Source organism: Spirosoma oryzicola, assembly GCF_021233055.1.
Taxonomy (GTDB): Bacteria; Bacteroidota; Bacteroidia; order Cytophagales; family Spirosomataceae; genus Spirosoma; species Spirosoma oryzicola.
The window spans coordinates 628,873-686,543 of the sequence record NZ_CP089538.1; the positions used below are offsets into that span (position 1 = coordinate 628,873).

The 57,671-nt window shown below is 50.4% G+C and carries 55 protein-coding genes (2 of these 55 only partly in view); 23 read left to right on the forward strand and 32 right to left on the reverse strand.

The genetic code is table 11. From position 1 onward, the window contains the following. The 6 genes from LQ777_RS02645 to galE all read right to left on the reverse strand — a co-directional run. A protein-coding gene (locus LQ777_RS02645) for a CusA/CzcA family heavy metal efflux RND transporter (protein WP_232560970.1) crosses the window boundary here: on the reverse strand, positions 1–944 show its 5' end (the start). 3,481 nt of this gene lie to the left of the window's left edge; the window shows 944 of its 4,425 coding nt (coding positions 1–944); it begins with the start codon at positions 942–944; its stop codon lies off the left edge, out of view. A gap of 98 nt (positions 945–1,042) precedes the next feature. Beyond that, on the reverse strand, positions 1,043–1,390 hold the full coding sequence (locus LQ777_RS02650; protein WP_232560971.1) for a hypothetical protein: 348 nt from the start codon (positions 1,388–1,390) through the stop codon (positions 1,043–1,045). 255 nt (positions 1,391–1,645) lie between these two features. Further along, positions 1,646–1,942: a hypothetical protein gene (locus LQ777_RS02655; RefSeq protein ID WP_232560972.1), complete on the reverse strand. Its 297-nt coding sequence runs from the start codon at positions 1,940–1,942 to the stop codon at positions 1,646–1,648. A 380-nt stretch (positions 1,943–2,322) separates the two neighbouring features. After that, complete coding sequence (gene rfbA, locus LQ777_RS02660) at positions 2,323–3,183, reverse strand: glucose-1-phosphate thymidylyltransferase RfbA (RefSeq protein ID WP_232560973.1); 861 nt, start codon at positions 3,181–3,183, stop codon at positions 2,323–2,325. Positions 3,184–3,240: 57 nt separating this feature from the next. Then, on the reverse strand, positions 3,241–4,302 hold the full coding sequence (gene rfbB, locus LQ777_RS02665) for a dTDP-glucose 4,6-dehydratase (protein WP_232560974.1): 1,062 nt from the start codon (positions 4,300–4,302) through the stop codon (positions 3,241–3,243). A gap of 62 nt (positions 4,303–4,364) precedes the next feature. After that, on the reverse strand, positions 4,365–5,396 hold the full coding sequence (gene galE / locus LQ777_RS02670; RefSeq protein WP_232560975.1) for a UDP-glucose 4-epimerase GalE: 1,032 nt from the start codon (positions 5,394–5,396) through the stop codon (positions 4,365–4,367). 130 nt (positions 5,397–5,526) lie between these two features. Between galE and LQ777_RS02675 the strand changes: the two genes are divergently transcribed. Beyond that, positions 5,527–6,402: a transglutaminase-like domain-containing protein gene (locus tag LQ777_RS02675; RefSeq protein WP_232560976.1), complete on the forward strand. Its 876-nt coding sequence runs from the start codon at positions 5,527–5,529 to the stop codon at positions 6,400–6,402. A gap of 4 nt (positions 6,403–6,406) precedes the next feature. On the opposite strand, the gene LQ777_RS02680 is transcribed toward LQ777_RS02675, so the two are convergent. Beyond that, positions 6,407–7,033, reverse strand: coding sequence for a 4'-phosphopantetheinyl transferase family protein (locus LQ777_RS02680; protein ID WP_425276921.1), 627 nt, complete (start codon positions 7,031–7,033; stop codon positions 6,407–6,409). 76 nt (positions 7,034–7,109) lie between these two features. Here LQ777_RS02680 and LQ777_RS02685 point away from each other — a divergent pair, with 76 nt between their 5' ends. From LQ777_RS02685 to folB, 3 genes are all read left to right on the forward strand, one after another. After that, on the forward strand, positions 7,110–8,009 hold the full coding sequence (locus tag LQ777_RS02685; protein WP_232560977.1) for a WD40 repeat domain-containing protein: 900 nt from the start codon (positions 7,110–7,112) through the stop codon (positions 8,007–8,009). Positions 8,010–8,128: 119 nt separating this feature from the next. After that, on the forward strand, positions 8,129–9,034 hold the full coding sequence (locus LQ777_RS02690) for a DivIVA domain-containing protein (protein ID WP_232560978.1): 906 nt from the start codon (positions 8,129–8,131) through the stop codon (positions 9,032–9,034). Between the two features lie 62 nt (positions 9,035–9,096). Next, positions 9,097–9,447: a dihydroneopterin aldolase gene (folB, locus tag LQ777_RS02695; protein WP_232560979.1), complete on the forward strand. Its 351-nt coding sequence runs from the start codon at positions 9,097–9,099 to the stop codon at positions 9,445–9,447. Positions 9,448–9,505: 58 nt separating this feature from the next. Here folB and ytxJ read toward each other — a convergent pair whose 3' ends face one another. Together ytxJ and LQ777_RS02705 are read right to left on the reverse strand one after the other, a co-directional pair. Beyond that, positions 9,506–9,835: a bacillithiol system redox-active protein YtxJ gene (gene ytxJ, locus LQ777_RS02700; protein WP_232560980.1), complete on the reverse strand. Its 330-nt coding sequence runs from the start codon at positions 9,833–9,835 to the stop codon at positions 9,506–9,508. 54 nt (positions 9,836–9,889) lie between these two features. Then, positions 9,890–10,198, reverse strand: a complete 309-nt coding sequence (locus LQ777_RS02705; RefSeq protein WP_232560981.1) for a phosphoribosylpyrophosphate synthetase — start codon at positions 10,196–10,198, stop codon at positions 9,890–9,892. Between the two features lie 63 nt (positions 10,199–10,261). Between LQ777_RS02705 and LQ777_RS02710 the strand changes: the two genes are divergently transcribed. Together LQ777_RS02710 and rsgA are read left to right on the forward strand one after the other, a co-directional pair. Beyond that, positions 10,262–11,527 carry a 3-deoxy-D-manno-octulosonic acid transferase gene (locus LQ777_RS02710; protein WP_232560982.1) on the forward strand — a complete coding sequence of 422 codons (1,266 nt, stop codon included), beginning with the start codon at positions 10,262–10,264 and terminating at the stop codon, positions 11,525–11,527. 59 nt (positions 11,528–11,586) lie between these two features. Continuing rightward, entirely contained in the window at positions 11,587–12,513 is a 927-nt protein-coding gene (gene rsgA / locus LQ777_RS02715; protein WP_232560983.1) for a ribosome small subunit-dependent GTPase A, read from the forward strand. A 64-nt stretch (positions 12,514–12,577) separates the two neighbouring features. Here the strand turns inward: rsgA and LQ777_RS02720 are convergent, their stop codons facing one another. Further along, a complete protein-coding gene (locus tag LQ777_RS02720) occupies positions 12,578–13,954 on the reverse strand; it encodes a cystathionine beta-synthase (RefSeq protein ID WP_232560984.1) in 1,377 nt (458 codons plus the stop codon). A 111-nt stretch (positions 13,955–14,065) separates the two neighbouring features. Further along, the gene (locus LQ777_RS30505) at positions 14,066–14,194 is read right to left on the reverse strand and encodes a hypothetical protein (RefSeq protein WP_255720820.1); all 129 of its coding nucleotides are present in this window, start codon (positions 14,192–14,194) and stop codon (positions 14,066–14,068) included. Positions 14,195–14,323: 129 nt separating this feature from the next. On the opposite strand from LQ777_RS30505, the gene LQ777_RS02725 reads away from it, so the two are divergent. Further along, the gene (locus LQ777_RS02725; protein WP_232560985.1) at positions 14,324–14,728 is read left to right on the forward strand and encodes a hypothetical protein; all 405 of its coding nucleotides are present in this window, start codon (positions 14,324–14,326) and stop codon (positions 14,726–14,728) included. A 71-nt stretch (positions 14,729–14,799) separates the two neighbouring features. Here the strand turns inward: LQ777_RS02725 and LQ777_RS02730 are convergent, their stop codons facing one another. The 6 genes from LQ777_RS02730 to hemC form a co-directional block, all read right to left on the reverse strand. Continuing rightward, a complete protein-coding gene (locus tag LQ777_RS02730; protein ID WP_232560986.1) occupies positions 14,800–15,369 on the reverse strand; it encodes a hypothetical protein in 570 nt (189 codons plus the stop codon). Continuing rightward, complete coding sequence (locus LQ777_RS02735; protein ID WP_232560987.1) at positions 15,366–16,457, reverse strand: AAA family ATPase; 1,092 nt, start codon at positions 16,455–16,457, stop codon at positions 15,366–15,368. The genes LQ777_RS02730 and LQ777_RS02735 overlap by 4 nt, the downstream gene beginning before the upstream one ends. 50 nt (positions 16,458–16,507) lie before the next feature. After that, positions 16,508–18,160: a M1 family metallopeptidase gene (locus tag LQ777_RS02740; protein ID WP_232560988.1), complete on the reverse strand. Its 1,653-nt coding sequence runs from the start codon at positions 18,158–18,160 to the stop codon at positions 16,508–16,510. 166 nt (positions 18,161–18,326) lie between these two features. Continuing rightward, on the reverse strand, positions 18,327–19,556 hold the full coding sequence (locus LQ777_RS02745; RefSeq protein ID WP_232560989.1) for an ABC transporter permease: 1,230 nt from the start codon (positions 19,554–19,556) through the stop codon (positions 18,327–18,329). A 60-nt stretch (positions 19,557–19,616) separates the two neighbouring features. Continuing rightward, positions 19,617–20,057, reverse strand: a complete 441-nt coding sequence (locus LQ777_RS02750) for a GNAT family N-acetyltransferase (RefSeq protein WP_232560990.1) — start codon at positions 20,055–20,057, stop codon at positions 19,617–19,619. Beyond that, positions 20,054–20,980, reverse strand: a complete 927-nt coding sequence (gene hemC, locus LQ777_RS02755) for a hydroxymethylbilane synthase (RefSeq protein WP_232560991.1) — start codon at positions 20,978–20,980, stop codon at positions 20,054–20,056. The genes LQ777_RS02750 and hemC overlap by 4 nt, the downstream gene beginning before the upstream one ends. A gap of 323 nt (positions 20,981–21,303) precedes the next feature. On the opposite strand from hemC, the gene LQ777_RS02760 reads away from it, so the two are divergent. Next, the gene (locus LQ777_RS02760) at positions 21,304–21,711 is read left to right on the forward strand and encodes an Hsp20/alpha crystallin family protein (protein WP_232560992.1); all 408 of its coding nucleotides are present in this window, start codon (positions 21,304–21,306) and stop codon (positions 21,709–21,711) included. 367 nt (positions 21,712–22,078) lie between these two features. Further along, the gene (locus LQ777_RS02765) at positions 22,079–23,128 is read left to right on the forward strand and encodes a ribonucleotide-diphosphate reductase subunit beta (RefSeq protein ID WP_232560993.1); all 1,050 of its coding nucleotides are present in this window, start codon (positions 22,079–22,081) and stop codon (positions 23,126–23,128) included. A 93-nt stretch (positions 23,129–23,221) separates the two neighbouring features. On the opposite strand, the gene LQ777_RS02770 is transcribed toward LQ777_RS02765, so the two are convergent. The 4 genes from LQ777_RS02770 to LQ777_RS02785 form a co-directional block, all read right to left on the reverse strand. Beyond that, positions 23,222–23,680: a regulatory protein RecX gene (locus LQ777_RS02770; protein ID WP_232560994.1), complete on the reverse strand. Its 459-nt coding sequence runs from the start codon at positions 23,678–23,680 to the stop codon at positions 23,222–23,224. Between the two features lie 161 nt (positions 23,681–23,841). Beyond that, positions 23,842–25,782, reverse strand: coding sequence for a hypothetical protein (locus LQ777_RS02775; protein WP_232560995.1), 1,941 nt, complete (start codon positions 25,780–25,782; stop codon positions 23,842–23,844). Between the two features lie 287 nt (positions 25,783–26,069). Next, entirely contained in the window at positions 26,070–27,002 is a 933-nt protein-coding gene (locus LQ777_RS02780; protein ID WP_232560996.1) for an RraA family protein, read from the reverse strand. A gap of 16 nt (positions 27,003–27,018) precedes the next feature. After that, positions 27,019–27,957 (reverse strand): RraA family protein, encoded by a 939-nt coding sequence (locus LQ777_RS02785; RefSeq protein WP_232560997.1) that lies wholly within the window; start codon positions 27,955–27,957, stop codon positions 27,019–27,021. A gap of 230 nt (positions 27,958–28,187) precedes the next feature. On the opposite strand from LQ777_RS02785, the gene LQ777_RS02790 reads away from it, so the two are divergent. Continuing rightward, entirely contained in the window at positions 28,188–29,624 is a 1,437-nt protein-coding gene (locus LQ777_RS02790; RefSeq protein ID WP_232560998.1) for a mandelate racemase/muconate lactonizing enzyme family protein, read from the forward strand. A 112-nt stretch (positions 29,625–29,736) separates the two neighbouring features. Here LQ777_RS02790 and LQ777_RS02795 read toward each other — a convergent pair whose 3' ends face one another. From LQ777_RS02795 to LQ777_RS02820, 6 genes are all read right to left on the reverse strand, one after another. Further along, the gene (locus LQ777_RS02795) at positions 29,737–30,648 is read right to left on the reverse strand and encodes a TIGR01777 family oxidoreductase (RefSeq protein ID WP_232560999.1); all 912 of its coding nucleotides are present in this window, start codon (positions 30,646–30,648) and stop codon (positions 29,737–29,739) included. 103 nt (positions 30,649–30,751) lie between these two features. Continuing rightward, a complete protein-coding gene (locus tag LQ777_RS02800; RefSeq protein ID WP_232561000.1) occupies positions 30,752–31,306 on the reverse strand; it encodes a hypothetical protein in 555 nt (184 codons plus the stop codon). A gap of 43 nt (positions 31,307–31,349) precedes the next feature. Next, positions 31,350–32,258 (reverse strand): 30S ribosomal protein S6--L-glutamate ligase, encoded by a 909-nt coding sequence (rimK, locus tag LQ777_RS02805; RefSeq protein WP_232561001.1) that lies wholly within the window; start codon positions 32,256–32,258, stop codon positions 31,350–31,352. A 59-nt stretch (positions 32,259–32,317) separates the two neighbouring features. Continuing rightward, positions 32,318–32,809 (reverse strand): ATP-dependent zinc protease family protein, encoded by a 492-nt coding sequence (locus LQ777_RS02810; protein ID WP_232561002.1) that lies wholly within the window; start codon positions 32,807–32,809, stop codon positions 32,318–32,320. A 69-nt stretch (positions 32,810–32,878) separates the two neighbouring features. Further along, on the reverse strand, positions 32,879–34,018 hold the full coding sequence (locus LQ777_RS02815; protein WP_232561003.1) for a DNA polymerase III subunit: 1,140 nt from the start codon (positions 34,016–34,018) through the stop codon (positions 32,879–32,881). Between the two features lie 58 nt (positions 34,019–34,076). Next, positions 34,077–35,303, reverse strand: coding sequence for a GlmU family protein (locus LQ777_RS02820; protein WP_232561004.1), 1,227 nt, complete (start codon positions 35,301–35,303; stop codon positions 34,077–34,079). A gap of 147 nt (positions 35,304–35,450) precedes the next feature. Here LQ777_RS02820 and LQ777_RS02825 point away from each other — a divergent pair, with 147 nt between their 5' ends. Further along, positions 35,451–36,515, forward strand: a complete 1,065-nt coding sequence (locus tag LQ777_RS02825; protein WP_232561005.1) for a hypothetical protein — start codon at positions 35,451–35,453, stop codon at positions 36,513–36,515. Positions 36,516–36,557: 42 nt separating this feature from the next. Here LQ777_RS02825 and LQ777_RS02830 read toward each other — a convergent pair whose 3' ends face one another. Beyond that, positions 36,558–37,466, reverse strand: a complete 909-nt coding sequence (locus LQ777_RS02830; RefSeq protein ID WP_232561006.1) for a ChaN family lipoprotein — start codon at positions 37,464–37,466, stop codon at positions 36,558–36,560. A 158-nt stretch (positions 37,467–37,624) separates the two neighbouring features. Between LQ777_RS02830 and LQ777_RS02835 the strand changes: the two genes are divergently transcribed. The 8 genes from LQ777_RS02835 to LQ777_RS02870 all read left to right on the forward strand — a co-directional run bounded on the left by LQ777_RS02835 (position 37,625) and on the right by LQ777_RS02870 (position 45,039). Next, the gene (locus LQ777_RS02835) at positions 37,625–39,022 is read left to right on the forward strand and encodes an ATP-binding protein (protein WP_232561007.1); all 1,398 of its coding nucleotides are present in this window, start codon (positions 37,625–37,627) and stop codon (positions 39,020–39,022) included. Between the two features lie 42 nt (positions 39,023–39,064). Further along, positions 39,065–40,726: an NAD(P)/FAD-dependent oxidoreductase gene (locus LQ777_RS02840; protein WP_232561008.1), complete on the forward strand. Its 1,662-nt coding sequence runs from the start codon at positions 39,065–39,067 to the stop codon at positions 40,724–40,726. Between the two features lie 169 nt (positions 40,727–40,895). Continuing rightward, positions 40,896–41,168 (forward strand): UBP-type zinc finger domain-containing protein, encoded by a 273-nt coding sequence (locus tag LQ777_RS02845; protein ID WP_232561009.1) that lies wholly within the window; start codon positions 40,896–40,898, stop codon positions 41,166–41,168. An 88-nt stretch (positions 41,169–41,256) separates the two neighbouring features. Beyond that, complete coding sequence (gene egtB / locus LQ777_RS02850) at positions 41,257–42,498, forward strand: ergothioneine biosynthesis protein EgtB (RefSeq protein ID WP_232561010.1); 1,242 nt, start codon at positions 41,257–41,259, stop codon at positions 42,496–42,498. Next, positions 42,465–43,457 (forward strand): L-histidine N(alpha)-methyltransferase, encoded by a 993-nt coding sequence (gene egtD / locus LQ777_RS02855; protein WP_232561011.1) that lies wholly within the window; start codon positions 42,465–42,467, stop codon positions 43,455–43,457. The genes egtB and egtD overlap by 34 nt, the downstream gene beginning before the upstream one ends. A gap of 205 nt (positions 43,458–43,662) precedes the next feature. Beyond that, positions 43,663–44,286 carry an RNA polymerase sigma factor gene (locus LQ777_RS02860; RefSeq protein WP_232561012.1) on the forward strand — a complete coding sequence of 208 codons (624 nt, stop codon included), beginning with the start codon at positions 43,663–43,665 and terminating at the stop codon, positions 44,284–44,286. A 14-nt stretch (positions 44,287–44,300) separates the two neighbouring features. Further along, positions 44,301–44,621, forward strand: a complete 321-nt coding sequence (locus LQ777_RS02865; RefSeq protein ID WP_232561013.1) for a hypothetical protein — start codon at positions 44,301–44,303, stop codon at positions 44,619–44,621. A 25-nt stretch (positions 44,622–44,646) separates the two neighbouring features. Next, positions 44,647–45,039: a hypothetical protein gene (locus LQ777_RS02870; protein WP_232561014.1), complete on the forward strand. Its 393-nt coding sequence runs from the start codon at positions 44,647–44,649 to the stop codon at positions 45,037–45,039. A gap of 74 nt (positions 45,040–45,113) precedes the next feature. Here the strand turns inward: LQ777_RS02870 and LQ777_RS02875 are convergent, their stop codons facing one another. The 4 genes from LQ777_RS02875 to LQ777_RS02890 all read right to left on the reverse strand — a co-directional run bounded on the left by LQ777_RS02875 (position 45,114) and on the right by LQ777_RS02890 (position 54,146). Beyond that, the gene (locus LQ777_RS02875) at positions 45,114–46,646 is read right to left on the reverse strand and encodes a SusD/RagB family nutrient-binding outer membrane lipoprotein (protein ID WP_232561015.1); all 1,533 of its coding nucleotides are present in this window, start codon (positions 46,644–46,646) and stop codon (positions 45,114–45,116) included. A gap of 45 nt (positions 46,647–46,691) precedes the next feature. Further along, positions 46,692–49,916, reverse strand: coding sequence for a SusC/RagA family TonB-linked outer membrane protein (locus LQ777_RS02880; protein WP_232561016.1), 3,225 nt, complete (start codon positions 49,914–49,916; stop codon positions 46,692–46,694). Positions 49,917–50,148: 232 nt separating this feature from the next. Further along, positions 50,149–52,167, reverse strand: a complete 2,019-nt coding sequence (locus LQ777_RS02885) for a c-type cytochrome (protein ID WP_232561017.1) — start codon at positions 52,165–52,167, stop codon at positions 50,149–50,151. Positions 52,168–52,244: 77 nt separating this feature from the next. Next, positions 52,245–54,146: a 3-keto-alpha-glucoside-1,2-lyase-like domain-containing protein gene (locus LQ777_RS02890; protein WP_232561018.1), complete on the reverse strand. Its 1,902-nt coding sequence runs from the start codon at positions 54,144–54,146 to the stop codon at positions 52,245–52,247. Positions 54,147–54,263: 117 nt separating this feature from the next. Between LQ777_RS02890 and LQ777_RS02895 the strand changes: the two genes are divergently transcribed. From LQ777_RS02895 to LQ777_RS02910, 4 genes are all read left to right on the forward strand, one after another. Continuing rightward, positions 54,264–55,070 (forward strand): 3-keto-disaccharide hydrolase, encoded by an 807-nt coding sequence (locus LQ777_RS02895; RefSeq protein ID WP_232561019.1) that lies wholly within the window; start codon positions 54,264–54,266, stop codon positions 55,068–55,070. Positions 55,071–55,168: 98 nt separating this feature from the next. Then, positions 55,169–55,675: a SixA phosphatase family protein gene (locus tag LQ777_RS02900; protein ID WP_232561020.1), complete on the forward strand. Its 507-nt coding sequence runs from the start codon at positions 55,169–55,171 to the stop codon at positions 55,673–55,675. Between the two features lie 224 nt (positions 55,676–55,899). Beyond that, on the forward strand, positions 55,900–56,352 hold the full coding sequence (locus LQ777_RS02905; RefSeq protein WP_232561021.1) for an FAD-binding oxidoreductase: 453 nt from the start codon (positions 55,900–55,902) through the stop codon (positions 56,350–56,352). A 99-nt stretch (positions 56,353–56,451) separates the two neighbouring features. Continuing rightward, positions 56,452–57,671: the beginning of a M4 family metallopeptidase gene (locus tag LQ777_RS02910; protein WP_232561022.1), read on the forward strand. 2,071 nt of this gene lie beyond the right edge of the window; 1,220 of the gene's 3,291 nt are visible here — the first part of the coding sequence; it begins with the start codon at positions 56,452–56,454; its stop codon lies off the right edge, out of view.

Below are 57,671 nucleotides of genomic sequence, written 5' to 3' on the forward strand. Positions count from 1 at the left end.
ATTTGCTCGATGCGCTCTTTGACGTTACCGATTACCTCGGACGAGTTGGCCCCTTTGAGCATCATGACAATAGCGCCCACCACTTCGCCCTCGCCGTTGCGAGTCATGGCTCCGTAGCGTACCGCATGACCAAACTGAACCTGAGCCACGTCGCGCACCAGTACAGGAATACCCGCTGGAGTTCGGTGTACCTCGATTTTGCCAATGTCGGCCAGCGAACCGATAAGACCTTCTGAACGGATAAAGTACGCATTTGGTCGGCGGTCGATGTAGGCTCCGCCCGCGTTCTGGTTATTGCGCTGCAAAGCCGTAAACAACTCATCCATCGTAACCCCCGAGGCTCTAAGCCGCTGTGGGTCAATTGCTACTTCGTACTGTTTAAGGTAACCGCCAAAGCTACTGACATCCGCTACGCCTTTCGTGCCCAGCAACTGCCGCCTGACAATCCAGTCCTGTATGGAGCGCAGTTCCATGGCCGGGTAGCGTTTTTCGTAACCAGGTTTGGCCCGTAGGACGTATTGGTAAATTTCGCCGAGGCCGGTAGTCACTGGCGATAATTCGGGAACACCCGCATCCGCCGGGATTTGCGAACGAGCCGCCTGCAATCGCTCAAAAACCTGTTGGCGAGCTAGATAAACATCGACTTTATCTGAGAAGACAATCGTGATCACCGACAGGCCAAAGCGGGAAATTGAACGGACTTCCTCCAGGTCGGGTAGGGTTGCCATCGTCTGCTCAATCGGAAAACTGATGAGTCGCTCAACATCCAGCGCCGACAAGGTTGGACTTTGCGTAATGACCTGCACCTGGTTATTCGTGATGTCGGGCAGCGCATCAATAGGAAGCTTGGACAGCGAGTAACTTCCCCAGATGACGAGTGCGAGCGTAAAGAGCCCGATAATCAGTTTGTTCTGTATAGAAAAACGAATGATGCGATCCAGCATAATTGAATCTGAACAAGTGGATACAAAAAGATGCTGCGTACGAATCAACTGCATATGCTGATGAAGCATACGGGGTCAATCGTAAACGCAAGAGGTGTTCAGATTACTAATTTGGGAGGCTGCCAGATCGCCGAAAGTGGATCAGCCCATTGGAGAAGCGTATACTGAAAATCCGTCGTTGCAACTAAGGCAACTTCGACGAGATAAGCCGGGGAGTAATGAAACTGTGGAGCGACTGTAATTGTGGCCGCACAGCAGGCACAGCTACAGAATGGTGTACAATGGTCTTGATGGTCGTGAGAGGCTTCTGACGAAGCGGTCTTCGCCGAAATAAACGCGCCCTGGTTGCCTTGCCCGATTATGGATAAGGCTTCATCTGCGCACGGCCACAGGGAAAGGCCAGTCAGATAAAGAGCCAGTATGGTTGTCAACCACTTCACGGCCATAAAAGTACGGTGAAACTTCGTGCAACAGGTAGTCAAAAAGCCGCCTACTGTACAAAATTCAGCTTAACGCATGGCTTTTAACGGAAATGATCACCAACTGACTGTACCAAATTTGGGGTAATTGCCATGTCTTGCTGAATTTGGTAAAACAGCAAGACATGACTGGCTCAAAAAAACACGGTGATATGTGAAGACCGCAGGAATGCCAGACTAACACCCCAATTAAACTTAGTTCATGCGGTTGTGGTACCGCAACTAATCAAAATCTTTGTCTTCCAGAATGCGCACAACGTCAATCAGCGACTCTGCATCTAAATCGCTCCAGCTAAAGAATTCGACAAGTTCTTCGTTTACAATGTAAGCCAGGCCATGTTCGGTCAGTGCGTTGAACGGCTGACCCACGTATTCCCATTCTTCCGCGAGATAGATCTGGGGAATGACCTTGCCTTTGTGATCTTTGACATTTGTACGGTATAACTGGGTAATTATTTTCGTAACCTTGGTTTGAAAGAAGTCAAGCTCCGTTGTGAGCGTGTCAACATAGTGCATCATGCTTTCTTAGGTATTTTTTAAGTACGGTTAACTGTGGAAACAAGGTGTAATCCTGAGTTGATTTCCCTAGCTTACGCTATGTGACGGTAGTTAAGTGAAATAGTCTCAATGTATCTTTTTTATGTATATAGGTATATTTAAGCGTGTTTGTCTTTTATAATCGAGAATACAGCGTTTATTTATTATAGCTAATGTACTGATAAATAAGGATTTAATAAATTTCTTATTTTCTGCCGTTTGTTGTCATAGCTTAATTTGTTAGCTGCTTGCTACACTCTTTATTTACTAAGCGGTTAGTTGTTGCTCAAAAAGCATAAAAAAAACGCCAAGGAATTCCTTGACGTTTCTAACCAATATAAACGCTACAACTAAGGTTACGTTTATTTGAGAATGTTCAATAAATACTGACCATAACCACTTTTTACCAGCGGTTTGGCAATGGCTGTCAATTGTTCTGCATTGATGAATTTCATGCGATACGCAATCTCTTCAATACAGCCGATTTTTAGTCCCTGGCGTTCTTCAATCACCTGCACGAACTGACCCGCCTGCATCAACGACGCAAACGTACCTGTGTCGAGCCAGGCCGTTCCCCGGTCCAGTACACCCACTTTCAGCTTACCGCGTTCGAGGTAGACCCGGTTGATATCGGTGATTTCTAGCTCGCCCCTGGGAGATGGTTTAATGTTCTTTGCAATTTCTACGACCTCATTGTCATAGAAATAAAGCCCTGGAACAGCGAAGTGAGACTTGGGCTGCTCAGGTTTTTCCTCGATAGAAAGTACGTTGAACGAATCATCAAACTCCACGACGCCATAACGCTCAGGGTCATGTACCTGGTAAGCGTACACGACTCCACCATCTGGATCATTGTTAGCCTGAAGTAGTTTCGACAATCCTGAACCGTAAAAAATATTGTCACCAAGAACGAGTGCTACCTTATCGTCACCGATAAACTCTTCGCCAATAATAAACGCCTGTGCCAGTCCATCCGGGCTAGGCTGAATGGCGTAGCTGAAGCGGCACCCGATCCGTTCCCCATCGCCGAGAAGTTTCTCAAAGTGAGGCAGATCGTGTGGTGTCGAGATGATTAAAATGTCACGAATACCCGCCAGCATCAAAATAGACAGGGGGTAGTAAATCATCGGCTTGTCATAAACGGGCATAAGCTGTTTACTGACTGCCAGTGTAAGCGGATGAAGACGGGTGCCGGAGCCCCCGGCCAGTATAATTCCTTTCATAGTAGAGCGCAGAGCCGGAGCCGAGAATTTATTTACTCCCGGCTCCATGCTTTGCTTTTAACGATTTGCGTACATTCCCTGATAATAAGTCTGATAAGTGCCCGACGTAACGTTGTCCAGCCACTGCTGATTAGCCAGGAACCAATCTACCGTTTTTTCGAGACCTTCTTCGAATTGCAACGAGGGTTGCCAGCCAAGTTCATTCATGATCTTGTGAGCGTCAATAGCGTAACGGAGATCATGTCCGGCCCGGTCGGTTACGTACGTGATCAGCTGCGCCGATGTGCCTTCTGGCCGTCCAAGCTTGCGGTCCATAATGGAGCACAGCAAATGAACCAGATCAATATTTTTCCACTCGTTAAAGCCGCCAATGTTATACGTTTCGCCCAGTTCGCCTTTGTGAAAAACGGTATCAATCGCCCGTGCGTGGTCCACTACATACAGCCAGTCACGGATGTTTTCTCCTTTGCCATAGACCGGTAAAGGCTTGTTAGTCTGAATATTATGAATCATCAACGGAATGAGTTTTTCCGGAAAATGATTCGGGCCGTAGTTGTTCGAACAGTTTGTCAACACGACCGGCAGCTTGTAAGTATTACCATAAGCCCGTACAAAATGGTCGGATGCTGCTTTGGAAGCGGAATAAGGCGATTGAGGATCGTAAGCGGTTTCTTCAGTGAAGAAATCTTCGGGATTATGAAGCGATCCGTATACTTCGTCGGTCGAGACGTGGTAGAATCGTTTTCCTTCGAAGCCCGATTCGCTTGCCTGCCAGCTGTTCTTTGCCGCGTTCAGCAGGTTAACAGTACCCACGACGTTCGTCATGACAAACGCCATCGGGTCGGTGATCGAACGGTCAACGTGCGATTCGGCCGCGAGGTGAATAACGCCATCGAACAGCAGTTCGGTGAACATATCGTCTATGAACTTCGCGTCTGTAATATCGCCCTTGATGAACGTGTAGTTCGGCGCATTTTCGATATCCGACAGGTTTGCCAGATTACCGGCATAGGTCAGCTTATCGAGGTTATAAATTTGGTACTCCGGGTACTTTGTGACGAATAATCGAACAACATGCGATCCAATAAATCCGGCTCCGCCCGTGATAAGAATTTTCATTGTTAATAAGTTTTCAGTATACGGTATGTAGTTAACTTTATAGATAGCTAATATAGCCTAAGTTAACTGATTTTCTGCTGCCACCGCCAAGCATCCCGCAAAGATTCTGCCAGTGAACGACGTGCCTGCCAGTCGAGTGCCTGATTGGCTTTGGTGACATCGGCATAGACCTGCTCTACATCGCCCGCACGACGAGGTCCGATGGTGTAATTAAGCTTAACGCCGGTTTCCTGTTCGAACGTCTTGATGATATTCAGGACCGTTTCTCCCCGGCCTGTGCCGATGTTGATGACATCGTAGCTCGCTTCGTCGCTGGACTCACTTAGTTTCCGCAGGGCTTGTACGTGCGCTTCGGCCAGATCAACGACATGAATATAATCGCGGACGCAGGTACCGTCGGATGTGTTGTAGTCATCGCCGTAAACGGTGAGGCTCTGGCGGATACCAGCAGCTGTTTGCGTGATGAACGGAATCAGGTTGGCCGGAACACCGAGCGGCAGTTCACCAATTTCGGCTGACGGATGTGCTCCAACCGGATTAAAATAGCGCAGCGCTAATGCTTTAATGGGTACTTGAGCGTTTACCGTATCACGGATGATGTCTTCGCTGATGGCTTTTGTATTACCATACGGCGACTGGGCCGGTAGTCGGGGTGTTTGCTCCGTAACAGGTAGTTGCTCCGGTTGGCCGTACACGGTACAGGACGATGAAAATACCAGGTTAGACACCTTATACTTTGGCATCAGTTCTAACAGCAGCAGCAGCGAATCCAGATTGTTTCGGTAATACTTCAGCGGCTTTTGAACCGATTCACCCACCGCTTTGTAGGCGGCAAAATGAATGACACCGCTAAAGCCTTCTTTCTGAAAGATAGCTGCCATTTCGGCGGCATCGTTACAGTTGGCCGAATAGCACGTTACATCGCGGCCCAGTATGGTCCGCAGACCGTCGAGCACGGACCGTTCGGAGTTGGAAAAGTCGTCGACAATGACCGGCTCAAAACCGGCTTCAACCAGGGAAACAACTGTGTGCGAACCAATAAAGCCAGCACCGCCGGTTACCAGAATCTTTGGGGAATTACCTGTAGGAGTCAAACCGTTTTTTATAAAAATTTTGTTGTTATTTTAGGATACTGGCCCGTTAAACCAGACAAAAGTAGTATATTCAGGAGGTTTCCGAAAGTAGTTTTTATCTTGGGGCTACCTTAAAACGTTACAAAAAAGCATGAGCGACAACGAATTAAAAGCGCTGATCTCCTTGTTGGACGACGAAGATATGGAGGTAGTTGAACATGTTGAACAGCAAATACGACAAATAGGCGGGCAAATGATTCCGCTGCTGGAAACCGAATGGGAGGGAAGTTTTAATCCAGCCCTTCAAAAGCGAATCGAAGAAATCATCCACGATTTGCAGTACGAATCCGTGCTGGATCGGATGCGCGATTGGAAAAACGGTGGCGCCATGGACCTCTTGGAAGGCCTCTGGATTGTTTCGACCTACCAATACCCGGATCTGTCGCTCGACAAGTTAAAGCGTGATATTGAGCAATTGTATTACGATGTCTGGATTGATATCAAGCCAGACATGCACCCAGACGAGCAGGTTCGGGCTATGAACAATGCTTTCTTCACGAAGCTGAAATTTGCACCGAATACCAAGCATTTTCACTCGCCGTCTAACTCGATGATCAATCAGGTGCTGGAAACACGGCGGGGTAATCCGATCACGCTTTGTGTGCTTTACATGCTGATCGCCAAGCGCCTGAACCTGCCCGTTTATGGCGTAAACCTGCCCAACTTGTTCGTTCTGACGTATAAGAATGACAACGGGGTTCAGTTTTATATCAATGTTTTCAATCGGGGGCTGGTATTTACGAAGAAAGACATCGACCAGTATATCGACCAATTGAATCTAAAGCGTCTGGATACGTTCTATCAACCCTGCACAAACGTTGATATCGTTCGTCGGGTGCTTCGAAACCTGACCCTTGCCTTCGAAAAAAATGGCGATACGGACCGGGTTCAGGAGGTTGAACGAATTCTGGATATGGTTAAAGACGATGGGGATGGTTTGCCCTTGTCGGATTACACCCAACGATAGCCTACTAAAAAGCAAGTGCCAACAGGCCGGGCCCGACCTGAAAACAACGAATCGTTAGTTGTGCTTCGTGGTCGGGTAGCCGGACATGACCAACCAGATGGTCGTCGCCATCCGCAAACGGTTCAACGTGCAAATGATCACGGAAGGTAAGCTGGCGTCTGCCGTAGAGTTTGTACAGCGCTTCTTTCGCGCACCAGTAGACGGCCAGCCGATTTGGCTCTCCGGCTGCGTGGCTGATCTCATCCTCCGATAAAACCCGTGGCACAACGCGCCGAAACTGTTCCCGAATGGGTTCGATATCGATACCAACCGGACGGGTCCGGTGCAATACCGCAGCCGCCCAGCCGCCCGTGTGCGAAAGGGAAATGTGCCAGGGTGCCCCAATCAGGTGTGGTTTTCCATATTCGTCTTTCTGTAGTCCGGCGTATGCTAACCCTTGCGCTTCAACCAAGCTTTTGACGGCCACCCGGCAGGCCAGCCATTCGACGCGTTGGGCCGGATGGCTGATACCGGCCAGATCCTCCTGTTCGGGTGCGGTCAGTGTTAGATCAGCCCGGAGCGTTGGCTCGTCCTCGGTGATAGACCGGAGCACAGCCACGCAATCATTCGTTATTTCTAATTCGATAGTCACGAATCAAAAATCGGAAGTCGTTCGAGAAAAAGAAAGGTTTACCGACCTTTGATGCTCGACTTTTGGTTTATAAGGCGTGATAATTGAAAAAATTGATACGTTTGGCGGTCATCGTGACTGTGTGTATGCACTCGAACACGGACCGCAACCCCATCAGCTCTTTTCTGCCGGAGCAGATGGCTTGGTAGTGCGCTGGCATCTGGATCGGCCTGATCTGGGAGAACTGGTTGCAAAAGTTCCGGCTTCCGTATACGCACTCGCTTTACACGCCACGAGCGGGCTTTTATGGGTAGGGCAGAATTACGAAGGAGTGCATCTCATCGACGTTTTCAGTAAACAAGAAGTTAACTCGTTAAAACTGACTACGGCGGCCATTTTTGACATTAAATTTTACAAAAATGACGCAATTATTGCGCTTTCGGATGGGGTAGTGATCGTCGTTGACGCCGAACAGCTGGCTATCAAAAAACACTTGAAGGCGTCCGATCAGTCGGCGCGGTGTATAGCCGTTAATCCCGTCGAGCGAGAGGTAGCCATCGGTTATAGCGATAACACTGTCCGGATTTTCGACCTGACTACCTACGCGCTTAAACGGATGATTCCAGCCCACGCTAATTCTGTCTTTACGGTGGCCTATTCGCCTGATTTTCGATTTTTGCTAACAGCAGGACGCGATGCTCACCTAAAAGTATGGCAGGTCGAAAATGAGTACACGTTGCACGAGGATATCGTTGCGCATATGTTTGCCATCAATCATCTTGTCTACAATCCGGCTGGGACGTTGCTGGCAACGGCGAGTATGGACAAATCAATCAAATTGTGGGATGCTGAAACGTTCCGTCTGTTGAAGGTTGTTGATCGCGCCCGCCATGCCGGACATGGTACATCTGTTAATAAATTGTTGTGGACTAATTACAAGAATCAGTTGCTTTCGGCAAGCGACGACCGCACGGTTTCGGTCTGGAAAGTAGCCTAACGCACAGTTTTCAGACCGAACAAGCGGATTTCACTTGCCATTTATTGATAAATCCATATTATAGGTGTTACTTCACCCTCAGCAGGTATGACAATAATTACCTTAACCGAAGTGTACCGATGAAAATTACGCCCATTGAGATCCGGCAGCACACGTTCGAACGGGGGCTGCGTGGGTATAAATCCGAAGATGTTGATGCTTTTCTAGTTTCACTTTCTCAAGAATGGGAGCGTGTCACCGGTGAACATAAAATGCTGAAAATGCAGCTTGAGTTAGCCGAGAAAGAATTGGGTAAACTCAAAGAAGTAGAAATGACCCTGTTCCGGACGCTGAAGACCGCCGAGGATACGAGTACACAAATTACTGATCAGGCCACAAAAGCAGCGGAGCAGTACATGGCCGAAGCCCGCCAGCGCGCCGATGACATGCTGGCCGAAGCCCGTAAGAAATCGACATTGATGGTACAGGACGCCGAAAATCAGTCGCGCTTTCTGAAAGAAAATATCCTTAATGACCTGAAAGTGATTGAACATGATTTCAAGGCGCTTGAGGGATACAAGGAAAATCTGGCTACTCAGATACGCTCGCTTGCCAGCGGGGCTATTGATAGCGTTGATCGGTTTGAGAAGAAGTTCTTGAAGCAGGACCTGAAGGGGAAAATAGACGAAGTGTCCACTCAGATCAATGGTGAGCTGAAAAAGGCTGACGAGGAGCAAAGTGTGCGTGCGTTACCGATGCCCTCCGAGCCCGCAACGCCTGTCGATGAACTCCCTGAATTGGTTGAGCGTGAAACGGCCATTCCCGAAGCAATACCCATTGACGAACCGGTTATGGCCAGACTCGATGACGCCGTTCATGAGGAAATGCAGCCAGAAAACGCATCATTACCGGTGGCTCAGCCAGAACCCGCCTTTGAGAAGACAGCCCCAGAGTCTACCTTAGCCGAAGTAAATACAGCAGAGCCAGCGATAGTCGTTGAAGAGACGCAACCAAAGAAGGGAGGGTCTTTTTTCGACCAGATCTAAACGCGTTGTGGTTCGCTGACATAACGCGCAGTACTTTTAGCGGGTATGCACCCGCCTTGTAAATGGGAACAATTGCATTAGAAGGACTTGAATTTTTCTCCTACCACGGTTTTTACGACGAGGAGCAAAAAATAGGTAACAAGTATTCGGTCGATATTGTGGTAACCGCCGATTTCTCGGAAGCCGCCCGACGCGACCGATTGAGCGCCACCGTTAACTACGAAGATCTTTATCAGATTACGGCTGCCGTGATGAAGCAGCCAGCGCGATTGCTGGAACACATTGCTCACCGCATCATTCAGGAAATCCGACTGAAGTATTCCGATTTGCTGGCCGTGGAAGTGAGCGTTTCTAAATTCAACCCGCCGATTGGGGGTGTTTGCCATCGGGCGAAAATCACGTTGAAGGAATAAGAAAAAGGGGCGGAAGAAATGGTTTCTTCCGCCCCTTTTTACGAGCATACATTCTTTGCTAGACAGCCTGCTGTAAACCCGCAAACGAGATCGACATGTGCGAGGCATCATAAACGCACTTGCCGTTCCGAATCAGCAATACCTGTGGTGATTCGTGTACTACGCCGAATACATTCTCAATTTTATTGGAAATAGGCCGGTTTGCCAGCAAATCCAAGTAGTAAGGTTTCACGCCAAGCTGATCGCTCCAGTTGCGTTCCATCCGGCTGAGCGCCATGGCGCTTATCGAGCAAGTCGTGCTGTGTTTGAAAATCAGCACCGGTTGCTTCGCAGACTCCTCCTTAATTTCGTCGAGTTGAGCGTCGCTCGTTAGTTTATTCCAGTTCATTGTAACAACACGTATTCTGTTGAAGCAGAATGATTTTTTTGCTTTAAAAGTTCGTCATTCTTCGGGCGTATAACGCAGTTTTTCCGCCATTTCCGGGGATACTGCCTGCGCGTAGGCTCCGTACGCATCTACCAATGTGCCTCGGTTCCCTTCTTTGTCTTCAACGGCATACAGAACGCTTGAATCGTCAGGGTCAGTCATACCTTCGAAGCGATAAACCTGTACAATATCAAAATTGGTGGGGTGAAGCTGAATATCCGTTTGCTGACAGTGCAGGGCGTCGCTCTTCAGGTTGTAGTCGAGCGTGAAGCCTTGTTGGCGTAGGCCGTCCAGCGCTTCGGTGAGTGTGTCGTAGGTTTGCATCGTTTTGGGAATGGTTTGGGCAGCAGTGATTAGCTTTGTAAATATAACCAACCGTATATTCGCTTGTTCTCGGGATTCTACAACACCGGTATTTTTGTCTTCCAGAGCCTATTGCAGCTAGTAGCTCCGTTCAACCCCAAAGCTAAAAAATGGGTCGATGGTCGGCGTGACTGGCGCAGTAGTCTGACCAACAAATTGGCTTCGAACAAGAGTCCGGTAGCTTGGTTCCATGCAGCTTCGTTGGGTGAGTTTGAACAGGGACGTCCGGTTATAGAAGCCTATCGGGAGCAGTACCCTGACCACAAAATCCTGCTGACGTTTTTTTCGCCATCGGGATACGAAGTGCGTAAGGACTATGACGGTGCCCATTTTGTAGTTTACCTGCCCGCTGATACACCCGTCAACGCCCGCGATTTTGTAGCGATTGTAAAACCACGAATTGCTTTTTTTATCAAATACGAATTCTGGTACAATTACCTTCACGAGCTAAAAGCCGCAGAGGTTGCTACCCTATCTTTCTCCGCTATCTTTCGACCGAACCAGCTTTTCTTTAAATCCTACGGAGGGTTTTACCGGAACATGCTTCGTTACTTCGACCATATTCTGGTGCAGAATGACGAATCGGTTCGGTTACTGAAAAGCATTGGTGTTTCAACGGTGACGCTGGCGGGTGATACCCGTTTTGATCGGGTGGCTCAGGTCGCAGCGGCCAAAAAAGATATTCCGGTTGCCCGCACGTTTAAAAAGGGTGCGCCGATGCTGGTAGTAGGCAGCGCGTGGAAAGAAGACATGGACGTGCTGATCCCGTTCCTGAATCAGTTCGACAAACCGCTGAAAGTGATTATCGCTCCGCACGAAATTCACGACGAGGAAATCCAAAAATGGCGTGGTGAATTGAGAATGCCGTCCGTTCGCTTTTCCGAAGCGCAATCGCCAACGTTCGATCAGTCGACGCTCGAATCATTCGCTGTCCTGTTTATCGACAATGTCGGTATGTTAACGTCGCTTTATCAGTATGGTGAATTTGCGTTTATCGGAGGGGCGTTTAAGCAGGGGCTTCATAACATTCTGGAAGCGGCCACGTTTGGAATGCCCCTTTTTTTCGGCCCCAGCTACGACAAATTTCAGGAGGCCGTTGATCTGGTACAGGAGGGGGCCGCTTTTCCGATCGATAGTACCGTATCCTTAAACGTTGCGTTTGCAAAACAATACGCCGACCGCTCTAAAGCCGCTCAGGTGAGCCGGAATTATGTGCTGCGGAACATTGGCGCAACGGCGCAGGTTATGGAGGTTGTACAACAACTAATGGGCGAAAGAACGATTGGATAAAGAACAGAAAAGTCGGTATTACAGTCTTTCGCTTACTCACTCTTTTTGCGCACGAAGCATTGAAACAAGGGTTAATTATACGCTCCACAGGGTCCTGGTACGATGTTCGCGACGAGGATGGTCATATATTTCAGGGTAGACTGAAAGGCAAGTTCAAGATCAAAGGGCTGAAAGTCACCAATCCCATTGCCGTGGGCGACCACGTGACGTTTGCCGTTGAAGATGAAGCCGAAAACACGGCAATTATTACGGACATTGCTCCCCGTGAGAATTACATTATCCGGCAGTCGGTGCACAAAACGGCCCACGGGCATATTCTGGCGGCTAATCTCGATCAGGCGGTGTTGCTGGCAACGCTTACCCTGCCGCGCACATCGCTTGGTTTTATCGACCGGTTTCTGGTTTCGGCCGAGTCATTTCGCATTTCAACGACCATCGTTTTCAACAAAACGGATATCCTGAACGACGAAGGGCTGGCCTATCAGCAGGAAATCATGGATATGTACGAAAACATCGGTTACCAATGCATGGCTACTTCCGCAACGGAAGGGGAGGGTGTGGACGCTTTTCGACAATTGCTGGACCATAAGGTGACGCTGTTATCGGGCCATTCGGGGGTAGGAAAATCGTCGTTGGTTAATGCGATCGCACCCGACCTGAATTTACGGACCAACGAGGTGTCTACTTTTGCTAACAAAGGTGTTCATACGACTACCTTCGCCGAGATGTTTGAACTGGCTCCCGATACGTATATCATCGATACACCGGGCATTAAAGAACTGGGATTGATCGATACAGCTAAGGAGGAAATCAGCCATTACTTTCCCGAAATGCGCGACCGGCTGAACCAGTGTCGCTTTCATAACTGTCTGCACATCAACGAGCCCGGCTGTGCGATAAAAGACGCCGTCGCCGAAGGTGACATCGCCGAAAGTCGCTATATGAGTTACCTAAGCATGGTTGAAGGCGGAGATAACCGGCGGTAATGTAATGAATGATGTAGGGTGCATAAGGTATGTTTGCTAACTAGTCATACACCCTACATCAATCTTAGTTTGTCATGGCGGCCAGCAAGTCGGCCTGCGTAATGATGTGTATCTGTTCTTTTTCGTCGCGAACAAGCAGGGCTTTGTTTTCCCGGTCAATCAGCGAGGACAACGAATCGATCGTGTTGTCCAGACCGACGAATTTAAACGGTTTGTCCATTACATCGCTGACCGGTTTCTCTTTTACAGTGGGGTCTTCGATCAGTTTGTTCAAAATAGTTGAATCGGTAATGCTGCCCACAATTTGACCGGATTCGTCAACGATTGGAATCTGCGAAATGCTGTGCCGGTTCAACACATGAATCGCTTGCCCGACCGAAACGCCGGAACCAATGGTGGTTAACTGTGAATGCCCGTTCTTACTGTGGATAATGTCGCGTGCTGTTTTAAACGCTCTGTCTTCCAGAAAGCCGTGGTCTTTCATCCAGGTATCGTTGTAAATCTTGGCGAGGTAGCGCGTGCCGTGGTCGGGTAGGAGAATCACCAGCACGTCGTCATCGGTGAGGTGATCTTTGGCCCATTCCAATGCCCCATGCACCGCCGTACCACACGACCAGCCTACAAATAATCCTTCCTCGCGCGACAGCCGCCGTGCCATAACAGCCGCGTCTTTATCCGTCACCTTTATAAACTGGTCGATAACGCTAAAGTCAACGTTTTGCGGCAATATGTCTTCACCGATGCCTTCGGTCAGATACGGATAAATTTCCCGTTCATCGAACTGGCCGGTTTCCTTGTACTTCTTGAAGACAGAACCATACGTGTCCATTCCTATCGAAACGATAGCCGGATTCTGCTCTTTAAGGTATTTTGACGTGCCGCAGATGGTTCCGCCCGTACCGACGCCAGCCGCAAAGTGGGTGATTTTACCATCTGTATCGCGCCAGATTTCGGGACCGGTGGTTTCGTAATGAGCTGCGGTATTGGCCGGGTTATCGTACTGGTTTGGATACAGCGAGTTTGGAATATCGCGGTTGAGCTTCTTGGCGACGGAGTAATACGAACGCGGATCGTCGGGAGCTACGTTCGTTGGACATACGACAACCTCTGCACCTACTGCCCGCAAGATGTCGATCTTTTCTTTCGACTGCTTATCGGCCATCGTGAAAATACACTTGTACCCTTTGCCGATAGCCGCCAGCGCCAGACCCATGCCGGTGTTACCGCTAGTCCCCTCGATAATGGTTCCGCCGGGTTTCAGCACACCGCGTGCTTCGGCGTCTTCGATCATGCGAATGGCAATGCGGTCTTTGACGGAGTTGCCGGGATTGAAATATTCGACTTTCGCCAGAACGGTGCCCCGGATACCTTTCGTGACTTTATTGAGCTTCACCAGGGGCGTGTTGCCGATGGTATCTATGATGGAGTTATAGTAGTGCATAATAATCAACGTTGGTGGCCCAACTATGGTTTTGTCTACAGAAAACCATTAACCAGCAAGTTCGTTTAGCCAATTTTGTTTACCGCCCTCTGCGAGTCTACTATCAGTTCATTAGCGCCGTGGTGTCGGTGGTGTCGGTGGTGTCGGTTTCTTAAAACCGACACCACCGACACCACCGACACCACGGCTCAGCTCATAAGCGTAGATACGAGATGCCGATGTGACATCAGCGCTGTACATCTGACAGGGCGATTTCTACTATTCAGTTGCTGTTTCGTGCAATTCGCGCAAGTGCCTGTTCACAAGAGCTTTAAACGGCTATACCTTTGACTCACTCTTTTAGCCAAAACAACAAATACGAACAGAATTATGAAAACTATTGCTCAATCATTCGCTATGGCCCTGCTGCTAAGCACAGCTGCGTTCGCTGACGACATCGTTACGACATCAACCAAATCGGTTAGTCCGATGGTAACAACGAATTCGTACAAAGTGGCTGTTTTCCCATCATCGACAAATGTGTCTAAGCTCCACGTTATCGTAGAGCGGCAGCCGGGCCAATCGATGACCATTTTCCTGAAAGATGCGCGTGGTAATGCACTCGGTCAGCAGCAGGTCGGTAAAAGTCAGGGCACGTTCCGGTTTCAGTTCGATCTGGCTGAATTGCAAGATGGTAACTACCGGGTCGAAGTAGTAAGTGGTAACGACGTTGCGCTGTATCCAGTCACGCTAAAAACGCAGCCTTCCGTGGCGCGCACGCTGATAGTAAACTAATAGATAAAGGGTAAGATTGGGTCAGAAAGCCACGGTACTATTGCTGTGGCTTTTTTGTGCTTCAGCTACTACTAACTGACAAAGGCTTTGACCTGCTGATGAAAGTGCTTGAAACTAGTAGAACGCTGTTCGAGCCAGTCAACATCGAGATTAACCAAAAGCTCGTTGGCTAGTTCAAGCTGTTTATCGACTTTGAGCTTACCGCCGTACACTCGTTGCTTGGCTTCGATTCGCATGATTTGTTCAAACGATTCATTCTTTGTTGAGGTAGGGTTGGCTTTGTGCCACTGCAAATAAAGAAGCCAGTGTTCAATACACTGAACTGGCATCATAAACACAACTTTAGGATGACCAGAGCAAAGCGAAGATAGCTTAGACTTCAACACATCAATTTTCTTGCTATCGGTCGAGTCGGTATCGCGTCCAATAAAAAGCAGATCTAAACCATAATTTGTAAACCCTTTCCGGGTTGCGTCAGGGATCGAATCCTCTACTTCACGAGCGTTGCTTGCTCTAATTGCCCAACTGAATGGCTGGCTTTCTTCAAAAAGACCAGGATGACACTGACCGAGATAATACTCGATAAAGTTTCTGTGGGCGCGATCTTCACACAGAATTCCGTAACGAATGGTTTTACTCATCTTGGTACACCGCCCAAAAATCCAACTTTCCAGGCCTGACCTAAGCCATTCAGGTATTGAGGAGGATCAATGCCTAAACGAGTACTTTCTTCGGTTTCCGGCTCTATAATGTCTTTCTGCAAATTCTTGACGTGAGTGGCCCCTTCATCATCTTTATCGAAAATAAATACGGACTCAGGCATGTCTTTAAACATATCGACAACGGCTGGGCTGTGCGTTGTCATAATCACCTGCACGTCCTTCTCATCGGCTAAACCAAAGATAAAGTTAATTACTTCTTCGATCCGGCGCGGGTGAATGCCTTTTTCAGGTTCTTCGAGAAGCAAGAGTTTGGGCGGGTTAGGCTGGTTGATAATGCAGAGAAGAGCAATAAAATAAAGCGTTCCCTCCGAGAGTTCGTCAGCCCAGTAAATTGTCTTTTGCTTACCGTTTGTTAAACCAATGCGCTTAAAGGTTTTATCACCAAACTGTTTTACCAGTTCGTCCGTAGAAGGAACATTCTGAAAGTTGATTTCTGTAAATTCGGGAACGCACTTAGCCAAATCCGCTTTTATCTGCGCAAAAGATTCTGGATACTCGTCTCTGATTCGGTCAAAGAAAGCAATCAAATTAGAAGCATCCGCAGCGACAGAATCGTCACCCAATCCAACTGGTGCTGGTTTATTAAGTTTATTGGGATCAGGTTTGTAAACTCTTAAAGAGTTAAGTCTACTACGTAAGAAGGACGCATTAGGATAGCCTGTTTCACTTCGATCATACACGACTCCTTTTCTGGTATTGACTTGTGATGATTCAACATCAAGCTGATTTGAGAAGGTAAGCTTTCGGAGAAATGTCAATTCTTCATCATTACGCTGAAACGTCAGTTCAATAGATAACGTACTGGCCGAACGCATGAAGCGAAAATCGTAGGATTGTCGTTCAGCTGCGATATTGTCTTGTAAAACCCCGAACTCAAAATACTCCAGCGCCTTCAGAAAATTCGTTTTGCCGGAGTTATTAGGGCCGATTAACAGATTGACTTTTTGGAGGTCGAGCGTGACGTCTTTCAGGCTCTTGAAGTTCTGGATCGAAACGCGCTTGAGCATGGTCGTAAAGAGTTTGAGGCCGCTGAAGGACTGCCGTACAAGGTAACCAATTATTTCCCCATCTGAACAGCCCGCATCAGAACCGTATTGTCGGGGTCAATGACTACCGAAGCCGGTTGAGCCGTTACCGGAACCGTAAAAGTCTGGTTCGTATTCGTCAGATTCAGGCGGGCAGTACGGCTAATCTCACGACCACGGGCGTCGCGGAGGCTGAACGTAAGCGGGAGCGTGAAAACAACACCCGTACGTTGTGCCTGACGGACGTCGATCACCAATGCTTTCTTTGCTGCGTCGTAGCTGGTTCCCCAGACGAGTTCGGGATAGCCGGGTTCGTAGAGCCATTGTCGGAAAAACGTATCCAATTTCTTACCCGACACGCTTTCCATAACCGCCTGAAAATCGCTGGTGTGGGCGTTGGCATTGCGGAATTTCTGGTAATACGCCCGGATGCCTTTCCAGAAAACGTCGTCGCCGAGTTCGTGGCGAAGCATGTGCAATACCCAGCCGCCTTTCTGATACGAATTTGGGTTCAGCAGATCCATCAGATTCGTAGTGGTCGAGTCAACGATGGTGCCTTTGGGCTTGAGGGCCGTATACCGTAAAATTTGCCCTTTGTTCTGGTTGAGTACGGCGTTGAGCGTGTCTTTCCCGTAGGCGTGTTCGAGGTAGAGCGCGGAGAAATACGTCGCAAACCCTTCGCTTAGCCAAAGCTGCGACCAATCGGCTTCGGTAGCCGAATTACCAAACCACTGGTGGGCAATCTCGTGAGCCAGCAACGCTTCAACGTCCGAATCCTTATGACCAACAATCACTTTCTCGTTATAGAAAATGCAGCTGGCGTTTTCCATACCGCCGAAAATGGTGGTCGATTCGACGTTAGCCAGCTTCTCGTAGGAATACGGACCAACCTTGTCGATAAAGTATTGCAGGATTTCTTTGGCCGGACGGTAATCGACAAATCCTTTCTGACTGTCTTTGGGATACAGCCAGCTTTGCACCGGCACACCGCTTACCGAACCGACTTCATCAACCGCAAACCGAGCGGCTCCAATCACCATCACCTTTGTTGGGATGGGGGTGTTTTCCTGCCAGCGGGTTACTTTTCTCCCGTTGGACAGATTATTTTCACCGACGAACTTGCCGTTCGCAATGACGCGGTACGAAGCCGGTGCGTTTACCGAAAAGGCGCAGGTCGCTTTGTCGGAGGGGTGATCGACTACGGGCAGGTAGTTTCGGGCATTGTTGGGCCAATTGTCGCCGAAAAAGGTGCGTTCGCCAAACTTATTCCGACTAATGATCAGGCCCCGTGCCGGAGTACCCTCGTAACGAATAAATACCTCCGTTGATTGGCCGGGTTGTGCAGCCGGAAGATTGATAAACACCCGATCGTTGCGGTGCGTAAACGGAGCTGTTTTACCGTCGGACAGGCGTACTTCCCGTACCTGCATACCGGTTCCTGTCGAGTCGCTTTTTCCTCCGATCAGATCAAACCAGACGGTCTGCCGATCATCGGCGCGGGTAAAGCGAATAGTAGTTTCGCCCTTAATCTGGTTGGTAGAATCGCTAAGGGTTAATGAGAAGGCATAATGTTGAACGTCAACACCGGGTTGTGTGTAACGAGCCGTATTGCCCGGCAACTGAGCAAACGAAGCGGTCGCCAGAAGTAGGAAAAGAACGCAGAATTTTAATTGCAATTGAGTCATTGATAATCCAGTAATTGAGGGAGTTAAACCGTGGCGGTGTGGTGTCGTCGGAGCCGTGGTGTCGGTTTCTCAAAACCGACACCACATCACGCCTTTCACGGATTCCGGGCAATAACGGTTCGAAAACCTGACATCACCTACCGCCACGGTTTGTTCTCGTCTCTAGTTAATCTTCGGCCAGAGTTCGCGAAATGTTCATGCGATACACTCCCAGGGCAGGCAACGCAGCGGCCAGCAAACCAATCAAAACGGCGACGCCTAACAAAATCCATTCTTCGGGTAAGATGCCAAAAGCAGCCAGGTTATAATGATACTCTGACGACACACTGTTCGAAAACAGCCACAACCCGACGCGGCTTAATAGAATGCCTAATCCAAAACCAATCAGCGCCAGTACCAGTCCTTCGAGCAGCAACATGCCAAACAACTGCGCCCGTGTTGCGCCCATCGAAAGCATCAGGGCCATCTCGTAGCGACGCTCTTTTAACGAATTATACAGCGACACAAATACACTGATACCCGAAATGAGCATAATCACAACGGCTAATCCGCGCAGGGTTTCTACGCCAACACCAAGCAGCGAAAACAGCCGGTTGATCTCAATGTTAGGCAAAGCGGCCTGTAGCTTGGAGTTGGTGTTGATGCCGCGAGCGATCATCATACCAAGCGGGTTGCGGAACTGGATAAGCATGCTCGTGATTTCGCGGGGAGCCTCCTCGTGTTCTTCGTGCTCATGGGCTTCGCCCTCTTCGTGTTCGTGCTCTTCGCCGTGTTCATCGTGGTGCTCGTGAATGGCCCAAACGCTTGACAACGGGGTTAGAATGAGCTGATCGACAACCGTATTGCTGGGGTTCAGAATACCAACAACTTTGTATTTGGTATCGGCGTGTACGTCGCCTTCGGCATCAAGTCCGTGCGATCCAGAGAATGTATCGCCCAGTTTCAAACCAGCTACCTCCGCCACGCGTGAACCAATCACCGTTTCCAGATCTTGCTGAAACAATCGCCCTTGACCCACGCTTGCGTCAAAATGATCGATGTATTTTTTGTTGGTACCGACGATCCGAAACGAGCGGTAGTTATCGCCCATCGACAGCGGAATGGCCGTTTTGATCATCGGATTGCGCGTCAGCTTTTCGGCTTCTTCGAGCGGAATATTACCCGTCGGCGAATCAATCTGATAAATGCTGGACAGAATTAACTGCAAAGGGCTACCTTTTGCGCCCAGCACCATGTCTATACCTTTGATGTTCTTCCGGAACTGGTCGTCTAACTGCTTGTTAAGCAGCAGCAGCAGCGATATAATCGTGATGCCGAAGGTCATCAGCAGACCGCTCAGAAAGCTGCTTAGTGGTTTGTCTTTTAGGTTGCTCCAACTAATTCGGAATAAATTCATGGTTGCAGATGAACACAGATTGATCAGAAAAAGGCAAACGCAAATTACCGATTTGCAACGTTATTGCAAATCCAGTTTGAAGTGATGACTGACGATATTAAACCGTTTGTTCAGATACAGTCGATGCGCGTCGTACCGAGCGGGATTCTGACCCGAATCCAGTGAAACGCATTGGCAACCAGTCTGCCGAGCCTGCTCAACGATAAAATCGACCAGAGCGCCGGCATAGCCTTTTCCACGGGCTTCTGGCAGCGTCGACAGATCATCGATGTACAACGTTTTGCCGCTGTACAATAAATGCATGATGCGGTAACCCGTAACGGCAGGAGCGGGTCTTGACGGATCACCTTCGTCAACGAAAGCTAATACGAACCGTTCATTTTCCTGTTGAAACCGAATTTGTTCAAAAGCCTGCTCTTCGGTCAGATGCGGGCGCAGGGCCAGCATGGCGGGCAAACAACGACGAATCTCGGCGTCGGTCTGGGCAATCGCTATAGTCATAGATGAGCGCGAATCTCGGTTAATAATACGTCACCACCACGTCCTAAAATTGTTTCGGCCAGCTCGTGGCCTAGCATTGTCGCTTGTTCAGGTGTACCCGTAAAGGTTTCGCGCAGGAGTTGGCTACCGTCCAGGCTAACTAGTCCGCCGGACAGGCTAATCGTCTGCTCCTTCGTCCACTGTGCCAGCGCAAAGGACGGAATACTACAGCCGCCTTCCAGCCGGGCCAGGAAAGCCCGCTCAGCGCGTAAACACGATTCGGTCAGGGAGTGATTCGTCAATTGACGAATGGCATTGGTTTTGTCAATAGCCAGTGTTTCGGCGGCTTCGATGGCAATGCTGCCTTGCCCAACGGCGGGCGTAAAATCAGCGATTGGTAGATGCTCGACAATCAGATCGTCGTATCCCATCCGATGCACACCCGCGTAGGCCAGCAACAGCGCATCACATTGCCCTTCATCGAGCTTACGCAGACGCGTTTGTAGGTTTCCCCGCATATCCACGGTCGTGACGTGTGGACAGAAATGCTTCAGCATAGCGACCCGACGTGTAGACGAAGTGCCAATCGTGAACTCCCGACCATTGGTAAGCGACAGACTCTTGTCGCGACTAATCAATACGTCGTTCGTTAGTTCCCGTTCGGTGAAAGAGATAATCGACAATCCCGTTGGCAGACTTGACGGTAGATCTTTGGCGCTGTGAACGGCAATATCAATCGACCCGGCCCAAAGCTGCTCTTCCAGTTCCTGGGTAAAAACGCCTTTGCTGCCAATCTTCGATAGCGAGCGGTCCAGCACTTTATCGCCTTTCGTATCGATGAGTACCAGTTCGGAGGTTAGTCCACCGGCTTGCAATAGTGCTTGTATATGTTCGGCCTGCCACAAGGCCAGGCGGCTCGTGCGGGTTCCAATTCGAATATGCATGTGAAGTTCTAAACTGCTTCTAAAGTGCAAAGGTACGGCTTAGACGCCACCAAAACAGGCTCTTTTCGTGGTAAATACGCTGATCGGTTCTGTAGAAGAGAAACCACACCATACCACAACGGCTACGACCATAATTCCCCAATCGAGCGAATTGGTCGATATGGCATAAAAAGATAAAAATAACCCTCAGATACGTCAAAACGGCATTAATTGAGCCCAATGGAGCATAAATGGCTGACAGCTTGGCGTAAATAAAGACTCTTAAACCCTTAGGCACGAGGTTTGTCTATATAACAGTACTTGGACAGTAAACAGCAACTCCTATGAAAGCGATAGAGAATGTATTTCAGGGAACGGGCGGTCAAGTTGATTTGCTCAACACCCTATACGGTGGTTCGAGCCAAACGACAATGAAAGTTGAACGGGAGGACGAGCGGCTTATTATTAAATTATCAGCTCCGGGTGTCAGTGCCAATTCATTCAATGTATTGATCGAAGGAAGTAAACTTGTTTTATATACACTACTCGTTAGCACTTCATCACGTAAGGACGACGAAGGTAACAGCCAGCGGTTGGCAGTGCCAATGTTCTTACGCGTGCTCGACATTCCTTCTTTTGTGAATGCCGACCAGATTGAAGCTGTTCACGAACACGGTCAGGTTATGGTGATGCTACCTTTCAAGGATGAAGAACACCTACACCGGCGGATCGACATTAAGGATCTTTTTTAAGTGAACTTGTCTCCCTATCCGGGGCTCTAGCAGCCCTGTAGCCTATAGATTAGAATGCGGGTCGTTTCTACGGAAGCGACCTTTTTTTGTGCCGTTCAGTTTCAGCGTAGTAACTAATTTTACGTAATTAATAGACTGAAAATCAGGGAAGCATGTTTTGGTAGAACTATTTCAAGAACTTGCAGAAAGGTCAGTAACTCAACATGCTGATTGCGTTCCGTTTACCAAAATAGATTAATTGTTCATTCCAGAAACTAGGTTGTAGAAGTGGCCTAAACGGTTAATTTTGTTGGAGCGATTGAATACACCGAGTCTTTCATGCACCAGCTTGAACAACTGGTAAAAACACATAAACTGCAACCCCGTTATGGTACAAAACGAAGTAATCGAACCGATTTTAGAGGAAGACAAAGGCCGATTTGTGCTGTTCCCAATCAAGCACTGGGATATTTGGGAGTTCTACAAAACCCACGAAGCATCGTTCTGGACCGCCGAAGAAATCGACCTTGGGCAGGACATGAAAGACTGGAATAGTCTGAATGATAGCGAACGGCATTTTATCTCGCACGTACTGGCGTTCTTTGCCGCTTCTGACGGAATCGTTAACGAGAACCTCGCCGTCAATTTCCTGTCCGAAGTTCAGTACGCCGAAGCCAAGTGCTTCTACGGCTTTCAGGTGATGATGGAGAACATTCACTCCGAAACCTATTCGTTGCTGATCGATACGTATATCAAAGACGCAGCCGAGAAAGATCACCTGCTGAACGCCATCGATACGATTCCGTGCGTTCAGAAGAAGGCGGAATGGGCACTGCGCTGGATCGAGAACGGCAGCTTCGCCGAACGCCTGATTGCGTTTGCGGCTGTAGAAGGTATTTTCTTCTCGGGTTCGTTCTGTTCAATCTTCTGGCTTAAGAAGCGTGGACTCATGCCGGGCCTGACGTTCTCCAACGAGCTGATCTCCCGTGACGAAGGGCTGCACCGCGATTTTGCGTGTCTGCTGTATACCGATCACATCAAGCACAAGCTGCCTGAATCGCAGATCTACGATATCATTCGGAACGCGGTAGAAATTGAGCAGGAGTTCGTTTCCGACGCGCTGCCGGTGTCGCTGATCGGTATGAACGCTGATCTGATGAAACAGTACATTGCTTTCGTTGCCGATCACCTGCTGACTACCTTAGGATTGCGTAAGCTTTACAACGTATCGAACCCATTCGATTTCATGGATATGATTTCGCTACAGGGCAAGACCAACTTCTTCGAGAAGCGGGTTGGTGAATACCAGCGTGGCGAGGTTATGGCGAAGTTTAAAGCGGCCAAAGCGGCATCGACGCAGCCGCAGGATGCCGCCAATCCAACGCCTGCTCCCGTTGTCGAGGAGTCGAACAGCATCACCTTCGACGCTGATTTCTAGAAATTAATTTGTGCGTTTAGAAAAGCAAAACCACGACAACCTGAGGTTGTCGTGGTTTTGCTTTTCTAAACGTTCTTGAATTAGATCCTGTTTTCATTCGCTGTCACCCAGTACTTGCCAGACCAAATCGGATTCGTAGCCTTTGCTGAGTGCGTACCGAACCAGCTTTTGCTTCACGACGAGCGGATTATCATCCCGAATGCTTCGACGCTTTTTATCCAATAGTTCGCTAAGCGTCGTCCGATAGTCGTCCGGGGCAATCTCTTTCATCGCCTGATCGAGATTATAACCGGTAATGCCCCGTTGTTGCAGGTGCTGTTTGATTTTGCGCTTACCCCAGCCTTTTACCCGGAACTTGCCCCCCGCAAAACTTTTGGCGAAGCGTTCTTCGTTCAGATAGTTCTGCTGAATCAACTCGGCGATCAGTTCTTCCGTATCATCCCCAAAGACACCCCATTCTTTGAGCTTGTCGCGAACTTCCTGTTGCGTTCGTTCCTGATAAGCGCAAAACATAGCCGCTTTGCGAAGCGCGTCCTTCAAGTAATCGGTCATACAGAAAAAACAGCGTGGACGCTCGAGAGGTTCGTGTATAATCCCAAGTAGTTTCTACATTTTGTAAACCTTACTTTGGGAAGCTTTTACGCCGAGAACTTCACTCTCAAATTTAGTCAATGGTAAGCACAGACCTTGCCATCGACTATACCTGGAGTTGCTTACCAAGTCATGCGAGCGAGCTTGAAATATACCGCTTGAGGGTATCGCATCGCTTTAGATTGTCCTGCCGATTGCAGAGATGTTCTCAAGGGAACGTACGCTTCGTTACGACTTCGATTAAATACAACGAATGGCTGATTCGGTAGTGAGTAACCATTCAACAGCGCAAAATCGCGAACCAATACTGTTCCCGACTGGGTGTCGAGCCAATACAACATAGGAGCGGTATTGAACGGATTCGTTTCCATCTGTTCCTGCTGTTTAGCCTCAGTTGACTGACGATCAAGGCCCAATGCATTACGGGTCGCAGCAGCTCGGTCAGCTAGCCGGCCGAGTCCACCAATGAAACCACCTGCTTCCGATAAAGGTGAACTAGCCGGCCTGATTCCATTTGTCGTGCGATTAGCCAGGACGCTTGGTTGTCCGTTGCTGCCACCTACGCTGTTTGATAAACCTCCCGACTGTAATTCGTTATCAAGTAGTGAGAAAGCACTAAACTGAGAAGCTTGCGCGTTACGGGCTTCGTTGACCCACAGCATAACACGCCCATCGGGTTGACTAAATACACGGAGCGTTGGCAAAGGGGCGTCCAATGCAGCCGGTGTTGTGGCTTTGATACCATAATAACGAGTTAGATCTCCTCCTGCCGATAGGTGTAAGGCTCCATAGCCAATAAGCGCACTGGTGCCTTTCGAAGAAGCTTGATTGGCATCATAGCTTATCACTAGGCTTTCTCCATTGGGTAAGTTTACCAGATGCCTCGAGTCACTAAACGCTTTAAAAATGCCGTTGCTTCCATTGACACGAACAATCTGGGCCGCATTCTTTTTATCCCAGATCCGCTGGAAGACCACGCCTTTGGCGTTAATTTTGGCGTAAGCTACTTCATATTTAAGCAAGCCTTTACCCATCGTGACATTGACCAAGGCGTCGGTAGCGTTACTGACAATGGCTGCCTGAGTCATTCCATAATCTTCGTGTGAGACAGTGAAGTTATGACGAAAGACAAGCTTGCCCTGGGCATCAGTGCGAATCAGGACAAGCTCAGGATTTTTAGCTTTGTTTTCATCAGGCCCAAAAAGCCAGTCTGCCCCGACCCGTTGTTGTAATTCACCCGCTGTAACAATAGCTGCGGTATTCTCGTCGACAACATCCGTTATGGCCCAGACTCGCTTGCCACTTAAACCATCCAACGCTAACGAATGCAAGGTCCGTCCCAGCGTGTCAAGTGTGATCAGCTGGTTGGCTTGAGGCTGGTGATAGGTCATAGTACCCTGGTTCGCAAATACTATGTGAGTAGGACTCTGACGGGTGTCTAATGGATAAGTACGGCTGGTCGGCTGGCCTACGGGAAGATAACGATTCGAATAAGGAACGTATTGGTAGGGCGTTTTTTGTACGACAAAATTGTTATTCTGAACAGCTGCTGAGGTTAGATTGGTAACATCTCCCCGATAGCCTAACGCTGAGGTCTGCTCTTGTAGCAATCGGGCATAATCTGTAGCAGTAACGTTGTCTGTGAGATCTTTAGTTTCGGTTTGTACACCACCGGTCAGTCCGATGATCGTCTGAAAGTGGTAGGAGAACGGTTTTTTCAATCCGCTAGTGAGACTGACGAATTGTTCACCTAAAGGTTGAAGATGGCCTTCTTGATAGCCTAGCCGAAATAGTGCAGGAATTGTATTAGGGCCATTTTTAACACCGTAGCCCTTTTCCGCAGAAAGATAACCCACATGCTGACGAAAGACGCTTACATCGACATGACCGTCTTCATGGGCTTTAAACTGGCTTATAAAGCCTTTTGCGCGAAGCAGCCCTTTCCCCTGGCTGTACTGATCTTCAGCTATTGAAAAAATGGCCACTGAATCGACGCTGACACGGGGCTGAGCGCTGGCCGAAATGGTTAATAAAAGCCCAATTGTAGTGTAAAAGTTACGCATGCATTAAATTTCAAGAGATCTTGCGTTAAAGATAGCCAACGGGAGAATGTAAGTATGTATGTTCTGTGAAACATATGAATTAAGAAGTTATGTAGACGCTTTTAAATAGTCTTTATGGGTCTAAGTAAACCTCGTAGCTCAGTAAGGACTATGACAAAAAAAGCCTTATTAACCCCCGTAGAAGGAAGATTAATAAGGCTTAACGTACTGTACAGTTTACAGCCGAGTGCGGCAGAAAAATAGAAGACTTCTGGTAAGCAAACAGGCTGGGGTTAGTTACTCCAAACTTACCAGGTTCGTTTGCTCATCACTTTGTCTAGTTCCGCCTTGGTCATAGTGCCTAATTCGGGATGCTTGCCGAGCCATTTCAGAAATTCCGTCTTGATGTCGTCGGGCCACTGACTGTCGATCTGTCCCGTGGTGTAGCGACCCGATTTGACCATTTCGAAGCCAAACTGATCTTTACGAGTCACAAATTCGGCGGTGCTAACGACCTGTTCGGCCATGTGCGCAGGAACGAATAAAACGCCTTCGCGCTGAGCGATGACCAGATCGCCCGGCAAAACCATTGCGTTACCCATCCGAATCGGTGCGTTCAAGCCCATGAGTACCATTTCTTCTAGGAAGGATGGGTGAAAATCGCGGACAAAGGCGTTGAAACCTTTGAGATTCTGCAATTCCTGAAGGTCGCGCGCGGCCCCGTTGAACACAACGCCGTTGCCCGTTTTGCTGAAAATAGCGTTGCCCAAGGTGGCACCCATGAGGGTTCCTCCGCCGATCTTACCAAACGCGTCGGCTACGTACACATCGCCTTTCGTTAACACTTCAATCGGCCAGGCGTTAGTGTTTCCCTTTCGGCCCTGTTTGGTGGTACCGCGCTCTTTAATGTTTTTTTCGACATCGGGTCGGCTGGGCATAAACATCGCCGTTACGGCCCGTCCGGTAACGGGTACGTCTTCCTTGATCAGTTTCCAGCCGCCTTCAAACTGGTTGGTGTAGCCTTCATTTTTTAGCACCGTCCAGGCGTCATCAATGCCGATGTGCTTTGCCCGTTCCACCAGATCATCGGAAATTTTCGGACGGCCATCGGGAAACCGTTCACCTTTCCATTCCGACGTTAGAAAGACAAGTTCGTCTTTGGGAATAGTCTGGGCAGACAACGAATGAGAAAGGCAAGAAACCGCGATGAAGGGTACTAGCGCTGCAATTTTAAAGTTCATTGGTCAAGCGGGTAAATTAATGGCCTTCTTTGGCGAGATAGGCTTCTATATCTTTTTGGGTGATGGCTAATTTCTTTGGGTATTTGCCTACCCAGGTTCTAAACTCACCTTTGATCTTCTCCGACCAGTCGCCGTGAATTTCGCCGGATGGGTACTTGCTTTGTTGAAGAAGCACCCGCTCAAACTCGTCGCGCAGGGCGGTCATTTCGGAAGCCGACACCAGTTCTTCGACAAGATGAGCCGGAATAAACACAGTTCCGTACTCATTTGCAAATACGACATCGCCCGGCAGCACCGTGACCTCGCCGATGCGGATCGGCGCGTTGATGGAGGTAGGGGTCATATCTTTGATGTACGATGGATCGTGACCTTTGATCCAGGCGTTAAAGCCCTTCGTGTCTTTCAGTTCCTGCATGTCTCTGATCGACCCGTAGAAGATGACGCCTTTACCCGTTTTTCCGTAAATCGCGTTGCCCAGGCTTGACCCAATCAGGGTGCCATCTTTCACCTTACCGTACCCGTCGGCCACGTACACATCACCTTTGGTCAGTACATCAATCGGCCAGATGTTGATGCCCCCTTTCTGTGAACGCCCTTCGGCTTTACCCTGCGCTCTTACCAGACTGTCGAGGTCGGGGCGTGTTGGCATAAACTGAGCCGTTACGACGCGTCCGGTCATGGTTTCGCCTGGCTTGAGAATGATCCAGTCTTTTTCGACCTGATTTCGGTACCCTTTTTTGCCCAGATAGCCCCATACCTGTTCCAACGTACAGTTCTGAAGACGCTCGAGAACCAGATCCGGTACTTTGGGGCGACCATCGGGTAGTCGTTCGCCTTTCCAGTTTGCCGTTAATGCCGTGACGTATTCGGGGGAGGAGCCCAACCGTTGAGCATGGGCTAGAAAGCTGCCTGATAAGGTGAGGGCGGTCAGAATCGCTACTGTTCTCTTTATCATTGGTTTGGTTCGGGTTAACAGAGTAAGGATGTATTGAGTGTGTATGTTTTTGCGAGATTTCTTAATCAGTGCAGCTGGCTCGTGCGGCAAACGAATCGTCTGGCTTGCTAAGCCTTTCATTTGTCTGTCAGATACCTAAGATAATCATAGTTAAAAAGGCAAATGAATAAGTAAAATACTGGCATTATCTCATTTTATGAATGATTAGCCGTAAACCAAAACCCTCTATCATGAAAAACATATTGTCCCGATTGTCCTTATCCGACAAATCATCGGACCGCCGTGACTTTTTGCGCAATGCTAGCCTAAGCGGACTATCGCTGGGCTTGATGTTTGATAACAAAGGTCCACGCTCGGCGGAGCAGGAAATGGAGTTCATTACCCAGAAAGTAAGCCGCGATTCCAAACCATCGGAGCTAAAGATCACAGACATGCGGGTGGCTACGCTGGTAGGTGTTCCCTTTAGCAGTCCGATTATCCGTATCGATACCAACCAGGGATTGGTTGGCTGGGGAGAAGTGCGCGACGGCGCCAGTGCCAATTATGCGCTCACCCTCAAAAGTCGAATCTTGGGGAAAAATCCGTGTAACGTTGAGCAGATCTTCAAGCAAATCAAGCAGTTTGGCGGACAGAGCCGGGCGGCTGGTGGCGTCTGTGGCGTTGAAATGGCCCTGTGGGATCTGGCCGGTAAAGCCTATAACGTACCTGCTTACCAACTGCTGGGTGGCAAATACCGTGATTTTATCCGGCTCTACGCTGATACGCCCGAAGCCGATACCTACGATGGGTTCGCCAAAAACATGCAGAAACGCCGGGATCAGGGGTATACATTCCTGAAAATGGATTTCGGCATCGGGATGCTGGCCGATAAACCCGGTATGCTGGTCAATGCCAACAACTGGAGTGTAAAGCGGCAGTGGGATGATAAAGAAATGGGTAAACTGGGCAATTACGCCAATACAAAACACCCCTTCACCCGTATTCAGGTTACGAAAAAAGGACTGGATGCCCTGGTTGATCACGTCGGTAAAGTCCGCGAAATTGTTGGGTACGACATGCCGCTGGCTGCCGACCACTTCGGCCATTTCGACGTGAACACCGCCATTCAGATTGGTAAAGCAATGGAACCGTTCCGGCTGGCCTGGCTGGAAGACCTTGTCCCCTGGATGTACACCGATCAGTGGAAGCAGATCTCCGATGCCATCGATACGCCAACGTTGACCGGCGAGGATATCTACCTCAAAGAAGGCTTTATCAAGCTCATCGACGCCAAAGCGATCGACATGATTCATCCGGATTTAGCCTCGTCGGGTGGGCTGCTGGAAACAAAGAAAATTGGCGATTACGCTGAGGAAAAAGGCATTCCAATGGCCATGCACTTCGCTGGTTCGCCCATTTCGATGATGGCCAACGTACACTGCGCAGCCGCTACGGAAAACTTTGTGGCGCTCGAACATCACGGTGTAGACGTACCCGGTTGGGAAGATCTTGTAACGGGCATCAAGCCGATCGTGGAAAAAGGCTTCGTGAGGGTTCCTGACAGACCCGGACTCGGTGTCGAACTGAATGAGGAAGTTGCCAAAAAGTACCTCAAAAAAGGAACGAACTGGTTTGCACCGACCGATGCGTGGAATACCCGCGATTCGGCTGACCGCGAATGGAGTTAAAAAATAACGCAGATCGCACGGAAGAATCCGATCCCGTCCGTAGAGCCGTAGTAGTAAAAATCTTTATGCTTCGACTCTGCGGATAGGATCGGGCTCTCCCGTGCAATCCGCGCTAGCTGAGTAAGTTACTTAGGGCATTCGTCAGATCGGCGTACTGATAGCGGAATGTTGTTTCGTCGGCGATGCGCTTGTTCAGTACGTAATTACCGCCGATGACCGTGACCGCCATTTCGCCAAACATTAGTTTGATAGCGAAACCCGGAATGTTGGGTAGAATCATAGGCCGGTGCAGCACGCTGGCGATGGCCCTTGTCAGGCTTTCATTGGTAACCGGCGTAGGGGCCACGGCATTGTAAACGCCCTGCCACGACTCATCGGTAAGCGCCTGGATAAACATCCGGCAAAGATCGTCGAGGTGAATCCACGAAATATACTGCTGTCCCGAACCAATAGGAGCACCCGCACCAAGTCGGACGGGCTGCGCTAATTTTGGCAAAGCACCTCCCTCCGCCGATAACACAACGCCGATTCGAAGCTTGACAGTCCGGATCCCGAGTACCGCAACTGAATCTTCGGAGCGTTCCCAGGCTCGAACTACCTGTGCTAAAAAATCGGAACCACCCTGACTCGTTTCGGTAAGAGGCCGGTCGTTGGTGTCGCCACCGTAGAATCCTATCGCCGACGCGCCGATAAAGGCTTTAACCTTATGCGTATTCTTAGCCAGCGCCTGAGCCAGTAGCTCGGTAGACTGCGTGCGGCTGTTTAAAATTTCATCTTTGCGGGCATCGGTCCAGCGTTCGTCGGCAACGCCCGCTCCCGCCAGGTGAATGATGTAATCAGCGGTCTGAATCGCTTTGGGATCGATGTGTCCTTTCGCAATATTCCATTGATAGACGGTTACGCCCTCAATCGATTTATGGTCGCGGCTCAGTAAGGAAATCTGATAGCCTTGTTGACGAAGCAGTTGGGTCAGCCGGCGACCAATGGTGCCGGTACCACCCGTGATAAGAACAGTTTCAGCCATGTCAGTAGAATAGGTTAGTTAGGGTATAACCCGCCGAAAGCAATCGAAGTTTTGGTCGATTGCCGTACCCACTGAATGTCTGCTCGTTATCAAAATCACTGGCTTATATCTCCCACTCCTTCGGTAAGCCCAGCTGCCGGGCGTAGTGCGCCGGGGCGGCATAATTCACCCAGCTAAGCAGCTTGTTAATTTCGTCGGCGAACTCGATGTGATAGTCCGGGTCAAGCTTTGCTACTTTCTTCAGGAGTTGATCCGTGCGCTTTGCGATGTAGTCGGCAGCCTTATCCGTACGGGAATTGTATTTCTGAAGCAGATGAGCATTATGCTCGTAAAGCGTATTGAGCATGTACAGCATCAGGTCTACCTCGCCGTATTTATCCTTGGTAACCTTCAAGTGACGGCTGATATAACCAATAATTGTCCGCATGTCCATCATCAGCCAGCCCGCCGAATCCTGATTCAATTGCGCCGTCCGGCGAATGAACTCACGAATGAGCTCCCGCCGTTCGTCGAGCGTTGTACTATGTTCGACTAGTTCAAACTGGAGTTTTTCGGTCAATACAGCGTCTTTGGCAATGAGCCGAAGCAGTAGCTTGTCTTTCTCGTTGCTCGGCATCCGAACAATGGCTTTCTTGAGGTCTGGGTCAATAGCAGGCATAAGCGATGGTCAATTGTAACGGCTAAGTTACGGCATCCGTACGCTATACACCGACCATATCGCCTTCGTCGGCCCGAATTTTATCTTCGATATAAGCAATGATCTGGTCGGCCACGTTGATACCAGTAGCCGTTTCGATGCCCTCCAGTCCCGGCGACGAGTTGACTTCCAGCACCAGCGGCCCCCGCTCGGAGGGAAGCATATCGACACCCGCTACTTTCAGGCCAAGCGCACGGGCGGCTTCAATAGCGGTCTGCTCTTCGTCGGGCGTAAGGTCTACCGAAAACGCATTGCCGCCCCGGTGAATGTTCGAGCGAAACTCACCTTCCAGTCCCTGCCGCTTCATGGCACCGATGACCCGGCCCCCGACGACAAAAGCCCGCAGATCAGAGCCTTTGGCTTCGGCAACGAACTCCTGCACCAGCACATGTTTTTTCAGCCCGTAAAAAGCTTCGATGGTCGATTTAGCGGCTTTAGCGGTTTCGGCCAGTACCACGCCGATCCCCTGCGTGCCTTCCAACAGTTTGATCACAACGGGTGGACCGCCCACCAATTCAATGAGTTGGGTAACATTGCCGTTCTTGGGGTGATTGGCAAAAACCGTTTTAGGAAGACCAACGCCTGCTTTGGAAAGAACCTGTAGGCTCCGCAGTTTATTTCGGGACCGGGTGATGGCTTGAGACTTAGCGGTGGTAAACACTTTCATCATCTCAAACTGACGGACAATCGCACAGCCGTAATCCGTGACCGAAGCCCCAATGCGTGGTACAATAGCGTCGAACGGGTCCAGCTCGCGGCCTTCGTAGAGAACGGACGGTTTGCCGCCTTCAATCATAACCTGACAGTTCAGGTGATTGACCACAACGCCTTCGTGACCGCGCTGATGAACGGCCTCAAGCAGTCGTTGAGTAGAATATAGATTCGGATTAGCCGATAAAATGGCAATACGCATTGATGTAGTGTTTTGAACAGAATGATTGGCTGTTGAGCGATTTGTTCGGATTGGCGTTACTACTCCTGAAGATCGCTGACCTTTTTCGTCGCTTTCTGGCGTGGCTTGGCTTTGGCTTCGTAAGACAGGTTTTTTACCGAAACGTCAACGACGAATCGATTTCGGAGCAGTTTGCGGCCCAGGAGAATCGGGTTTTTAAGTTGTTCGCGGTCGGCAAGGGTAAACTCCGCGCGGATGGAACGCCCGAACAGCGTGATACGGGTTTTTATGACATAGCGCTTTTCGGCCACGCCGAACGAGTTTCGAATCATGCGCTGGCTGAATTCATCGCTGAAGTACCGGATCGTTTCGTCTCCGGTTTTATCAATCAATTCAAAACTCAATTGTACTTTGTTGCCCGATTTGACCAAGCAAACGTCTTTGCAGTGCAATGACGATGTGTAAGCGCCTGTATCAACTTTGGCCTGTACATCGAAAAGTCCCAAATCCGGAAAATCGACAAGATCAGTCATGCCAATAACCTGCTTGGGCCTGGTTACTCCAGCTTTCATCTTTGTTAGACCGTTAGGCGTGTGTACTGGTGGCGAATGATGAGGTCATAACGGCTGGCTTGTAGGCTATCATCGGATCAGCCGGCTAAAAGTAAGTGACATGTCGAGCATAATCATTTTAGCGCGGGCGTTTCGTTCGAGATGATAAGCCGCTTCATTCAAATCTTGGACAATCCGTTCGATGTGATTAATCGTCAGTATTTTAGAGAAATTCTTGACGAATGCCATTTCGTCGTCGGGCAATCGGAGCAACGCGCCAGCGCCCTGCTGCCACAAAAATAAATCGCGGTAGATTCGAATGCTGTATTCCAGCAGCCCTTTTTGTTTCTCTTTACTGAAACCGTCGAATTGGTCCGCTTGTTTGACCAGGGTTATTAAATCCTGACGGTAACAGGTGCGCATCCAGTCGGCAAACCAGGTGTGTCGGTCTGTCGTGGTCGATTGATCGGATTCGCTGCGACTTAGGCCAAGCGCCATAGCCAGATTGCCGTCGGCCAGATAAGCCGTTCGACGCGCCGTGGTTTCGTCCAGGTTAAGGTGCTGCCGGAGGTAGGTAGCAACTTCCTCATCCGTAAACGCCCGTACCGCCACGCGCTGCGTCCGCGACAAAATGGTGATCAGCAGTTTATCGGGCTGGTTGGTGACCAGTAGAAACAACGTCTGGGCGGGGGGTTCTTCCAGTACTTTCAGCAGCGCGTTAGCCGAGGTTACGTTCATCAGCTCCGGTAGCCAGATCAGCATGATTTTGTAAGCTCCCTCGTAGGACTTCAGCGACAGCTTTTGCAGAATATTACGGGCTTCTTCCGCCGAGATATTGCCTTGTTTATTGTCGGCCCCCGTTGTTTCCAGCCATTCAGATAGCGTACGGTATGGCTGATCGAGGACAAACTTGCGCCAGCTGGTCAGGTACGCTTCGGATGTTTTTCCTTTGGCGAGATTGGCAACCGGAAAAACCATGTGCAGATCGGGGTGAACGAGTTTCTGCATTTTAATGCACGACGCGCACCGACCGCAGGAATCCAGAGCAAATTCGCCAGCATGCTGCTTGTCCTCGCAGTTGACGTATTGAGCCAGCGCCAGCGCCAGCGCGAGGTTCGCGCTACCCGTTGGACCGTCGAACAGGAGCGCGTGGGCAAGGTGGTTCGTCTGAACAGCCCGCAAAAGCAGCTCTTTCGTTTCGGTGTGGCCTATAATTTCAGAGAATTGCATAATCTATTGACCGAACAGAGTCGTCGGTAAGGAGCGCTTTGTCAGTCGTAGGGGTAAGCTATAATGGATCGAATAGGGTGAATGGACTATTGGACGGACCCATCCGTTCTATGTTAAAAATTTCGCGCAAGATACTTTCTTCCTGCTCATCAAACGCACGATTGCGCCGTTTAAATGCTTCCGTTGCGACCTGAATGGCTTTTTCGAGCCGGTACGTCATAAACCCATCAATGGCACCACCCCACGAGAACGAAGGAATGTGCTTAGGTGGGAGGCCGCTACCGAACAGATTGACGTTAACACCCACAACGGTTCCGGTATTGAACATCGTACCGATGCCGGCTTTGGTAAAATCCCCCATGAACAGACCACAAAACATTCGGCCCGTATCGACCAGACCTTTGTGCGCGTAGCTGTAGAGCTTAACGGTCGAGTAATCGTTTTTAAGATTCGACGTGTTGCTACTAGCACCCAGATTACACCATTCGCCTACCACCGAATCACCCAAATAGCCTTCGTGGCCCTTGCCGCTGTTGGCATACAGGATTGAGTTACCGATTTCGCCACCAATCTTACAGTAAGGGCCCGCGCTGGTATTTTTTCGCATTTTACTGTTGTAGTGGACCATTGTGCCTTCGCCGAAGGAACAGGGGCCAATCAATACGCTGCCTTCACTGATGTGAACATTTTTGCCAATGTAAATGGGTCCATCTTCAGCATTCAGGATTGCCGCCCGTATTTTTGCGCCTTCTTCGATAAAGACGTTTTCGGGAGCGTAGCAACGTGTAAATGGATCGGTGATCGGCTGCGACTGACGACTAGCTGTTATAAGGCTGAAATCCGAAATAATCTGGTCGCCGTTTGCGGCAATCAAACTCCAGAGGTGACGAATCGTTGGGATAGGTGCATCGAACGTTTCGGTATGCTGCGGCAGTTCAGTTAGCAGAGCCGCGTCGTCTACCGCAAGGTCCGTACGAATTGCCAGCAACAGACCATTGGGGGCCAGCAGGCTTTCGCCGGTCGATAACGTTTTTAGCCGATCAATCAGTGCGTCGGTTGGGCACAAGGCTCCGTTGACGTACAGATTGTCGGTTGTCGTCTGTTGCGGATATTTGTGAGCAAGATACGGCTGGGTCAAAAAGGAGGGCGTCGTATCCAACCGTCTGGCCCACTTTTCGGCAATAGTCAGAATACCAACCCGCATGTCAGCTACGGGCCGGGTAAAGGTGAACGGAAGAAGCGCTGGTCGTATGACCGGATCATCAAATAAAACGAAGTTGGACATGCATTCTAGCGATTGCGGGCGCAAATATTCAACCTTAATTTCGAAAAAAAGAATGGATTAACAGTTACCTTTTTATCATTTTGACGCAATGGTACCATCCTTTTTTGCGATAGCTGAAAAAGATCAGCAGGAACATTTACACCCAGTATGACAGTGTTAACTACGGAGTATAGCGTACAAAAACTTGCCCACTTGCAGGATGCGACGGGTTTATTTCCGGCTTTCCGTAGTAACGCAACGATTTTTTACCGGCGGCCAGATACCAACGTTTTCTTTACCGCCATTACTGTGTTTACGCTACAGTCGTTGCGTTCGGTGGTTTCGTCGGCGACCCAACGGGTGATTGATCAAATAGCGGAGAAAGCGCAGCGGGCTTATCCGCTATTTCAAAACAAAGACGGCCTGGATACGTATAATTTCTGGCCAACGCGCCCTTCCCGTCATTTTCCGAACGGCTATATCTTTCGCCACTTCGAGCATTTTCGTATTCCCGACGATATTGACGACACGGCAATGGTGTACCTGACCCAGACAACCGTGCCTTCGCCCGACAAACTAATCTGGCTGAAAGCGAAACTAAGCCAGCACGCCAACGGAAGCCAGCGGCACCAAATCCGGAATACCTATACCGATTACCGACACCTTCGCGCGTATTCAACGTGGTTCGGTAAAAACATGGGTATCGACTTCGACGCCTGCGCGTTGAGCAACATGCTGTATTGCCTTTATCATTTCGACCTAGCGCCTAACCAGCACGACACGGATTCGCTAACGTATCTGCGGTCCATCGTTGAATCCGGGCGCTATGTCGCTGAGCCTTTTCAATGCGCCCCGCATTACGCCCGTACGTCGCTGATCATTTACCACCTGGCAAGGCTTATGGCAGGTTTCTCCATCGTAGAGCTGGAACCGATACGTTCGCGGTTGATTGCTGATGCAGAACGAGCGTTGAGCCGAACCCACAACCGCATCGAGCAAATCGTGCTGGCTACCTCGCTCATACGCCTGGGCGAGGTGGTTCCTGAGATCGACACCCGCGGGATTGAGCGTGACTTCGAAGGTTTCAATTTCTTTATTGCCGGTTTGCTGACCGCCTACGAACAGCCCTGGCTCCGCCGATTTGCCAACCGACCGCTGATGCAGATGCGTTGGCAATGTGAAGCGCACTGCTGGGCGCTGGTGGCTGAGTACAGTAGTTTGGCTGGCCGTTAAAGGCTTGTGTCGCCGGTTGCAAAAATTCTCTGACCGAACCAGTTAGTAGGTCTTCGTCATATCCGACGGAATAGCAATAATGAAGTTAGCGAGATCCGGACTTTCTACCGCAGGCTTATCAGGGTCAGGCACTTCGACAGATGATAGCGTCACGATTTTAAGATTGGGTCGTTGCTGACGCAGATACCAGACAATACCGTCAAAATTCTTGGAATGATAGTCACCGTTAAAATGCAGGAATGTCTGCCCCGATTTGAGGTTCTGTAGAATGAAATGGGCCATCGTCGCGTCTTTGATCGCCTGCGCGCGGGCAAAATTGGCCGCTGGACTTTCGGCTGGCTTGTCGCTTTTGCTCGTGTGCGGATTTGCCTGAGTTCCTCCGCCGTGATCGGCCATCATATCAAGCATGGCTTTGTAACCTGGTAAGTTCAGGTCAACCGTCAGGGGCAAAGGAGCCATCTGGCTCTTAGCTTCTGCCGATAGCGTGTCCAGCGCAGCCAATCCTTTACGGGCTACCAGGCTGGCGTATTTTCGGGGGACGTTGGTAGCGATAAACGGAATTTTCTGCTCGCGGGCGAACGTGGCAATGGGTTTATAATCCGTATTGAAGTTTTGCCAGAGCCGCGCCTGGGTCGCCAGTTCTTTATCGGTAGTACGGCCCTGTACGTAATCGGTGAGCGCCGTTTGGTTATCGGCTTCGAACATTTCCGCGCCCAGCACCAATGCGCCTTTTTTGGCCGATTGCAAATCTTTCGTTAGTTGAAGCTCAAGCCAGTGACAGATGGGGTTGTTATGCAGTTCACCAAACAGGACCACGTCAGCGTCAGCAGCTTCCCGTACCAGTTTGGTGTAGGATTGTGATTTCAAGCCAGCGTTGTACAAGCGGTAAGCCGGTTTGTCGGGCCGGAAAGCAAACGCCATCAGGCAAAGCAGAAGCAGAACAGAGCGCATAAGAAGGGATAAAACCGGAAAAGCCGTATGTCGAAAAAAACGTTTATTTTGAGGAATCAATGCCTGCCAAGTGGTTCAAAGGTAAGCCCCGTGGCTTGTTCGTAACCAATCAATACCAGAATTAGTGTCACCTTTGTTTATCAACGACTTTTTTGCTCATGGCACTGTTAGATACACTTCGCCAGTTTCCTGCTTTTGCGTCTGTTCCCGACGATCAGTTACAGTGGTTTATTGACCGAGCCGAGGAGGTGGCGTTTCCTGCCGAGCACGTTCTGGTGCAGCCCGGCGAACCCGTCGATTACCTTATCCTGCTGCTCGACGGTCAGATTCGCGTTGATACCGGGGCTAATGGCTCAAGTGACGAACTGGTGATTTACGACAAACACGCTATTTTGGGCGTGCTGCCGTATTCGCGGATGAAAACGATTCCCAACCGGATCATCACCGATAAGCCTTCGCAACTGGTGCGCTTGCACCGCGATCATTTGCGCGAGCTGGCCCAGAACCAGTACGAGCTGACCGAGGTTTTTGTTCATGAGATGACTACACGGGTCCGGGATTTTACAAAACTGACCCAGCAGAACGAGAAAATGGCTTCGTTGGGGCGGTTGTCGGCGGGCCTGGCACATGAACTAAATAACCCGGTATCGGCGGTTGTTCGTTCGGGGGATACGCTCAAGACGCACCTGCGCGCTACACCGGAAGCCTTTAAGACCGTGATGAATTTAAATCTGAACGACGAGCAGGTCGATACGGTGGGCGAGGCTTTTTTCAAGCGGGTAGATCAGGAACTGCCGAGCTTAAGCCTGCTCGAACGAAGCAGTCGCGAAGACGAACTGACGGACTGGCTTGACGACAACGGCGTTGACGACAGCATGGACCTGGCCGGGCCGCTGGTTGAATTTGGCTTTACGGTCGATGATCTGGACTGGATTCTGGAACGCGTCGGTGATGCGAATCTGGCCGGAATCGTTAACTGGCTGGTCAATAACCTGGTGACCGAAAAACTGGTTAAAGAGATTAGCGACGCATCAAAACGAATCGCTACGCTGATCAATTCAATCAAAGAGTACACCCACATGGATCGGGGCGCGGGCAAGGAACAAGTTGAACTGGCAAACGGTATTCGGAGTACGTTGACGTTGCTCGACCATAAGATTCGTAATAAGCACATTGCTGTAACACTGAACATTCCGGACGATTTGCCTGCTATTTGCGGATGGCCAGGTGAGTTGAATCAAATATGGACCAACCTGATCGACAACGCAATTGACGCGCTACCTGATGGCGGTACGTTAGAAATCACCAGCGAGCCCGATCGACAGGCTAACGGATTAGAATTCGTATTGACCAAAGTGATCGACAACGGGTCAGGCATTCCGGCTGACATTCAGGATAAAATATTCGAACCTTTTTTTACGACGAAAGGAATCGGTAAAGGCACGGGGCTTGGCCTCGACATTGTGTGTGGCATTGTGAAGCATCACAACGGTTCGATCAAGGTTCATTCTGAGCCGGGCCATACCGAATTCAGCGTTTGCATACCCGTTGACTAAACCAAATTTCGTTTGACAGCGCCTACCTCAACCAACTAACTCATGCGCCTTCCTATTATTATTTCCATTGATGATGATCCACAGGTACTGAAAGCGATTCAGTATGATTTGCGTCAGAAGTACCGAAAACAATACCGTATTCTCTGTACAGAGTCTGCTCGTGAAGCGCTTGATTCGTTGACAGAACTGAAAAAGAAAGGCGAAGAAGTGGCGTTGTTTCTATCCGATCAGCGGATGCCCGATATGACCGGCGTTGAGTTTCTGATGCAGGCCCGCAAGGTGTTCCCCAATGCGAAACGAGCGTTGCTGACGGCTTATTCCGACATCGACGCGGCTGTGCGAGCTATCAACGAGGTTCAACTGGATTATTACATCGCCAAACCGTGGGACCCGCCCGAAGAAAAATTGTACCCCGTTCTCGACGATTTGCTGGGGGACTGGCTTTCCGATTATCGACCCGCTTTTCAGGGACTCAAACTGGTTGGCTACCAATTTTCGCCCCGGTCGCACGAGTTAAAAGATTTTCTGGCGGGTAATCTTTTCCCGTACCAGTGGCTTGATATTGACATTGACCCGCAGGCGCAGGAGCTGCTTGATTTGCACGGCATCGACCGAAAGGACTTACCAGCTGTTGTGCTCGAAGATGCCTCCGTGCTGAAACATCCAACGATTGGCGATTTAGGCGAAAAACTCGGATTACAGCCGAAAGCATCCCAAAGTCTGTACGATCTGGCAATTATTGGCGCGGGTCCGGCTGGACTAGCGGCTGCTGTTTACGGTGGCTCGGAAGGGCTACGAACCATTCTGGTCGATAAACGGGCTCCCGGCGGTCAGGCGGGAACCAGCTCACGGATTGAAAATTATTTAGGCTTTCCCAATGGGTTGAGCGGGGCCGATCTAACCCGACGGGCTATCTCGCAGGCACAACGTTTTGGGGTTGAGTTTCTGGCTCCGCAGGAAGTGGTTGCCATCACGTCGCAGGGGCAGTACAAGCACATCAAGATGTCGGATGACAGCGAGATCATTGCGAAGGCTATTGTCCTTAGCACGGGTGTTGCCTATCATAAGCTGGAAAACGAGAGTCTGGACAAGTTTACCGGAGCGGGCGTATACTACGGTGCGGCAACTACCGAAGCCTACGCTTTTAAGGGGCAGCCGGTCTACATCGTTGGTGGCGGAAACTCAGCCGGACAGGGCGCGATGTACCTGTCGCGGACGGCTTCGGAAGTGTTTATCTGCGTGCGTCGCCCGGATTTGAGCGAAACAATGTCGCAGTACCTGATCGATCAGATTGACAAAACGCCAAATATCAAGGTACTGGGCTGCACCGAAGTGGTCGAAGCGTTGGGGAACGAGCGATTGGAGTGTCTGGTCCTGGAGAACATGGATTCCAAAGAACGCCAGACCGTAAACGCGGCTGGCCTATTCGTCTTCATCGGCACCAAACCCCTTACCGACTGGATCGAAATGAACATCATCAAAGACGAGAAAGGGTTTATTGCTACCGGGCGGGATCTGGCCAAATACGCTGACTTCAAAGGAATCTGGAAGCATGACCGGGAACCTTATCTGCTTGAAACGTGCAGTCCGGGAATTTTTGCGGCTGGCGATGTGCGGGCGGGTGCCATGAACCGGGTTGCATCGGCGGTTGGTGAAGGCGCAATGGCCGTAAGTTTTGTGCACAAATACCTGGCTGAAAACTAAAAAAAGCTGAGGCTAAGTCGATGGATGTTGGACCTATTGAAGTTGGATTGTTGAAGTAGGTCAATATATCTTGGAGATACGGCGTATCGACCTGCTTCAACAATCCGGCTTCAGTACTAGCGATTTTCGCCCTCTGTTAACAAATACATAAGCTCTTTCTTCGAATCCAATGACTAATCAATCAATTTGCGAGCATATTTCGGCGCTGACCGAAATTCGTAGTGCCCAGGCGTACGTATGTGAAGAGTGTATCAAAACCGGAAGTTCGTGGGTGCATTTGCGTACGTGTCAGACCTGCGGTCAAACGCACTGCTGCGACTCCTCGCCTAACAAGCACGCTACCAAGCACTTCCATCGGAGTGGACACCCCGTTGTGTCCTCTGCCGAACCGGGCGAACGGTGGGTCTGGTGTTATCAGGACGAACAGATGATTGGTTATTAAACAAGGATTGTGATTTGTGGTTATAACCTAGAGTTGTCTATAGGCTTTTGACGCTATTACCGCACAAACAACGAATCACTACCTTTACATGATTGCTGAACAAACGCTCACGGAGCAATACCTTCGTGTCCGAGCGCACTCGGAGGCTATTTGCCGGGGGCTGGAAACGGAAGACTACGTGGTGCAACCCATCGCAGATGTCAGCCCGCCGAAGTGGCATCTGGGCCATACAACCTGGTTTTGGGAAACCTTTGTCTTACAGCCCAATGCGCCGGGCTACCGCATTTTTCACGAAGATTTCAGCTACGTCTTCAATAGCTATTATGAAACGGTTGGCAAACGCGTTCTGCGCACTGATCGGGGCAACCTGAGCCGTCCGACTGTAACCGGCGTATATACCTACCGCGCTTATGTGGACGAACACATGAGCCGCTTTCTGGATACCGACGATTTATCGCCCGACTTATATGCGATTATTCAGCTTGGTCTGAACCACGAGCAGCAGCACCAGGAACTGCTCATTACGGACATCAAGTATAGTTTGGGGCATAATCCGCTGTTACCGAGCATCGAAATGCCGATAAACTATCCCCCGCCGTCTAAAGCAGCGGAGAAAAAGCACATCGGTACTTCGGCACTTTCTGCTCAGAATGGGAGAGGAGCTACGGGGGAGAGCAAGGGCATAACCATTTCCGAAGGAATTTACGCCATTGGGCACCCTCATACCAATCAGGCAATTGACTCCTTTTATTTCGACAATGAGATAAGTCGTCACAAGGTATATCTAAACGAAACTACCCTGGCAAGTAGCCTGACCACCAACGCCGAATACCTAGCTTTTATCGAAGCGGGGGGCTATCAAAACTTTAGACATTGGCTGTCCGACGGATGGGCGTGGGTCAAGGCGAATCACATCCAGGCTCCGCTGTACTGGCATAACATTGACGGCGAGTGGTGGAACTACACGTTCGAAGGGCTGGTCCCCATCGCTCTGGATGAACCGGTCTGTCACGTAAGTCAGTACGAAGCCGACGCGTATGCCCGCTGGCGGGGACAGCGTTTGCCAACTGAATTTGAGTGGGAAGCCGCTGCTGATCAACTCAACTGGGGCACGCGCTGGGAGTGGACGAATTCGGCTTATTTGCCGTATCCGGGCTTCATAACCGCCGAAGGAGCCGTAGGCGAATACAATGGTAAATTTATGAGTGGGCAAATCGTCCTCCGTGGTGCTTCGGTAGCTACTCCCGAAGGCCATTCGCGACCAACTTACCGCAATTTTTTTCAACCTGACAAACGATGGCAGTTCACGGGAATACGCTTAGCGAAGTAATTGAAAGTGACGTTGATTCAGCCTTAGTCGAGGAGGTACGAACCGGGCTCGTAAAGATGCCCAAGCGACTGTCATCCCGTTTTTTCTACGACGCGGAAGGAAGCCGGATCTTTCAGGAGATCATGCATTCTCCAGACTATTACCTGACCCGTTCGGAATACGAAATTCTGGAAACGTACAAGTCAGAGCTTTTGCACTTGTTTGCCGCCGAACAACGCCCGTTTGATCTGGTCGAACTGGGCGCAGGTGATGGGCTGAAAACAAAGGTTTTGTTAGGTTTCTTCAGGGAGAAAGGCGCTGAGTTTGCGTATGCGCCGGTCGATATTTCAGCCGATGCACTCGAGGGTTTGGTGTCCGACGTACGCCAGCAGTGGCCCGATTTGCAACTCAAACCGCAGCACGATGATTATTTCAACTCGCTGCAACAGCTTTCTGCGGAGTCGGACGCCCGGCGGATCGTCTTATTCCTAGGATCGAACATCGGCAATTTCGCTCCCGACGAAGCCATCGATTTCTATAGTCAGCTAAATGATAAACTTCAACCCGGCGACATTGTGCTGACAGGTTTCGACTTACAAAAGAACCCGGCTTTGATTCACGCGGCTTATAACGACCGGGATGACCTGACGAAGGCTTTTAACCTAAACCTGCTCCGCCGAATCAACCGCGAACTCGACGCTGATTTTGATCTGGATGCCTTTGATCATTACGAAACGTATAATCCTGAAACGGGGGAGGCTCGTTCGTATCTGGTAAGCCAGAAAACGCAAACGGTCAGAATCCAGGCCATCGATATGACGGTTCCGTTTGCGAACGGAGAAATCATTCACACGGAGATTTCGCGCAAATTTACCCGCGCTCAGATTGAACAACTCGCGGAGCAGACTGGCTTTATGGTAAATGGCTGGTTCACCGATTTCAAGGGGTATTTTGCCGACGTGGTATTCGTTAAGAAATAAGCGATTTACGACGAAAAGCGAGACGGGAGGTGTCGGATTTTAGAATCCGACACCTCCCGTCTCGCTTTTCGTTTATACCTGAGCCGTTTGTCGCGTGTTTCGGCCACCTGTCCTTTTCTTTTCCTGTTTTTTTACTTGCCGTAAAATATTTTGTTTCTGATTCCGACTACCCTCTTGTAAGCCATCGGTAAGCGGCTACCAGAACGTGAATACATCCCTTGTCAACATACCCGCGTCAACCGTCAACATGACTGAGCGTGAGAGCAAAACGTCCCAGCCACTTGGCGAAACGGTCCGTAAGGAACGCGGACGGCTACTGGCGTTCATCCGCCGACGACTGCCTGATCCCGACGAGGCCGAAGATGTGCTCCAGGATGTGTTCGTGGAACTGACCGAAGCGTACCGACTGGCTAAGCCCATCGAACGCGTTGCGTCGTGGCTGTTTTCCGTCGCCCGAAACAAGATCAGTGATTGGTACCGCAAAAGTCAGCCAAACGGTGCGCGTACTGTATCGCTGAACTCGCCCGGCGCTATCGATGATGATGAAGCGCCGGTATTGGGAGAGTGGCTAGCCGTGGCTGATGATACGGGGCCGGAAAGCACGTTTTTCCGCGAAACGTTCATGGACGCATTGACCGACGCGCTTGCCGAGTTGCCCGATGATCAACGCGACGTGTTTATTCAGCACGAACTGGAAGGCCGGAGTTTCAAAGAAATGGCGGCTGCGTGGCATGTACCGATTAATACGCTTCTGTCGCGCAAGCGATACGCCGTGCTACACCTTCGCGAACGGCTGCGCGATTTATACGATGATTTTATAAACGACTAAAAACAGTAAACACGATGATTATTCTAAAAGGAATTGGCTTTGCCTTGTTGGGTATCGGGTTGTTTGTATTGGCAACCTACGTTGTGATGCGACTGTGGAACTGGCTGGTGCCGTCGCTGTTCAATGGTCCCCGATTACGCTTTGTTCAGGCATTGGGGCTGTTTTTTCTGGCCCGCCTGTTGTTTGGATTTGGGTTCGGACGGTTTGGGCATTATAGCTATGGGCGGCCCTACTGGCATCATGGTCGGCACCACCACGACGGTCATAAACCAAACGGACAGCAACCGCATAATCAGTTAAAACCTGTTGTTCCTGCGCCTATACCGGAGCAGTAGTCAGAAACGCTTAAATAAAGTAACAATGAGACGCTTTTGGTTTCGTCGGGGATTACGCTTCCTCGGTTTTGCAATACTTTTTGTTGGGCTGGCCGGACTGGTCGTTATGGCCCTCTGGAATGCTTTATTACCTGCCATTTTTGGCGTAACGACCATCAACTGGTTACAGGCATTAGGCTTATTAGTACTTAGCCGGATTTTATTCGGTGGCCCCCGTGGCTTTGGGGGCGGTGGATTTGGGCCTGGTCGTCACGAGTGGCGGCAAAAAATGGCTGATCGCTGGAAAAACATGACGCCTGAGCAGCAGGAAGAGATGCGTCAGCAATGGCGTAATCGTTGCGGGCGCTGGGGACGCGGTCGGTGGGAAAGAGAGCAGTCTGAAGAGACTAGCGAGACCAAGTCGACAACGGCGCTATAACGTAGCCGTTCTATACTAAACAAGCCCGGCTGTTGCTAGCAGCCGAGCTTGTTTATTGATTGGCATCGTATTGATTACTGTTTGTCCCACCAAACGCGCGTGTCCAGATTGTCAGGCCCCTGCCGCGAAATGGCTTCGTTGACCTTTGCCTGGTTGACCGAAATCTCAGCATCGGGGTAGCTCAAGCGATTAATGAAGTTCCCCTTGATCTCCTTACCCGGATACGGATTTGGCGTCAGCGTTGGATAACCACTGCGACGGAAGTTGGCAAACGCTTCGGGACCGTTCAGGAACGAAGCAACCCAGTACTGCGTGTTGATGAGTTCGAGCCCACGAGTCGCTACGTATGGATTCTTTTGCAGATAAGCCGCAATGTTGGCGTCCGAAACCAGTGACGTAGCGTCGTAATCGCCCAGTTGCTTCATGTGCGCCGTTATCCCCGCATTGTAAAAATCGGCGGCATTACCCGTTGTCCAGCCACGCTGGGCGGCTTCGGCCAGGAGCAGTTGCGTTTGCGCGTAGGTTACCAGATACGTAGGTACATCGAAGCGCCCCATCCGGGTCCGGTCCAACTGCGAGTAATCGTAAAAACTGCTAAGCCCATCTGCCGTTGCCCGAGCCGGAATGGTGCCGTTATCGTAGCCAAGTGGCATACCAATCTGCACGGACGGATCACGATTTGCGCGGGCCGATGTCTGTTCAGGACCGCTTTTCGCCCCGACATACCGAACCGCGATGGAAGCCAGCCGAGGGTCGGCGTTCGTCTTCAGATAATCGACGAACGTTTTTGTGAGGTAATAGTTGGCGGCTTCCGTCGAGTTGAGTGTCGTTCCAACGGGATTCTGGTAATTCGCGTTGTTGCGGACGGCGGCATTATCGGCATTCGACTGCATAACACCACCCGCCACGGCTTTCTGAACGGTTGACTGAGCCAGCGTTGGGTTGATTTTCGACAACCGCATACCCGCCCGGAGCATCACCGAATAGCCGAATCGTTTCCATTTGGTGATATCACCACCAAATTCAATCTCTCCGGCTTCGGTCGGTTTCGTTGCGTCGAGCGCTGCGGTGGCTTCGGTAAGCTCTTTCAAAATATCGTTGTAGATGCTTTCCTGCGTGTCGTATTTAGGGGTAACGTTACTGCTCAGATAACCCTGTCCGGCCTCGGTGTACGGAATGTCGCCGTAGCTATCGGTCAGCACCATAAACGAGTAGGCTTTCCAAAGACGAGCCATGTTGTAGAGATTACTCCGGCTCGCGTCGGATTTGGTTTTGGCAATCACGTCCACCAGATACCGGATGTTATCGCGGTAATAGCGCTGCCAAAGCTGGGCATTCGCACCCGCCGATCCCCGGTTATCGATGTTGTAATTACCTCCCGACACGATGCCTGAGTTGGGAGTAAACATCTGTTGCACAATTGGTTCTTCGAAAATCAGCATGCCACCCGGAAACGAAGCGTTGATGATGGCATTGTTGAACGTAAAAACCGGGTTGAGTGCCGTTGCTGCCGTCGGGTTAGTATTTAACTGGTCGAACCCGTTCTCGCAGCCGCTCAGGCTGGTCATCAGGGCGATCAGAGGTATATACAAAAATCTTTTTTTCATGGTTGTCAATCGTTTACAAGGAGAGAAAGGAATCGGTCACCTTCTCTAGAATCGCACATTAAGATTAAAGCCAATGCTACGTGTGGTGGGCAAACCCGTTGATTCGAGACCGACAAGGTTATCCGAGCTAAAGCCAAATTGTTCCGGATCGATGTTTGGCACCCACTTTTTCAGGATGGCCACGTTATTGGCTACTGCGTTCAGACGGATGCCTTTGATGAACAGCGTTTTGGGTAAAAACTTGGTGAAGTCATAGCCCACGCTGATCTGACGCAGTTTCCAGAAGCCTGCATCGTATAAAACCTGCTCGCCGAGGCTTTTCGAGCGACCAACGGAGTAGTAATCCTGCACAAACGCCCGAACGGCATTTGTCTCCCCGTTAGCGTTCACCCCAACGCCGACCATTTTGTTATCGGCATCACCCCGGCCAACCAACGTTTCCTTTTGCAGGCCATGCCGGAAGGCATTCAGGTTGGTTCCCGAAATCATTTTACCGCCCAGTTTGAAATCGATCAGGAACGATAGGCTGACACCTTTGTAATTAAACGAGTTGGTAATGCCGCCAATGTATTTGGGTAAAGCCGAGCCAAACGAAACGGGCGTTGCGGTCCGGTTTGCTAAGCCATCGCCCCCGTGAATAATACGTCCCTGAGCGTCCCGCGCGTAACCATAGGTGTACAACTGACCCAGTTCTTTACCAACAACCTGCCGCAGTTCACCCACGTAAATGCCCGTACCAACGACAATCTGTTCGGGCAGTTTATCATTGTTGTAATCTTTTTCGGGCGTTCCGTCATCATCAGTCAGCAATCTCAGCAATTTAGTCTTGTTGTAAGAGCCGTTCAAAGTGACATCCCACGAAAAATTCTTGGTCCGAACGGGAGCCAGATTCAGCAATACCTCAACGCCCCGGTTCCGGCTCTGACCGCTGTTGATCAAAGAACTCGTATACCCCGATGCGTCAGACACCTGTACCGAAACGATCTGGTCGCTGGTCACTTTATTGTAGTACGCAAAATCAAGACCGACCCGGTTGTTGAACAGCTTTAATTCCAGTCCCACTTCGGCTTCGTTTACCCGGCTTGGGCGAAGGCTGGCGCTTGGTACCGTGTTCGACGTAATGGTACCGACCGGTTGACCCTGGCCCGATGGATTGGGGAACAGGTTGGCCGCAACGGCGTAAAACAAGTTGTTCGAGTAAGGAGCTACGTCACCGTCGCTGCCGACCTGCGCATAAGCGGCCCGGACTTTACCGAAGTTCAGCCAGGCGGGTAAGTTGTTGAAAGCTTGGGAGAAGACAAAGCTTCCGGTCAACGATGGGTAGAGAATGCTGCGGTTGCCCGGAGCAAGCGTCGAGAACCAGTCGTTCCGGAGTGTCCCGTTGAGGAAAAGCACGTCTTTGTACGATATTTCGGCGGCACCGTACAGCGAGTTAACTTTCCGTTCGCTCAGACCGTACAGCGGATCTTTTACGCGTCCGTTCTGCGGAACGTATAATCCGCGAACGATGAAATCCGTTGCCAGCACACTGTTCAGATCACTCCGGCGGTAGAGCTGATTACCGCCCACCGTGAGATCAACACCGATAGCACCGAATTTGCGATTGGCACCGATCAGGAAATCGGCGTTGATCTCGCGAAACCGGCGTGATTCCTGAACGTAGTTCCCGTTAACAAATCCGGCTGGAGCCGCTGCCAGCGATGCCTGACCCGTTGGAAAGTTGTAATCCTGATCACGCGACCAGTAATCCTGTCCAACCCGTCCTTGCAGATACAGCCAGTCCGTAAAGTTGTAGCGGGCCGCAATGTTGCCGAACAGACGATCCCGGCGAATGTTCTCGAACTTGTAGTTCATTACGAAATACGGATTCGTCCGGTTCATAAACCGCGACCAAACGAACTCGTTGCCGGTAGAGGGGTTGATCTGATTGGCTTCCAGTACATCTAGCGGCATGGAGTTGGCTACGGTGTAAATGACCGTTGGTGTGCTGTTGTCCTGCTGGGCAATCTGGGGCGGGTTTTTGTTGTACTCGTTCGAGTAGTTGATCGTGCCCGTAACGCTCAGCTTTGGCGAGAGATTATAGCTAAAGCCGAGGTTGATGGTTTTGCGATTGTACGTGTTATTTCGGGTAATGCCTTTATTGTCCAGATTAGACACCGACAGGTTGAGCCCACCGCGTTCGGTACCGGTCGATATAGAAATGGAATTTGTCCAGCTCGAACCGTCGCGGTAAAACGTGTTGATGCGGTTGCGTACCGGTTCGTAAGGGACCGTAAGACCGCCAAAAAGTACCTGTGTCATGCCGGGTTGAAACTTCTCCCCGAAACTCCATACGCCCGATGTCGGGTTAGGAGCCGTTGGCCGAACGCCGTATTCACCCTGACCGTATTCGTATTGATAATCAGTATAGTCGAGCGGGTGGTCCGTCGTAAAGTTGGTATTGTACGTCACTCCGATCCCCTGTCCGGTTCCTTTGGTTTTGGTCGTGATCAGAATGGCACCATCTTTGGCCCGCGATCCGTAAAGAGCAGCCGCCGTACCACCTTTCAGTACCGTCATCCCTTCAATATCGTCCGGGTTGATGGACGAAAGCCCGTCGCCACCATCCGAATAGTTGGCACCCCGGTTGCCGACGGAGTTGTCACTACCCGCGTTTCCGTTGTTCTGACCAAAGTTCGTATTGTCGATAGGAACCCCGTTAACGACGATGAGCGGACTATTTTGGCCCGAAAAGGACGATTGGCCACGAATACGGATTTTACTCGTTCCTGCCGCACCCGTACCGAGACTGGAAATATTGACCCCCGCTATTTTACCCTGCAAGGCGTTCATGAAGTTAACCGTGCGGTTGGTCGTAACCTGTTCGGGAGTGACAACCGCGGTTGCGTAGCCTAGCCGTTTCGCTTCTTTCTTGATACCCAGGGCCGTGACCACAACCTCGTTTAGACTCTGCTCCGCTTCCTGGAGCGTTATAGTCAACTGCGTCTGGTTGCCAACCGCAATTTCCCGACTTGTGAACCCAATAGCGCTGATTACCAGGGTGGCATTGGGGGGCGTATTTAGTGAGAAATTTCCATCCGCATCTGACGTTGTTCCTATCTGCGTGTTCTTAACGAGAACATTGACACCCGGAATTGTTTGCTGATCCTTGCTGGATACGACCCGGCCCGTGACCCGGCGATCCTGCGCCAAAGCGGCATGAGTGAAGAGAAAAGCCGCCCAAAGCAAGAGACCAAGCGCATGACTTTTCGATTGTATAAGCTGTTTCATTGAGGAGGGGATATTAGGCTTAATTGATGCTATAAGACAAGTTAATCTATCCTTATTAATAATCGTTTAAAGTGCCTCCACCGCCTTTCCTACTGTCTTTTATGAGTACTTATTACTATACAGGTATTAATTTATAGCAACTTTTACTTGGATTAACGCAAAAAGCCGGCTCATATGACCCGGCTTTTTGTAAGCTGACAATTATGTATAAATCGCCTGATTGAGCAATTCTTTACGGCTTGGGTTCCGTTGCCGATTCGCTCTTTGTTGCGGCCAACGAGTTGATCCAGGCTGCAATCTTAAGTGCGTCCGCTTTGGGAACTTGGGGCATGGGTGGCATCTCCGTTGCATAATCCGGCCAGTTCTGCGGCTTAGGATTATAGATGAGTTCGACAATCTGGTCGTTGGTGTATTTGCGCTTGGCAACATCAGCAAAAGCCGGTCCTACCTGACGCTTATCGGCCTGATGGCAGGCTGCGCAGGTGTGACGCGTCAGCAACCCTTTTATCTCGCTGTAGGTCGGTGCTTTAGCCATCGTTACGGCCTGACCTTCTACCAGTTTCGGCTTGCCTCCCAGCGTGGATGCGCCAGTAGTGATCTTTTTCGTTGGCGTCGCTTTTTTGCCCGTTGCAGGCGCAGCGGCAGGCGTTGCAGCCGGTGCGAGAGCTGAATTTTTCGTGCTCACCTCGCTCATAGTTAGCTTCTGTCCATCCGGAATGTTGTTGAGCGTGTAATACGCAATTGGATGTACTAGTGAGTACGATCCTTCAACACCCCGAACACCGTCGAGCGTAAGCTGGTGAATGTAATATTTTCGCAGATTATCAACGATCAAGCGGGCTTTTAGACCGTCGGCAGATACCTTCACGCCTTTAATGGGCAGCGCTTCTTTATTGACCGTTGGGCTACCATAGACGGAGTGGTATTTGTACAGAAAACTTTCGACCCGGTATGAAGCAATATCTTCTGCCGATTTGCGGTCTACGGGTTTGGTGAACTCCACTTCGAATCCATCGGGCATGGCTTTGACCGCCAGCATTTCAAACGGAACGTTGCCATTCCAGGCTAGTCGCTGTAGTCCTTCGTTGGCTTCCCCGGCTGAACCCCAGCCCCGGTTTGTTTCACCGACAAACAAAGAGCCGTCTTTCGCCCAGGCCATCCGCAGGACCCCCGACCGGAAGCCATTCCGAAACTCGATCGCTCCGCCCTGGTACTCACCATTCACTTTTTCCATGAACACCCGCGAGATTTTGCTCATCCCCTGATCGCCAACCAGCAACTGTCCGGCAAATGGGCCAAATGAACCCTGCGGAATCTCTAAAATCTCCGAATTGGAAATACCCAGAATACCGTGTGGCAACCAAACGGCGGGCGTCTGGAAATCGGCGGTTGGGAACTGGTCTTTCATCGTGTAGAGCAGCGTAGGCGTTTCGTTAACGATATTTTCGGGTTTGATCGAGCGTCCGTTCTCGTCCCGTCGACGGCGCTCGTCGATTTTTGCGTAGAACTGCTCAGGCGTAAGCTTAACCGGTGAATTAGGCTGATTGGACCAACGCAAACCCGCAGGATGACCCACAAACCCACCTTTCTTGACATGAACGATTCCTCCCGATCCCATCCAGTCGCCCTGGTTATCGGCGTAGAATAGCTGACCGTCGTAAATACCTAGTCCGCAGGGTGAGCGCATACCGGTTGCCCAAGGCTGCATGGTGCCGTTTTCGGTGATGTTCATTGTCCAGCCCCGCCAGGGTACGCGACTTTCACCGCGCCACCATTCTTCATCACCGAAGGCTACGTTGCCCGTTACGAAAAACGAACCGTCCGGCGCAATTTTTGGCCCGAAGCTGTATTCGTGGTAATGTCCTGATAAGGGCCAGGCGTATACGGTTTCGAAGACATCGGCTTTGCCGTCTTTGTTGGTATCGACCAGCTTGGTCAGTTCACCCCGTTGAGCGCAGTAAAGAGCCCCATCTCGGGAGGTAAGACCCAGCACTTCGTGCAAACCCGACGCGAACTTGCGGAAGTACGGTTTACGGCTGGTTGGGTTCTCGACAATCCAGATGTCGCCCCGGCGGGTTGCTACGCCCAGGCTACCATCTGGTAACACCGTCAGACCGCCTACTTCCAGCAGGGTACCCTCCGGCGCCGTTACTTTTAAGATCTTAAAATAATCTTCCTCTTTTGGCGATTCCTGCGCCTGTACCGCTGTCAGACTTGCTGCGGCCAAGAGGGTTACAAATAGTTTTTTCATACTGTAAGGTGTTCTTCGATTGAGGCACCGCAAAGGGTTTAGCCAACGTGAAGCCTGAACCGAATACCGTCAACTGGTTAAAACAAGATCGAATAGGTCAGTTTTTCCTTAACAGGTACCAGTAGCTCCTTCTGGCCTCCCGCTTCCCGAACGATAGGCTTTGCCCCACCGGCGTCGTCGATGCGTACATATTCCTGATCATCGATAAGGTACATGCCATTGTCAAGTGGGCTGATGCTGCTACCACTGGCCAACCGCGCGTAAAGATTGCTAGCCGGATTGCTGACCGTCAGTTCGCGTCGGATACCTTGTCCGGCTTCCAGCACCCGAATTTTGTCTTCGATTGAATGGCCGTTGCTTTGATAGCGGAACGTGGGCCGGTCGCTGCCGTCCAGCACGTAGCCTTTCGGACGATACGCCGAACCCGTTGTGTCAGTCGGCCAGGCCGCTTGTGGCGAAGCCAGCTTGGTCAGGAAAAGTACCGGTGTACCCATCCGTTGTACCATCCCGAGCGGACGTGAAGAGCCATCGCCCCGGTCGTGCCACATCGGCGTAGCATCCAGAAACATCCCGCGCCATACCTGTATCACCGCACCTTTGTCCAGATCGTAAGTGTAATGAACCTGTTCGGGGCTACCCACCGAGATAGCGTGCGTTACGCGAACGGGCTTGCCCTGTGTGCTTTTGTCAGCGGGCAAATCCATGAAGCTGCGAAGAAGCGTATTTGTCGACGCATCGATAAGAATCGGATCAACATCGTCGCTGTTTGTTCCGGCGGCATCGCTGATCAGGTATTCGCGAATGCCCGGTCCGGCTACGTTCAGGGCGAGGGCGGGCTGGAACCAGCCAACGGATTTCGCGTAGAACAGCTCAAACGGCAGATCACCTTTTGGCAAGGTAGCTTTTCCTTTGTTACTGCTGCTGTTGGGCGGAACGACCAGTTGGTTGTTGATCTTCAACATACCGTTCCCACCGGCCACACCCAAGTTGAAGCTGTATTCGCCGGGTTCATTGACCCGGAAGGTACCCGTATAGCGAATCAGAAAATCATTCGCGATGCGGCTTACCGATGACGACAGTTTGGGCGATGCACCTTCTGATTCGGGAGCCGTCTTATCGTATTCCGGCTCTTTTTCGTATTTGCCTTTGTAGACCGCGTACTTCAAATTAAGCAGTTCGGGGCGGGGTTTGTCGTAAGTCGTGTAGCGAATATTGCGAAAGGCTACGGCTCCGTGATCGCCCTGAAGCATGAGCGGACCCATTGGCTTTTCATCGTTGAACGCAGCCGCTAGGGTAGGACCGCTCAGTTCAACATCTTCGTGGATCACAACGCCGTTCAGTTCAACGCGAATCATGCGGGCGTTCTCTGTCTTTTGACCACCGGCGTTGAAGCGGGGGGCTTGAAAAGAAATTTTCAGGTGTTGCCATAAACCGGGTGCACGGCTGGCATTCTGGCGCGCGGGGTGACCATCGTAGTTCTGCTGACCTTCAGGGCGTCTGGCGTCTGAACGCTCGTAGATCGAACCGTTGTCTACCGTTCGGGGGCTTTGCAATCCCCAGCCCACGTTGTCCCAACTGTCGAACAGTTGAATCTCGTAACGGCCTTGCAGGTACACACCCGAATTGGATTTGGAGGCCATCATATAATCCAGTTCCAGGTCAAGATCACCGTGTTCGATAGTTGTGAACAGGTTATACTTGTACGGGTTTTTGGGATCAGCCGGGGCTTTGTCCAGCGGAATACTTGCCAGTATGCCCGTGCCTTTTTCCGTGACAAGTACGTTTGGTTTGCCCAGTTCAGCACGGACGTTTCCGACGATTCGCCAGTTCGGCGTTGCTGGTTTAAACGCGCTTAAATCGTTGAGCTGAATAGGATTACCAGGAGTGGGAGCCGGTTGGGCCAGAGCCAGCCCGACGCCAACGATCCAGCTAATGCCCAACAGCCAGCAAAAGCGAGCTGTAGTCGTAGGTTTTAACATGAAGGATGGAAATTTTGGCTCGAAATTTACCATTTTTTCCCTACAAAAGGATGCAATCCGGCAATTGCCCTATCTTTGGGTGTTTTATAACGAATCTGTTAACCTGTTTACATTTCCATGAAGATCGCTCCGCTATCGCTCGCTTTTTGCGTTGGTATCGTTGGTTTAGCCCTCTCTCAATCAGCTACGGCCCAGCCCGAACCGAATAAGCAAACGCCACAATCCACCGAAATTTGGGAACCTGTGCCACCGGTTATAACACCTGGTACAACGTCCGCTGCTACTAGCGGTACAACGCCCCCGTCGGACGCTATCGTCCTTTTTGACGGTAAAAACACGGACCAGTGGGTCGCTATCAAAGGCTATTCACCCGAAAGTTGGGAGAAAACAAACGAAGGTCCGTTGAAGTGGCCCGTTCAGGATGGGGTAATGTATTCGACAAAAGGGTTTTCGGCTCGCTCGAAAAAAGAATTTAATGATTTTCAGCTTCACCTTGAGTTCAAAACACCCGAAAAAGTAGAGGGTAACGGACAGGGACGCGGCAACAGCGGTGTCTTCCTGCAAGGTCGCTACGAGCTTCAGGTTCTCGACAACTACAACAACCCCACCTACGTTGACGGCATGGTCGGGTCGATCTACAAGCAGGCTATTCCGTTGGTAAACCCTAGCCGGAAACCCGGTGAGTGGCAAACCTACGACGTAATTTATCAGGCTCCCCGCTTCAACAAAGCCGGCATGATGCTGGATTACGCGTACGTAACAGTATTGCTTAACGGTATCCTTGTGCAGAACCACGCAGCCATTCGGGGAACGACCGAGTACATCGGCTACCCGAAAGTACAACCCCACGGTGCGGGTCCGATTCTGTTGCAAGACCACGGCAACCCGGTTGGTTTCCGTAACATTTGGGTTCGGGAATTGTAAGGCAGCACTGCTACCGCAAAAATACTTGACAATGAAGCCTCTGGTCGATAAGCCGGAGGCTTTTTTTGTATACTTGCGGCTTCACTTAGCCAATCGCTATGCGTACTTCTTTGCTTTTTATTGTCCTGCTTACGCTGCTGAGCAGCTGCTCGAAGACCGTTATCTACATCGTTCGTCACGGTGAAAAAGTGAGTGAGGCAGACACGACGAACCTGAGTCCGGCTGGCTTTGCGCGGGCGGCTGCGTTGGCCGACACGTTGGCGGGCAAAGGTATCGACTCGATTTTCTCGACTCCTTTCCGACGTACCCGGCAAACCGCCGAACCCTTAGCGAAGCGTACGGGATTACGCATTGCGGACTACCCGGCTAAACCCACGGAGGCTATCGTTCGACGGTTAGGAAAGATTCGGGGTAAAACCGTGCTCGTCGTCGGACACAGCAATACCATTCTGGAGATTGCCAAAGGGCTGGGTGCACAGCCGACCATGAGTACCATTGAATCCGGTGATTTCGACAATTTATTTCGGGTCCAGATCATTCGTGGACCGTTTGTTCATTCTACCACACTGATACAAAAGACGTACGGCCAGATAACCCCTCCTTAGGGTTGAGGCTGATACTTTCCCCAAAACTACCGTCAGACAAGAGCCACCCGTATGGACTCGTCCACGGTTGGTGGGCATTATATGACGGTTCATCATACCTCTTTATCAGATCACGCAAGGCTGTGTAGAGAATGCGGGTAGCGACTCTCTACTTTTGTGCATGTTCGGAGTTAAACGAATGCTATCAGATGAATCGACTGGTTTTTAGTATAGTAAACAAACTTATGCTTGTAAGCGCGTTTATAGGGACATCGCAGGCTCAGTCGATTCAAGCGGCTGCTCCCAAAACGCATCAAGTGGTGACGCCCGCTACTTATAAAGGTAAGCAGATCGTCGTCGGTAGTGGGGGTGGATTTACCGGCTTCTCGACAACGTATTACTTACTGGATAATGGTCAGATTTACGGCAAACGCAATCGTGATACCACGTTCACGCTTATCGGTAAACAAACGGCTGCCAATACAAAACGGGCCTTTACTGTTATCGAGACCAAGTGCCAGATCAAAACCACCCAGTTCAACAATCCCGGCAATACGTATCAGTTCGTTCAGTGGCGACAGGGAGGACAGCGCTACAAGGTAGCCTGGGGCGAACCGGGAAAGACCGTACCGCCTGATTACCCACGATTCTTCGATTCATTCATGGCCATGATTCCGGCCACTTTGCAAGTGAAATAGCCTATTTCTTTTCTGCTGGATAGCTTCTGTTTTACCGAAGCTGGCTATGTCGCGCCCTAAAAAAATCCGCAGCAACCAACCAGTAAACAACAACTACTCATGAAACGATATGTACTGATGCTTCCGCTGCTGGTGGCTACAGCCTCGCTGGCCCAGCAACCGAATGGCGGCTTTAGCCGAAAGATGAAAACGTCCTTACCAACCCCCGGACTGGCTGAGCGATTGAAGGCCGACGTGAAAGAGTCACCTGGAACGCCGGGTGCCCGCCAGGCACAAACGGACAACCTTGGTTTGACGCTCGAACCCCTGCGATTGCGGGTTGTGCACGACGAAACGACGAAGCTTCCAATCTTCATTGAGCGAAAAGTAGATCCTAGTGCTAAAAAGAAGGAAGCGAAAAACGGAGGAGCCCGGTTGTCGGCCGCTACGGCTGCGTCAACAACGTTTCAGTTTATGAATCAGGTACGTGGCCTGTTGAAACTCGAAAATCCAGAAGTAAAATTCAAGGTTGCCAGCACCGACTATGACGAGATTGGACAAACCCACGTTCGGCTGACGCACATGCACCGGGGCGTGAAGGTGTACGGTTCCGAACTGGTCGCGCACCTGACCGATGGCGATGTGACGCTCATAAATGGGCGCTATAAGCCCGTGCCCGACGAACTGTCTACTACGCCCAAACTGACCCTTTCGCAAGCCTCGGCATTGGCGCTTACCGATGTTCAGAAGGCGTCTGACGTTCGCTCGTTCGGCGATAACCTGCTTCGCAAGAAACAGCCAGCGGGCGAGCTGGTTATCGTTCAGCCCAAAAAAGGAGGGGCACGATTAGCGTATCAACTGACCGTGCGTCCTAACCTGATCGAACGCTGGGAATACACGGTCGACGCCCAGACCGGCGAAGTCATCAACAAGTACAATCACACCTGTACCTTCACGGGACCTGCAAAGGGATCGGCGAAGGATCTGAACGGTCAAACGCGCACGGTTAATACGTATCAGGTCGGTAACAATTATTACCTGATCGATGCGTCGCGCCCGATGTTCAACGCGGCTGCATCGTCTATGCCGGAAGCGCCGGTAGGAGCCATCGTGACGGTAGATGCGAAAAATGGTAAGGAAAATGATCGACCGATCAAAAAGTACTTGATCTCATCGACCACCAACAAAGACTGGAATGCGACCGCTGTATCCGCTCACTACAACGCAAGCCTGGCTTACGAATATTACAAAAACACGTTTAAACGCGAAGGGCTGGATGGTGCAGGTACCACGATGGTCTCGGTCATCAACATTACCGATACGAAAGGCAAACCCATGGA

Bases quoted from the DNA above. Each gene is read 5' to 3' on its own strand.
- LQ777_RS02865 (WP_232561013.1), top strand. From the start codon at position 44,301: ATGATTATTCTAAAAGGAATTGGCTTTGCCTTGTTGGGTATCGGGTTG.
- LQ777_RS02760 (WP_232560992.1), top strand. From the start codon at position 21,304: ATGAAAGCGATAGAGAATGTATTTCAGGGAACGGGCGGTCAAGTTGAT.
- egtB (WP_232561010.1), top strand. From the start codon at position 41,257: ATGATTGCTGAACAAACGCTCACGGAGCAATACCTTCGTGTCCGAGCG.
- egtD (WP_232561011.1), top strand. From the start codon at position 42,465: ATGGCAGTTCACGGGAATACGCTTAGCGAAGTAATTGAAAGTGACGTT.
- LQ777_RS02675 (WP_232560976.1), top strand. From the start codon at position 5,527: ATGAGCGACAACGAATTAAAAGCGCTGATCTCCTTGTTGGACGACGAA.
- LQ777_RS02735 (WP_232560987.1), bottom strand. From the start codon at position 16,457: ATGCTCAAGCGCGTTTCGATCCAGAACTTCAAGAGCCTGAAAGACGTC.
- LQ777_RS02890 (WP_232561018.1), bottom strand. From the start codon at position 54,146: ATGTTAAAACCTACGACTACAGCTCGCTTTTGCTGGCTGTTGGGCATT.
- LQ777_RS02785 (WP_232560997.1), bottom strand. From the start codon at position 27,957: ATGATAAAGAGAACAGTAGCGATTCTGACCGCCCTCACCTTATCAGGC.
- LQ777_RS02650 (WP_232560971.1), bottom strand. From the start codon at position 1,390: ATGGCCGTGAAGTGGTTGACAACCATACTGGCTCTTTATCTGACTGGC.
- LQ777_RS02885 (WP_232561017.1), bottom strand. From the start codon at position 52,167: ATGAAAAAACTATTTGTAACCCTCTTGGCCGCAGCAAGTCTGACAGCG.
- LQ777_RS02835 (WP_232561007.1), top strand. From the start codon at position 37,625: ATGGCACTGTTAGATACACTTCGCCAGTTTCCTGCTTTTGCGTCTGTT.
- LQ777_RS02750 (WP_232560990.1), bottom strand. From the start codon at position 20,057: ATGACTATAGCGATTGCCCAGACCGACGCCGAGATTCGTCGTTGTTTG.
- LQ777_RS02875 (WP_232561015.1), bottom strand. From the start codon at position 46,646: ATGAAAAAAAGATTTTTGTATATACCTCTGATCGCCCTGATGACCAGC.
- LQ777_RS02795 (WP_232560999.1), bottom strand. From the start codon at position 30,648: ATGGCTGAAACTGTTCTTATCACGGGTGGTACCGGCACCATTGGTCGC.
- LQ777_RS02705 (WP_232560981.1), bottom strand. From the start codon at position 10,198: ATGCAAACCTACGACACACTCACCGAAGCGCTGGACGGCCTACGCCAA.
- LQ777_RS02765 (WP_232560993.1), top strand. From the start codon at position 22,079: ATGGTACAAAACGAAGTAATCGAACCGATTTTAGAGGAAGACAAAGGC.
- hemC (WP_232560991.1), bottom strand. From the start codon at position 20,980: ATGCATATTCGAATTGGAACCCGCACGAGCCGCCTGGCCTTGTGGCAG.
- LQ777_RS02895 (WP_232561019.1), top strand. From the start codon at position 54,264: ATGAAGATCGCTCCGCTATCGCTCGCTTTTTGCGTTGGTATCGTTGGT.
- folB (WP_232560979.1), top strand. From the start codon at position 9,097: ATGGGAACAATTGCATTAGAAGGACTTGAATTTTTCTCCTACCACGGT.
- rfbB (WP_232560974.1), bottom strand. From the start codon at position 4,302: ATGAAAATTCTTATCACGGGCGGAGCCGGATTTATTGGATCGCATGTT.
- LQ777_RS02825 (WP_232561005.1), top strand. From the start codon at position 35,451: ATGACAGTGTTAACTACGGAGTATAGCGTACAAAAACTTGCCCACTTG.
- LQ777_RS02905 (WP_232561021.1), top strand. From the start codon at position 55,900: ATGCTTGTAAGCGCGTTTATAGGGACATCGCAGGCTCAGTCGATTCAA.
- LQ777_RS02720 (WP_232560984.1), bottom strand. From the start codon at position 13,954: ATGCACTACTATAACTCCATCATAGATACCATCGGCAACACGCCCCTG.
- LQ777_RS02780 (WP_232560996.1), bottom strand. From the start codon at position 27,002: ATGAACTTTAAAATTGCAGCGCTAGTACCCTTCATCGCGGTTTCTTGC.
- LQ777_RS02810 (WP_232561002.1), bottom strand. From the start codon at position 32,809: ATGAAAGCTGGAGTAACCAGGCCCAAGCAGGTTATTGGCATGACTGAT.
- LQ777_RS02800 (WP_232561000.1), bottom strand. From the start codon at position 31,306: ATGCCTGCTATTGACCCAGACCTCAAGAAAGCCATTGTTCGGATGCCG.
- LQ777_RS02790 (WP_232560998.1), top strand. From the start codon at position 28,188: ATGAAAAACATATTGTCCCGATTGTCCTTATCCGACAAATCATCGGAC.
- LQ777_RS02690 (WP_232560978.1), top strand. From the start codon at position 8,129: ATGAAAATTACGCCCATTGAGATCCGGCAGCACACGTTCGAACGGGGG.
- LQ777_RS02830 (WP_232561006.1), bottom strand. From the start codon at position 37,466: ATGCGCTCTGTTCTGCTTCTGCTTTGCCTGATGGCGTTTGCTTTCCGG.
- LQ777_RS02725 (WP_232560985.1), top strand. From the start codon at position 14,324: ATGAAAACTATTGCTCAATCATTCGCTATGGCCCTGCTGCTAAGCACA.
- LQ777_RS02730 (WP_232560986.1), bottom strand. From the start codon at position 15,369: ATGAGTAAAACCATTCGTTACGGAATTCTGTGTGAAGATCGCGCCCAC.
- LQ777_RS02900 (WP_232561020.1), top strand. From the start codon at position 55,169: ATGCGTACTTCTTTGCTTTTTATTGTCCTGCTTACGCTGCTGAGCAGC.
- LQ777_RS02845 (WP_232561009.1), top strand. From the start codon at position 40,896: ATGACTAATCAATCAATTTGCGAGCATATTTCGGCGCTGACCGAAATT.
- LQ777_RS02655 (WP_232560972.1), bottom strand. From the start codon at position 1,942: ATGATGCACTATGTTGACACGCTCACAACGGAGCTTGACTTCTTTCAA.
- LQ777_RS02745 (WP_232560989.1), bottom strand. From the start codon at position 19,556: ATGAATTTATTCCGAATTAGTTGGAGCAACCTAAAAGACAAACCACTA.
- LQ777_RS02815 (WP_232561003.1), bottom strand. From the start codon at position 34,018: ATGCAATTCTCTGAAATTATAGGCCACACCGAAACGAAAGAGCTGCTT.
- LQ777_RS02870 (WP_232561014.1), top strand. From the start codon at position 44,647: ATGAGACGCTTTTGGTTTCGTCGGGGATTACGCTTCCTCGGTTTTGCA.
- LQ777_RS02770 (WP_232560994.1), bottom strand. From the start codon at position 23,680: ATGACCGATTACTTGAAGGACGCGCTTCGCAAAGCGGCTATGTTTTGC.
- LQ777_RS02820 (WP_232561004.1), bottom strand. From the start codon at position 35,303: ATGTCCAACTTCGTTTTATTTGATGATCCGGTCATACGACCAGCGCTT.
- LQ777_RS02840 (WP_232561008.1), top strand. From the start codon at position 39,065: ATGCGCCTTCCTATTATTATTTCCATTGATGATGATCCACAGGTACTG.
- LQ777_RS02775 (WP_232560995.1), bottom strand. From the start codon at position 25,782: ATGCGTAACTTTTACACTACAATTGGGCTTTTATTAACCATTTCGGCC.
- LQ777_RS02740 (WP_232560988.1), bottom strand. From the start codon at position 18,160: ATGACTCAATTGCAATTAAAATTCTGCGTTCTTTTCCTACTTCTGGCG.
- rfbA (WP_232560973.1), bottom strand. From the start codon at position 3,183: ATGAAAGGAATTATACTGGCCGGGGGCTCCGGCACCCGTCTTCATCCG.
- rimK (WP_232561001.1), bottom strand. From the start codon at position 32,258: ATGCGTATTGCCATTTTATCGGCTAATCCGAATCTATATTCTACTCAA.
- LQ777_RS02880 (WP_232561016.1), bottom strand. From the start codon at position 49,916: ATGAAACAGCTTATACAATCGAAAAGTCATGCGCTTGGTCTCTTGCTT.
- ytxJ (WP_232560980.1), bottom strand. From the start codon at position 9,835: ATGAACTGGAATAAACTAACGAGCGACGCTCAACTCGACGAAATTAAG.
- LQ777_RS30505 (WP_255720820.1), bottom strand. From the start codon at position 14,194: ATGTACAGCGCTGATGTCACATCGGCATCTCGTATCTACGCTTATGAG.